General features: G+C 58.1%; 53 protein-coding genes (1 of these 53 running past the window's edge). 38 read left to right on the top strand and 15 right to left on the bottom strand.

Annotated elements, in window-relative coordinates:
• Positions 1–180 precede the first annotated feature (180 nt).
• The 5 genes from P0G09_RS10965 (at position 181) to P0G09_RS10985 (ending at position 3,954) form a co-directional block, all read left to right on the top strand.
• Complete coding sequence (locus P0G09_RS10965) at positions 181–1,110, top strand: dihydrodipicolinate synthase family protein (RefSeq protein ID WP_275252653.1); 930 nt, start codon at positions 181–183, stop codon at positions 1,108–1,110.
• A 71-nt stretch (positions 1,111–1,181) separates the two neighbouring features.
• Positions 1,182–1,643 carry a YhcH/YjgK/YiaL family protein gene (locus P0G09_RS10970; protein ID WP_275252654.1) on the top strand — a complete coding sequence of 154 codons (462 nt, stop codon included), beginning with the start codon at positions 1,182–1,184 and terminating at the stop codon, positions 1,641–1,643.
• Positions 1,636–2,340 carry an N-acetylmannosamine-6-phosphate 2-epimerase gene (locus tag P0G09_RS10975; protein ID WP_005934431.1) on the top strand — a complete coding sequence of 235 codons (705 nt, stop codon included), beginning with the start codon at positions 1,636–1,638 and terminating at the stop codon, positions 2,338–2,340. The genes P0G09_RS10970 and P0G09_RS10975 overlap by 8 nt, the downstream gene beginning before the upstream one ends.
• Before the next feature lie 15 nt (positions 2,341–2,355).
• Positions 2,356–3,285, top strand: coding sequence for an ROK family protein (locus P0G09_RS10980; protein ID WP_275252655.1), 930 nt, complete (start codon positions 2,356–2,358; stop codon positions 3,283–3,285).
• A gap of 30 nt (positions 3,286–3,315) precedes the next feature.
• On the top strand, positions 3,316–3,954 hold the full coding sequence (locus P0G09_RS10985; protein ID WP_156068200.1) for a GDSL-type esterase/lipase family protein: 639 nt from the start codon (positions 3,316–3,318) through the stop codon (positions 3,952–3,954).
• Positions 3,955–4,060: 106 nt separating this feature from the next.
• Here the strand turns inward: P0G09_RS10985 and P0G09_RS10990 are convergent, their stop codons facing one another.
• The 3 genes from P0G09_RS10990 to P0G09_RS11000 all read right to left on the bottom strand — a co-directional run bounded on the left by P0G09_RS10990 (position 4,061) and on the right by P0G09_RS11000 (position 7,321).
• The gene (locus P0G09_RS10990; RefSeq protein WP_275252656.1) at positions 4,061–5,269 is read right to left on the bottom strand and encodes a GNAT family N-acetyltransferase; all 1,209 of its coding nucleotides are present in this window, start codon (positions 5,267–5,269) and stop codon (positions 4,061–4,063) included.
• A gap of 16 nt (positions 5,270–5,285) precedes the next feature.
• A complete protein-coding gene (gene aspS, locus P0G09_RS10995) occupies positions 5,286–6,620 on the bottom strand; it encodes an aspartate--tRNA(Asn) ligase (RefSeq protein ID WP_275252657.1) in 1,335 nt (444 codons plus the stop codon).
• An 80-nt stretch (positions 6,621–6,700) separates the two neighbouring features.
• Complete coding sequence (locus P0G09_RS11000; protein ID WP_275252658.1) at positions 6,701–7,321, bottom strand: sugar transferase; 621 nt, start codon at positions 7,319–7,321, stop codon at positions 6,701–6,703.
• Positions 7,322–7,561: 240 nt separating this feature from the next.
• Here P0G09_RS11000 and P0G09_RS11005 point away from each other — a divergent pair, with 240 nt between their 5' ends.
• Both P0G09_RS11005 and P0G09_RS11010 read left to right on the top strand, forming a co-directional pair.
• On the top strand, positions 7,562–9,577 hold the full coding sequence (locus P0G09_RS11005; RefSeq protein ID WP_275252659.1) for a TIM-barrel domain-containing protein: 2,016 nt from the start codon (positions 7,562–7,564) through the stop codon (positions 9,575–9,577).
• Between the two features lie 181 nt (positions 9,578–9,758).
• Positions 9,759–11,132, top strand: a complete 1,374-nt coding sequence (locus tag P0G09_RS11010) for an MATE family efflux transporter (RefSeq protein WP_275252660.1) — start codon at positions 9,759–9,761, stop codon at positions 11,130–11,132.
• 41 nt (positions 11,133–11,173) lie between these two features.
• Here the strand turns inward: P0G09_RS11010 and P0G09_RS11015 are convergent, their stop codons facing one another.
• On the bottom strand, positions 11,174–11,716 hold the full coding sequence (locus tag P0G09_RS11015) for a GNAT family N-acetyltransferase (protein ID WP_005934446.1): 543 nt from the start codon (positions 11,714–11,716) through the stop codon (positions 11,174–11,176).
• A 187-nt stretch (positions 11,717–11,903) separates the two neighbouring features.
• On the opposite strand from P0G09_RS11015, the gene P0G09_RS11020 reads away from it, so the two are divergent.
• The 3 genes from P0G09_RS11020 to P0G09_RS11030 are packed head-to-tail and all read left to right on the top strand — an operon-like array spanning position 11,904 to position 14,054.
• Entirely contained in the window at positions 11,904–12,659 is a 756-nt protein-coding gene (locus P0G09_RS11020; RefSeq protein WP_275252662.1) for a GntR family transcriptional regulator, read from the top strand.
• Between the two features lie 14 nt (positions 12,660–12,673).
• Entirely contained in the window at positions 12,674–13,615 is a 942-nt protein-coding gene (pyrB, locus tag P0G09_RS11025) for an aspartate carbamoyltransferase (protein ID WP_227610621.1), read from the top strand.
• A gap of 1 nt (position 13,616) precedes the next feature.
• Positions 13,617–14,054: an aspartate carbamoyltransferase regulatory subunit gene (locus P0G09_RS11030; protein ID WP_005934452.1), complete on the top strand. Its 438-nt coding sequence runs from the start codon at positions 13,617–13,619 to the stop codon at positions 14,052–14,054.
• A 479-nt stretch (positions 14,055–14,533) separates the two neighbouring features.
• Here P0G09_RS11030 and P0G09_RS11035 read toward each other — a convergent pair whose 3' ends face one another.
• From P0G09_RS11035 to P0G09_RS11045, 3 genes are all read right to left on the bottom strand, one after another.
• Complete coding sequence (locus P0G09_RS11035; protein WP_275252663.1) at positions 14,534–15,823, bottom strand: sensor histidine kinase; 1,290 nt, start codon at positions 15,821–15,823, stop codon at positions 14,534–14,536.
• A complete protein-coding gene (locus P0G09_RS11040; protein ID WP_156065799.1) occupies positions 15,816–16,541 on the bottom strand; it encodes a LytTR family DNA-binding domain-containing protein in 726 nt (241 codons plus the stop codon). The genes P0G09_RS11035 and P0G09_RS11040 overlap by 8 nt, the downstream gene beginning before the upstream one ends.
• A gap of 172 nt (positions 16,542–16,713) precedes the next feature.
• On the bottom strand, positions 16,714–18,084 hold the full coding sequence (locus P0G09_RS11045) for a sodium-dependent transporter (protein WP_156065802.1): 1,371 nt from the start codon (positions 18,082–18,084) through the stop codon (positions 16,714–16,716).
• 186 nt (positions 18,085–18,270) lie between these two features.
• On the opposite strand from P0G09_RS11045, the gene P0G09_RS11050 reads away from it, so the two are divergent.
• The 5 genes from P0G09_RS11050 to P0G09_RS11070 all read left to right on the top strand — a co-directional run bounded on the left by P0G09_RS11050 (position 18,271) and on the right by P0G09_RS11070 (position 20,899).
• Positions 18,271–18,816: a sigma-70 family RNA polymerase sigma factor gene (locus tag P0G09_RS11050; protein ID WP_097771212.1), complete on the top strand. Its 546-nt coding sequence runs from the start codon at positions 18,271–18,273 to the stop codon at positions 18,814–18,816.
• On the top strand, positions 18,806–19,150 hold the full coding sequence (locus tag P0G09_RS11055; RefSeq protein WP_275252664.1) for a hypothetical protein: 345 nt from the start codon (positions 18,806–18,808) through the stop codon (positions 19,148–19,150). The genes P0G09_RS11050 and P0G09_RS11055 overlap by 11 nt, the downstream gene beginning before the upstream one ends.
• Entirely contained in the window at positions 19,140–19,760 is a 621-nt protein-coding gene (locus tag P0G09_RS11060; RefSeq protein ID WP_275252665.1) for a hypothetical protein, read from the top strand. Before P0G09_RS11055 ends, P0G09_RS11060 begins: the two co-directional genes overlap by 11 nt.
• On the top strand, positions 19,747–20,388 hold the full coding sequence (locus P0G09_RS11065) for a PrsW family glutamic-type intramembrane protease (protein WP_097771895.1): 642 nt from the start codon (positions 19,747–19,749) through the stop codon (positions 20,386–20,388). Before P0G09_RS11060 ends, P0G09_RS11065 begins: the two co-directional genes overlap by 14 nt.
• Before the next feature lie 145 nt (positions 20,389–20,533).
• Positions 20,534–20,899, top strand: coding sequence for a hypothetical protein (locus P0G09_RS11070; protein ID WP_143405654.1), 366 nt, complete (start codon positions 20,534–20,536; stop codon positions 20,897–20,899).
• A 140-nt stretch (positions 20,900–21,039) separates the two neighbouring features.
• Here the strand turns inward: P0G09_RS11070 and P0G09_RS11075 are convergent, their stop codons facing one another.
• Positions 21,040–22,647 (bottom strand): MBL fold metallo-hydrolase, encoded by a 1,608-nt coding sequence (locus P0G09_RS11075; RefSeq protein ID WP_098922216.1) that lies wholly within the window; start codon positions 22,645–22,647, stop codon positions 21,040–21,042.
• Positions 22,648–22,854: 207 nt separating this feature from the next.
• On the opposite strand from P0G09_RS11075, the gene typA reads away from it, so the two are divergent.
• Entirely contained in the window at positions 22,855–24,678 is a 1,824-nt protein-coding gene (gene typA / locus P0G09_RS11080) for a translational GTPase TypA (protein ID WP_097771893.1), read from the top strand.
• Positions 24,679–24,757: 79 nt separating this feature from the next.
• Here typA and P0G09_RS11085 read toward each other — a convergent pair whose 3' ends face one another.
• Complete coding sequence (locus P0G09_RS11085) at positions 24,758–25,786, bottom strand: GDSL-type esterase/lipase family protein (RefSeq protein ID WP_275252666.1); 1,029 nt, start codon at positions 25,784–25,786, stop codon at positions 24,758–24,760.
• Positions 25,787–26,160: 374 nt separating this feature from the next.
• On the opposite strand from P0G09_RS11085, the gene P0G09_RS11090 reads away from it, so the two are divergent.
• Both P0G09_RS11090 and P0G09_RS11095 read left to right on the top strand, forming a co-directional pair.
• Positions 26,161–27,384 (top strand): 6-phosphofructokinase, encoded by a 1,224-nt coding sequence (locus tag P0G09_RS11090; protein WP_005934476.1) that lies wholly within the window; start codon positions 26,161–26,163, stop codon positions 27,382–27,384.
• A 94-nt stretch (positions 27,385–27,478) separates the two neighbouring features.
• Complete coding sequence (locus P0G09_RS11095; RefSeq protein ID WP_097771220.1) at positions 27,479–28,705, top strand: 6-phosphofructokinase; 1,227 nt, start codon at positions 27,479–27,481, stop codon at positions 28,703–28,705.
• Positions 28,706–28,790: 85 nt separating this feature from the next.
• Here P0G09_RS11095 and P0G09_RS11100 read toward each other — a convergent pair whose 3' ends face one another.
• Positions 28,791–29,618, bottom strand: coding sequence for an RNA methyltransferase (locus P0G09_RS11100; protein ID WP_275252667.1), 828 nt, complete (start codon positions 29,616–29,618; stop codon positions 28,791–28,793).
• Positions 29,619–29,801: 183 nt separating this feature from the next.
• On the opposite strand from P0G09_RS11100, the gene P0G09_RS11105 reads away from it, so the two are divergent.
• The 4 genes from P0G09_RS11105 to P0G09_RS11120 all read left to right on the top strand — a co-directional run bounded on the left by P0G09_RS11105 (position 29,802) and on the right by P0G09_RS11120 (position 33,843).
• The gene (locus P0G09_RS11105; protein WP_275252668.1) at positions 29,802–30,518 is read left to right on the top strand and encodes a YoaK family protein; all 717 of its coding nucleotides are present in this window, start codon (positions 29,802–29,804) and stop codon (positions 30,516–30,518) included.
• Positions 30,519–30,694: 176 nt separating this feature from the next.
• Complete coding sequence (locus P0G09_RS11110; protein ID WP_275252669.1) at positions 30,695–31,168, top strand: RNA polymerase sigma factor; 474 nt, start codon at positions 30,695–30,697, stop codon at positions 31,166–31,168.
• On the top strand, positions 31,169–32,149 hold the full coding sequence (locus P0G09_RS11115) for a hypothetical protein (RefSeq protein ID WP_275252670.1): 981 nt from the start codon (positions 31,169–31,171) through the stop codon (positions 32,147–32,149).
• Between the two features lie 203 nt (positions 32,150–32,352).
• Entirely contained in the window at positions 32,353–33,843 is a 1,491-nt protein-coding gene (locus P0G09_RS11120; RefSeq protein WP_098922210.1) for a DUF1846 domain-containing protein, read from the top strand.
• A gap of 89 nt (positions 33,844–33,932) precedes the next feature.
• Here the strand turns inward: P0G09_RS11120 and P0G09_RS11125 are convergent, their stop codons facing one another.
• Positions 33,933–34,436 (bottom strand): CYTH domain-containing protein, encoded by a 504-nt coding sequence (locus P0G09_RS11125; protein ID WP_275252671.1) that lies wholly within the window; start codon positions 34,434–34,436, stop codon positions 33,933–33,935.
• Positions 34,437–34,697: 261 nt separating this feature from the next.
• Here P0G09_RS11125 and P0G09_RS11130 point away from each other — a divergent pair, with 261 nt between their 5' ends.
• The 5 genes from P0G09_RS11130 (at position 34,698) to P0G09_RS11150 (ending at position 42,162) form a co-directional block, all read left to right on the top strand.
• Positions 34,698–35,927, top strand: a complete 1,230-nt coding sequence (locus P0G09_RS11130) for a class I SAM-dependent rRNA methyltransferase (RefSeq protein WP_275252672.1) — start codon at positions 34,698–34,700, stop codon at positions 35,925–35,927.
• 250 nt (positions 35,928–36,177) lie between these two features.
• Positions 36,178–38,265: a glutamine synthetase III gene (locus P0G09_RS11135; RefSeq protein WP_097771886.1), complete on the top strand. Its 2,088-nt coding sequence runs from the start codon at positions 36,178–36,180 to the stop codon at positions 38,263–38,265.
• A 202-nt stretch (positions 38,266–38,467) separates the two neighbouring features.
• Positions 38,468–39,787, top strand: coding sequence for a glutamine synthetase family protein (locus P0G09_RS11140; protein WP_275252673.1), 1,320 nt, complete (start codon positions 38,468–38,470; stop codon positions 39,785–39,787).
• 75 nt (positions 39,788–39,862) lie between these two features.
• A complete protein-coding gene (locus P0G09_RS11145) occupies positions 39,863–40,432 on the top strand; it encodes an ANTAR domain-containing protein (RefSeq protein WP_097771242.1) in 570 nt (189 codons plus the stop codon).
• A 98-nt stretch (positions 40,433–40,530) separates the two neighbouring features.
• A complete protein-coding gene (locus P0G09_RS11150; RefSeq protein WP_154277699.1) occupies positions 40,531–42,162 on the top strand; it encodes a CTP synthase in 1,632 nt (543 codons plus the stop codon).
• Between the two features lie 114 nt (positions 42,163–42,276).
• Here P0G09_RS11150 and P0G09_RS11155 read toward each other — a convergent pair whose 3' ends face one another.
• Both P0G09_RS11155 and P0G09_RS11160 read right to left on the bottom strand, forming a co-directional pair.
• Positions 42,277–43,035, bottom strand: a complete 759-nt coding sequence (locus P0G09_RS11155) for an RICIN domain-containing protein (RefSeq protein WP_275252674.1) — start codon at positions 43,033–43,035, stop codon at positions 42,277–42,279.
• Positions 43,036–43,296: 261 nt separating this feature from the next.
• On the bottom strand, positions 43,297–44,493 hold the full coding sequence (locus P0G09_RS11160; protein WP_154277697.1) for a cation:proton antiporter: 1,197 nt from the start codon (positions 44,491–44,493) through the stop codon (positions 43,297–43,299).
• 326 nt (positions 44,494–44,819) lie between these two features.
• Between P0G09_RS11160 and rpsF the strand changes: the two genes are divergently transcribed.
• The 3 genes from rpsF to rpsR are packed head-to-tail and all read left to right on the top strand — an operon-like array spanning position 44,820 to position 45,918.
• Positions 44,820–45,104: a 30S ribosomal protein S6 gene (rpsF, locus tag P0G09_RS11165; RefSeq protein ID WP_005933510.1), complete on the top strand. Its 285-nt coding sequence runs from the start codon at positions 44,820–44,822 to the stop codon at positions 45,102–45,104.
• 30 nt (positions 45,105–45,134) lie between these two features.
• Positions 45,135–45,614, top strand: a complete 480-nt coding sequence (ssb, locus tag P0G09_RS11170; protein ID WP_005933513.1) for a single-stranded DNA-binding protein — start codon at positions 45,135–45,137, stop codon at positions 45,612–45,614.
• Between the two features lie 46 nt (positions 45,615–45,660).
• Positions 45,661–45,918: a 30S ribosomal protein S18 gene (gene rpsR / locus P0G09_RS11175; RefSeq protein ID WP_050762800.1), complete on the top strand. Its 258-nt coding sequence runs from the start codon at positions 45,661–45,663 to the stop codon at positions 45,916–45,918.
• A 144-nt stretch (positions 45,919–46,062) separates the two neighbouring features.
• Here rpsR and P0G09_RS11180 read toward each other — a convergent pair whose 3' ends face one another.
• Entirely contained in the window at positions 46,063–46,668 is a 606-nt protein-coding gene (locus tag P0G09_RS11180) for an AAA family ATPase (RefSeq protein ID WP_275252675.1), read from the bottom strand.
• Positions 46,669–46,999: 331 nt separating this feature from the next.
• On the opposite strand from P0G09_RS11180, the gene P0G09_RS11185 reads away from it, so the two are divergent.
• The 7 genes from P0G09_RS11185 (at position 47,000) to P0G09_RS11215 (ending at position 53,819) form a co-directional block, all read left to right on the top strand.
• Positions 47,000–48,016 carry a LacI family DNA-binding transcriptional regulator gene (locus tag P0G09_RS11185; RefSeq protein ID WP_275252676.1) on the top strand — a complete coding sequence of 339 codons (1,017 nt, stop codon included), beginning with the start codon at positions 47,000–47,002 and terminating at the stop codon, positions 48,014–48,016.
• A 60-nt stretch (positions 48,017–48,076) separates the two neighbouring features.
• Positions 48,077–49,417 carry an extracellular solute-binding protein gene (locus P0G09_RS11190; protein ID WP_275252677.1) on the top strand — a complete coding sequence of 447 codons (1,341 nt, stop codon included), beginning with the start codon at positions 48,077–48,079 and terminating at the stop codon, positions 49,415–49,417.
• 96 nt (positions 49,418–49,513) lie between these two features.
• Positions 49,514–50,365, top strand: coding sequence for a sugar ABC transporter permease (locus P0G09_RS11195; RefSeq protein WP_005933523.1), 852 nt, complete (start codon positions 49,514–49,516; stop codon positions 50,363–50,365).
• A complete protein-coding gene (locus P0G09_RS11200; protein ID WP_156072151.1) occupies positions 50,365–51,207 on the top strand; it encodes a carbohydrate ABC transporter permease in 843 nt (280 codons plus the stop codon). Before P0G09_RS11195 ends, P0G09_RS11200 begins: the two co-directional genes overlap by 1 nt.
• A gap of 13 nt (positions 51,208–51,220) precedes the next feature.
• Positions 51,221–52,699, top strand: a complete 1,479-nt coding sequence (gene malQ / locus P0G09_RS11205; RefSeq protein ID WP_275252678.1) for a 4-alpha-glucanotransferase — start codon at positions 51,221–51,223, stop codon at positions 52,697–52,699.
• Positions 52,700–53,018: 319 nt separating this feature from the next.
• Positions 53,019–53,465: a hypothetical protein gene (locus tag P0G09_RS11210; protein ID WP_005933531.1), complete on the top strand. Its 447-nt coding sequence runs from the start codon at positions 53,019–53,021 to the stop codon at positions 53,463–53,465.
• A gap of 24 nt (positions 53,466–53,489) precedes the next feature.
• A complete protein-coding gene (locus P0G09_RS11215; RefSeq protein WP_156064435.1) occupies positions 53,490–53,819 on the top strand; it encodes a hypothetical protein in 330 nt (109 codons plus the stop codon).
• An 87-nt stretch (positions 53,820–53,906) separates the two neighbouring features.
• On the opposite strand, the gene P0G09_RS11220 is transcribed toward P0G09_RS11215, so the two are convergent.
• Positions 53,907–55,199, bottom strand: a complete 1,293-nt coding sequence (locus tag P0G09_RS11220; protein WP_275252679.1) for a galactokinase family protein — start codon at positions 55,197–55,199, stop codon at positions 53,907–53,909.
• Between the two features lie 224 nt (positions 55,200–55,423).
• On the opposite strand from P0G09_RS11220, the gene P0G09_RS11225 reads away from it, so the two are divergent.
• Positions 55,424–56,039, top strand: partial view of an AraC family transcriptional regulator gene (locus tag P0G09_RS11225; protein ID WP_275252680.1) — the 5' portion only. The gene runs 248 nt beyond the window's last position; the window shows 616 of its 864 coding nt (coding positions 1–616); its start codon is at positions 55,424–55,426; its stop codon lies beyond the right edge, outside the window.

Consider the following 56,039-nt stretch of genomic DNA (forward strand, 5'->3'; position numbering starts at 1 on the left):
TGATGCAGTTGCCCGGAACAGAAAGCGTTGGAGCTTGATGTTCAGGAAGCAATTTTTGGCGCAGCGGTCTGCAAGACGCAAGGCCCGCACCAAGGGCCGAAGCGGATGCAGGGCACCGCAAGAGGGCGCTGATGCAGTGAACAGAACAAATAAGCATATAGGAGCTTAAGGAGACAAACTATGAAAGATATCACTAAGTACCAGGGCGTTATCCCCGCTTTCTACGCCTGCTACGACGCAGAGGGCAATATTTCCACTGAGGGTGTCAAGGCCCTCACCCGCCACCTGATTGCAAAGGGCGTTAAGGGCGTGTATGTCGGCGGTTCCTCCGGTGAGTGCATCTACCAGCATGTGGACGAGCGCAAGGCCGTGCTGGAGGCAGTGATGAGCGAAGCCAAAGGCAAGCTCACCGTGATCGCTCACGTTGGCTGCAACAACACCGCCGACAGCGTGGAGCTGGCCCGCCATGCCGAGAGCGTGGGTGTGGATGCCATCGCCTCCATCCCCCCTATCTACTTCCACCTGCCCGAGTATGCCATTGCAAAATACTGGAATGACATGTCCGCTGCTGCTCCCAATACCGAATTCGTTATCTACAACATTCCCCAGCTGGCTGGCACCGGCCTGACCATGAGCCTGCTGAAGGAGATGCTCAAGAACCCCAACGTGGTGGCTGTCAAGAACAGCTCCATGCCCACCCAGGACATCCAGATGTTCAAGGATGCCGGTATCGCTGCCCGCGGCGAAGGCAACTTTGTGGTCTTTAACGGCCCCGATGAGCAGTTCGTCTCCGGCCGCGTCATCGGCGCAGACGGCGGCATCGGCGGCACCTACGCCGTGATGCCTGAGCTGTATCTGGCCATGAACGAGCATATCAACAAGGGCGAGGTCAAGGAAGCACAGGCCCTCCAGTATGAGGCCGACCGCATCATCTACAAGATGTGTGAGGCCCACGGCAACCTGTACGCCGTGCAGAAAGAGATCCTGCGCCGGATGTACGGTCTGGAGCTGGGCGGCGTGCGTGAGCCCATGCCCGGCCTGGTCCCCGAGGATGAGGCCATCGTGGCCGAAGCACAGGCCATGATCGAAGCCGCCATCGCAAAACTGTAAGCTGAACAAGCGCCCCCTCTCCGTCTCTTTTCAGAGGGGAGGCGGGCGCTTCTTTTTTGGAGGGAAAGCGTATGATCTGCGATACCCTGGATCAACTGCATCTGTACAAGGGGTTCCACAAAAACCTCGACACGGCCATTGAGTTTCTGGCCGCACACCCGCTGGATACCCTGCCGCTGGGCCGTACCGAAGTGGACGGCGACGAGGTGTTCATCAATGTGATGGATGCCGATCTCAAACCCCACACCGGTTCCCACGCCGAATATCACCGGCTCTACGCCGATCTGCAGATCGACCTGACCGGCGGCGAGGGCTGGGGCTACGAGACCGACCCCGGCACCGAGGTGGAGCCCTACCAGCCGGATATCGGCAAAAAGGACAGCGAGGATGCCGTTTTCGGCGCTCTGGGCGAGGGGCGGTTCGTCCTCTTCTTCCCCGGTGAGCTGCACCGCCCCGGCGTGGAAACGCCCGGCTGCGATCGTGTCCGCAAAGCTGTTGTCAAGATCAAGATGGAGGATAAATATCATGGATAAGGAAAAACTGTTTGCTCAGATCAAGGGCGGGCTGATCGTCTCCTGCCAGGCATTGGAGCACGAGCCCCTGTACACCAAGGAGGGCGGCGTGATGCCCCTGATGGCCAAGGCTGCCGCCATGAGCGGCGCGGTGGGCATCCGCGCCAACACCGTGCGGGACATCACCCAGATCAAGGAGGTCGTGGACCTGCCCGTAATCGGCATCATCAAAAAGGACTACCCCGGCACCCCCATGTACATCACTGTGACCATGAAGGAAGTGGACGAGCTGGTGGCCTGCGGCGTGGATATTCTGGCGGTGCAGGGCACGGGAGCTCTCCGCCCGGACGGTTCCACCTCCGCTGAGTTCATCCGCGCCATCAAGGCAAAGTACCCGGATCAGCTGGTGATGGCCGACTGCGACAACTTTGAGAACGCCATGGCCTGCGCCGAGGCCGGTGCCGACTTTGTGGGCACCACCATGCGCGGCTACACCCCTGAGACCCAGGGCATTGACGACATCGATTTTGATTTCGTCCACAAGCTGGCCACCGAGTGCCCCGCCAAGGTCATTGCCGAGGGCCACATCCACTACCCCGAGCAGGCCGTCAAGGCACTGGAAGCCGGTGCTTTTGCACTGGTGGTGGGCGGTGCCATCACCCGCCCTGCCGAGATCACGGCCCGCTTCACCGGTGCCATCAACGCCATGAACAAGTAAAACGGAGACACTGAGATGAAACAGTATCTTGCGATCGATATCGGCGGCACTGCCGTCAAGCTGGGCATCGTGGATGAGACCGGCGCGGTGGGCCCCAAGGCCGAGGAGAGCGTCAACTTCGACGGCTACCAGACCCCGGTGCTGACCACCGTGCTCAAAGCCGCCAAAGCCTTTGTGGAGACCCAGAACATCGACGTGAACACACTGGAAGGCGTGGGCGTTTCGGCCACCGGCCAGATCGACAGCCGCAAAGGCATCGTAGCCGGTACCTGCGGCAACTTTCCCAACTACATCAACAGCCCCATCCAGGCCGAACTGGAACGGCTCTTCGGCCTACCCGTCACCGTCGCCAACGATGCCAACTGCATGACGCTGGGCGAGGTCTGGGTCGGCGGCGCAAAGGGTTATACCGATGTCATCGGCGTAACCCTGGGCACCGGCGTGGGCGGCGGCATCCTGACCGGCGGCCGCCTTTTGGAGGGTGCCCGCGGACTGGGCGGTGAGCTGGGCCACTACCGCACCCATGCACTGGACGGTGTCCCCTGCACCTGCGGTGCCACCGGCTGCTGGGAGCGCTACGCCGCCACCACGGCTCTGGTACGGGCCGCACAGAAAAAGGACCCGGCCTGGAAAGACGGCCGCGCCATTTTTGCTGCCGCAGAGGCTGGCAACGAAACCGTTCTGGCCCTGCTGGATGCCTGGACGGATGAGATCGCACAGGGCCTTGCAGGCATGGTGCACATCTTCAACCCGCAGCTCATTCTCATCGGCGGCGGCGTGAGCACCCAGCAGAAGCTGCTCATCGAACCCATTGCCGCCAAAGTCAGGGCCTCCGTCATGCCCGCCTTTGCCGAGGGGCTGGAGATCCGCGCCGCCCAGCTGCACAATGATGCCGGTATGGTAGGCGCAGTCTATTACTTCCGCCAGCAGCACGGCGAAGCCTGATCACCTGAACGATCAAAGGAGTGTATTGAGATGAAAACACATATTCTCTGCCTGGGCGATTCCAACACCCACGGTTATTGTGCCGACCCCAAGGACAACGCCGACGGCGGCATCCGCTTCAACGAGGACGAGCGCTGGACCTGCCGTCTGCAGACTGCTCTGGGCGACAAGTATCTGGTAACCGAAGAGGGCCTTTCTGGCCGCACCACCGTTTTTGTAGACCCCATCCACGAGTCCATGGATGCTCTGAGCGTGGCCTATCCCCTGCTCAAGAGCCATGAAGTCATCGACCTGCTCATCATCATGCTGGGCACCAACGATGTGAAAGAGCGCTTCAACGCAAACGCCGCCTGCATTGGCGCTGGCATGGAGCGCCTGATCCAGAAGTGCAAGACCGTGGATTGCTGGGGCGGCAAGGAACCCAACATTCTTGTGGTCGCTCCTCCGCGCATTAAGGAGGGCTTCCACGATGAGGTCATGGGCGACGGCTGTGTAGAGAAGTCCAAGGGCGTTGCCGGCTGGTACAAGATCATTGCAGAGCGTAACAACGTCCATTTCCTGGACGCTGAAGGCTGCGAGTTCAACCAGATCGACTTCATGCATCTGACCCGTAAGGGCCATGCACAGCTGGCCGAAAAGCTGGCCGAGCTGGTGCCGACGCTGCTCTGAGTCAAAAAGAACAACCCTCTCCGTCATTGCCTCGCAATGCCGCCTCACCCTTTCGGGGGAAGCAGGCAAAGCAAAAGGCTTTGACGGAGAGGGTTGTTTTCTTTTGTCAGATGTAATCCGAAATATACGGAATCTTATGGAAGAGCACGTCATCCAGCCGTTCCACAGCCTCTTCCCTGCCCTCGATGCGCTCCAGCTCATACAGACGCTCTGCGGTCTTGTAGCCCAGCAGCAGGGTGGTAAAGGTGCCGATGCCCATTTTCAGGTGATACTCGGCGGGTTCACGGGTCATGGTGCAGTGCCCATCTGCAAAGCGAACGTTGAACGTCCGGTCGTTCCATGGCAGAAGCGGGTCCTCGATCTCCAGCTCGATGCACAGGGTGCCGCCGTCCGGGTCACAGGGGTAATCGGCGAGGAAATCCTCCACGTCGATGATGCGTCCCATGGCATAGGGGCGGATGCTTTCCTTGATGTCGCCATCGTCCATCTCAAAGGCGATGGGTTCGCTGAAATAGGTACTGCCGTGCACTTCATCGATCATGGAATCATGGGCATGGATATACTCCCACAGGCCCTTCTGGGCCTCGCGGTTGAGGTAGACCATCTCCTTGATGTGCATGATGTCGTTTTTGATGAGGTAGACCATGTAGCCGCAGGGCTTATCCTTGACGTTGTAGTAGACCGCAACATTGGTATCGTCCTCATCCCAGCGCCAGTATTCCTCCCAGGCCAGACTGTTGCGGAACAGACAGCCATGGGTGATGGACGCAAAGTGGGAGTGCAGCTCATGGAACTCGGTATTATCCCAGCTGACACGCCGGACATAGCCGGGGGCCTTGACCTTGGTGGGGATCTGCCGGTCCTTGATGTTGAACGAGATCTTGTTGGAAACGATCTCCCAGCCCAGATGATGGTACAGCGGAATGCTGTACGGGTAGAGCAGGGCGAAGGATTTGCCCTCTTCGTGCATCTGGGTCAGGCCCTTGATCATCAGGTGCTTCATAATGCCCTGCCCGGTGTACTCCGGGTAGGTGCAGACACTGGTGACAAAGCCCACATGGTAGACCGTATCATAGATGTTCATTTTCAGCGGATAGACGGCAAACTGGGACACCAGCGTGTCTCCATCAAAGCAGCCCAGTACATCGGCACGTTCCAGCACCGGGAACTTGGACTGCTTGATTTCATCGTCCTTCCAGCCTGTGGCAGTCAGCTCTTCTTCCGTGACCTGAAAGGTGTAGCGGAGCAGTGCGTTGTACTGATCCAGATCCTTCGCTTCCAGATAACGGGTCAGATAATGGTCCGCGGCGTTCATACGAACACCCCCGTCCTTACGGGGTCAGACGGTTGGGGCCGCGGAACAGGAACTCCGCGTCCTTGATGCTCTCGCCCACCAGCAGCATGGTCAGGCGGTCGATGCCCAGACCGAAGCCGCCGTGCGGGGGGCAGCCATACTGGAAGAACTCCAGATAGAACTTGACATCCTCAGCCAGACCCTTTTCCTCAGCCTGCTTCTTCAGCACCTCATAGCGGTGCTCGCGCTGGGCACCGGTGGTGATCTCCACACCGCGCCAGATCAGGTCGTAGCCCTGAGGCACGCCGTTCTCGTCGCGCATGTGGTAGAAAGCGCGCTTCTCAGCATCGTAATCCGTGACGAAGAGAAACTCGTGGTTATAGTGCTTCTTCACCCAGTCGTAGCTCAGGCGCTCGGCCTCGGTGGTCAGGTCACCCTTCTCGGAATCGTCCACCACATAGCCGAAGTCCTCTTCCAGACCCTTGTACAGGTCAGCCAGCTTGACCACGGGGAACGGGGTCTCGGGCACAATGACTTCCTTGCCGAACAGCTCCTGGATCTGATCGCCGTATGCGTCCTTCACAGCCTGCAGGCCAGCCTTGAGCAGCTGCTCCTCCATGGCCATGACATCCTTGTAAGAGGTGATGTAGCTGAACTCCAGATCGAAGCCAGAGAACTCCGTGGCGTGCTTGTTGGTATAGCTCTTCTCGGCGCGGAACACAGGGCCGGTCTCAAAGATGCGCTCAAAGCCTGCAGCCATTGCCATCTGCTTGTAGAACTGGGGGCTCTGTGCCAGATAGGCATTGCGGTCGAAGTAATCCACCTTGAACACCTCAGAGCCGCTCTCACTGGCAGCAGCGATCAGCTTGGGGGTGTGGATCTCGATGAAGTTCTGGTCCAGCAGGAACTTGCGCATGGCGTTGACCATGCAGCTCTGGGCCTTGAACATCAGCTGGTTCTCGTCGGTGCGCAGATCGACCCAGCGGTAATCAATGCGCTGGTCGATGCTGGAACGCTCCACCGCCTTTTTCTTCTTGGTGGCGGCAATGGCCTTGCGGGCAATGGGCAGTGCATCCGCAATGCTCTCCACCTCGATGGCCACGGGGATCATCTCGATGCCGCCCATCTTGACGTAGTCGTTCTCGACCACCTTACCGGTGACAGTGATGACAGAATCAGGGGTCAGCTGATCGATGGTGTCCACCAGATCAGGATGATCCTCTTTTTCAACCGTGATCTGCAGCTTGCCGGTGATATCCTTCAGTACGATAAAGGCCATATACTTGCTGTTGCGCAGGTTTTCAATAAAGCCCTGTACCTTGATCGTATTGCCAATTTCCTTTTGTACCTCGTTGATGTAGGTGCGATTCATGGAAATCCTCCTTTGATGTCTTATACCATTTTATTATACGCTTTTCAGGGGATAAATCAAGTATTCTGCCCGGGCCGGTCTTACTTCTTGTGGTTTTCCTCTTCGTGCAAAGTGCCGGTGCCGCCCTCGACCACACCGTCGTGGTCGAGCACCGCCCTGATGGTGCCAAAGAAGCACTTTACGTCCATGCCAAAGCTCAGGTGCTCCACATAGTAGCCGTCCAGCCGGGCCTTGTCCACGATCTCCAGCTCATCCCGCCCATGGATCTGAGCCCAGCCGGTCAGGCCGGGGCGGACATCGTTGGCACCGTACTTGTCCCGCTCGGCCAGCAGGTCATACTGGTTCCACAGCGCCGGGCGCGGGCCGATGACTGCCATATCGCCCACAAAGATGTTCCAGAGCTGGGGCAGCTCGTCCAGACTGGTCTTGCGCAGGAAGTGCCCCACCCGGGTGATATACTGATCCGGGTCCTTGAGCATGTGGGTGGGCATATCGTGGGGGGTGTCGATGCGCATGGTGCGGAACTTGAGGATATTGAAATGCTGTTTGTGGATGCCCACCCGCTTCTGCCTGAAAAAAATCGGTCCCAGGGAATCGATCTTGATGGCAAGGCAGAGGATGAGCAGCAGCGGTGAGAGCACGATCATGCCGCAGAGGGACAGAATGACCGCCAGCAGCCGCTTGATGCCGTTTCGATACATGGAAGATCCTCCCTTTTCAGAGTACCTTTTATTATAGCAAGCCCTTCGACAGTTTGCAATCCATTCCGTGCAGTTTCACGCCTGAAGGGCTTCGGCAGGCGCAGCAGAAGTATTGGCTGTTGCGCAGGCCACAAAGCGCCTGTTTTGTTGCATTATTTATCCTGTTTTCTCTCTTGTTCCGGAACGATTTCTGCCGTATCATTACAGTAACAACTCTATCTGAAACAGGAGGACTTTTCTGTGATCCAGCGTTTTTCTTTCGGGCATCCCTTCCCCACCCAGAGCGTTGTGCTGTCTCTTCCCGCGGAAAGCGGCCCCGTCCCCTTTCTGACTCCCGACGACAGCGGCTGGCAGCTCACCCTCAGTGAGCAGGCTGCGGTCTACGGTCTGGGCGAAATGCCCCGCGGCATCAACAAGCGCGGCTGGCACTACATCACCAACAACACCGACGAATCCCGCCACAGCGAGGACAAGCTTTCCTTCTATGGTGCGCACAATTTCCTGCTGGTGCGGGACGGCAGCACCTGCTTTGGCCTGTTCGTGGATTTCCCGGGCAAGGTGTATTACGACATCGGCTATACCCGCCACGATCTATTCTCTTTCCACACCGAGACCCCTGACTATGATCTGTATCTCCTCTCCGGCGGGAACGAGAATGCGATCTGCAAGGAGTTCCGCACCCTCATCGGCCGCAGCTACATCCCGCCCCGGTGGGCATTCGGTCTGGCACAGAGCCGCTGGGGCTACAAGACCGAGGAGGACGTGCGGGAGGTTGCACGCCAGTACAAGGAGCACGACCTGCCGCTGGATATGATCTGCATGGACATTGACTACATGCAGGACTATGCCGATTTTACCGTAAATAAGGAACGTTTTCCTGATCTTGCAAAGCTCTCCGCCGACCTGAAAGCGCAGGGCATCCGGCTGGTGCCCATCATCGATGCCGGCGTACGCATCGACCCCAACGACCCCACCTGCACCGAAGGGCTGGAAAAGGGATACTTCTGCAAAAAGGCCGATGGAACCCCCTTTGTGGCGGCAGTCTGGCCCGGCAAGGCCTACTTTGCCGACTTCCTGCGCCCTGAGGTGCGGGAGTGGTTCGGTCACAAATACAAGGCCCTGACCGACTGCGGCATCGAGGGCTTTTGGAACGATATGAATGAGCCCTCCCTCTTCTACTCACCCGAGCGGCTGCGCGCTTTTCTGAACGACATGGCCGCCCTGCGGGAGAAGGACAACATTGAGCAGGAGGAGTTCTTCCTGCGCGTGGTGGGCGGTGCCATGGGACTGATGAACAGCCCGGCAGACTACGCCAGCTTCTACCATGAGGTGGACGGCCAGAAGGTGCGCCACGATCAGGTCCACAACCTCTACGGCGGCAGCATGACCCGCGCCGCTGGCGAAGCCTTTGCCGACCTGCGCCCGGGCCAGCGCACCCTGCTTTACAGCCGCTCCAGCTTCATTGGCAGCCACCGCTACGGCGGCATCTGGCTGGGCGACAACAATTCCAGCTGGGCCCAGCTGCTGGCCAACATCCAGATGATGCCCAGTGTCCAGATGTGCGGTTTCCTGTACAGCGGTGCCGACCTCTGCGGCTTCTCCTCCGATACCACGCCGGATCTTGCCCTGCGCTGGCTTGAGTTCGGTCTGCTCACCCCGCTGATGCGCAACCACTCCGCAGTTGGCACCCGGATGCAGGAATACTACCGCTTCCCCGAGGTGCTGCCCGCTGTGCGTAATATGATCCGTCTGCGCTACGCCCTGCTGCCCTACCTGTACAGCGAATTTATGAAGGCTGCGCTGGAAAACACCAGCTACTTCCGGCCGTTGGCCTTCGACTACCCGGATGACCCTGATGCCCGGGAGGTGGAAGATCAGCTTCTGCTGGGCGAGGGCCTGATGGCCGCTCCCGTCTATGTCCAGAATGCCCACGGGCGGCATGTCTACCTTCCCGAACCCATGAAGCTCCTGCGCCTGCGGGCCGTGGACGACTACGACGAAGAGATCCTGCCCGCCGGACACCACTATATCCGCTGTGCGCTGGACGAAATGCTGCTGTTCCTCCGTCCGGGTCACATCGTTCCCGTAGCACAGCCCGCCAACAACACCTCTGAGCTGGATGATGCCAGCCTGACCCTGTGGAGCTTCCTGCCTGACGGCGAATCTGCTGAGTACCGGATGTACCGGGATGACGGCGTGACAACAGAATATGAGAAGAAAGAGCACTGGAAAACGCTGCAGATCCATCATTCCTGATCGAAGTGTCCCGGAAAGGCAGGATCTCCCCTGCGCAGCATCTTGTATTTTACAGAAAACTGTATTATAATATAGGTGTTATTTACAATTTGCGTTGTGCCGCAAAACGGCACGGCGCATTTTTTACGCTTCGATTTTGGTGCAAGAGTATGAGAGAAGTTTCAAAGGAGGCGGAGCTTTCATGGCACAAATGTCCCAGGCCGGTGATCTGACCAGCGGCCCGATGCTGAAAAAGATCATCCTGTTTTCCCTGCCGCTGGCGGCATCCAGCTTTTTGCAGCTGCTGTTCAATGCTGCCGATGTGGTCGTGGTGGGCCGGTTCGTCGGCAGCGCCGCGCTGGCAGCAGTTGGTTCCAACGGTGCGCTCATCAACCTGCTGGTCAACCTGTTTGTCGGCCTTGCGCTGGGTGCAAACGTTGTGGCTGCCCGCTGCTATGGCGCAAAGGATGACCAGGGCGTGCACGAAGCGGTGCAGACCGCTGTTACCCTGAGCCTTGTGGGCGGCGTACTGATGGCTTTTGTGGGCTTTTTTGCAGCCCACGGCCTGCTGGAACTGATGTCCAGCCCCGAGGATGTCATTGACCTTGCCACCCTTTACCTGAAGATCTACTTCATCGGAATGCCGATGACCATGCTGTACAACTTCAACGCCTCCCTGCTGCGTGCCGTGGGCGACACCCGCCGCCCGCTGGTCTGTCTGGCGGTGGCAGGTGTCATCAATGTGGTGCTGAACCTGCTGTTCGTCATCGTGTTCCAGATGAGCGTGGCGGGTGTTGCGCTGGCCACCATCCTCAGCCAGACGGTATCCGCCATTATGGTCACGGTGCTGCTGGTCAAGGAAGAGGGTGCCATGCACCTTGACCTGCGGCATCTGGGCTTCCACAAGAAAGCCCTGCTGCAGATCATCCAGATCGGCCTGCCCGCCGGTCTGCAGAGCACCGTGTTCAGCCTGTCCAACGTGGTGATCCAGTCGGCTATCAATTCCTTTGGCTCCACGGTCGTGGCCGGAAACTCTGCCGCATCCAACCTCGAGGGCTTCATCTACACCGGCATGAATGCCTTTGCGCAGGCGGCCGTGACCTTTACCAGCCAGAACGTGGGTGCCCGCCGGTACGACAACCTCGACCGCGTCATGCGCAACTGCCTGCTCTGCGTCACTGTGGTGGGCCTGTTCCTGGGCTGCGGCGCTTACTTTGGCGGCGAGGTCCTGCTGCACTTCTACTCCACGGATGAAGCCGTGGTGACCGCCGGCCTGTCCCGGATGCAGATCATCTGCACTGCCTACTTCCTGTGCGGCATAATGGACACTCTGGCCAGCTGCCTGCGCGGCCGCGGCTACTCGGTGATCCCCATGATCGTCAGTCTGGTGGGCAGCTGCCTGCTCCGTCTGGTCTGGATCGCGACCATCTTCCGGATGTTCCGCTCCACCGGCACGCTGTACATCAGCTATCCCATCAGCTGGGCTCTGACCGCAGGGGTGCATCTCATCTGCCTGCTGGTCGTGCGCAAAAAGATGAACGATCAGCTGAAGGAAGAGAGCCGCCTGGTCGCATAACAAAAAATGCTCTCCTGTGCTCAGCAGGAGGGCATTTTTGTTTACAGCATCTTCTTTAACAGATATCGGTCATACCCGCCGTACATCTCACGGCGGTCGGCAATGACAAAACCGCAGGCAAGGGCATTGTTCAGGCTGTATTGATTCTCCGGGCTGACGGTGGCCCCGATGCCCACGATGCCGGGCCGGACAAGTGGCAGCGCCGCTTCCAGCAGCTTCCGCTGCAGGCCGTTGCCCCGCCAGTCCGGGTGGACCACTGCGCTGTCCGCATTGGCCCAGTGCTCCCACTCCTCCCGGGGCACCCCCAGGAAGGCCGCATAGTTGTGTGCGCTCCGGCCGCAGTAGCGCAGGATAAAGTACGCCCCCAGCCGTTCGCCGTCGTATGCCCCGATGCACAGGTCCTCCCTCAGGTAGGCCGTGATATTCTCCAATGTGTCCGGCACAAACTGCTCCGGGTGAGGCATGGCGGCCCGCACTTCGTTCTGCAAAGCAAAGAATGCGGCGGCATCCGCAGGGCCGCACCGGCGCAGGCGAATGGGAAGCTGTGCAGACCGGCCACACACTTTTTGCAGTATCAGTTCCATTTTGTGAACCCTCCAAAAATAAAATCATACTTTCTGCTGGATTCCAGTATAATTACCATTCAAAATAAAGTCAAATCATGCTATAATGAAAGTAAGAAAATCTGTCCGGCGCAGCTTTTGGGATGCAGGGCAGGTTTTCCCAAGTCCAGGCGGGCACTGCCCCGCCCGCGAACCGGAGGAACAGCCCATGAAAGAATCCAGCTCTTCGTCATCCATCCGCCTGGGCGGTGCGGTCATCAGTGACCGTGTCGTCGCGGCGCTTCTGGAAGAACTGCGCACCGGCCGCTACGCCGATGCCGACCGCCTGCCCGCCGAGGTCGATCTGGCCGCGGAACTCGGTGTCAGCCGTACCGTGATCCGGGACGCGCTGAGCGAGATGGAGCGCGCCGGTTACATCGAGCGCGTGCGCGGCATTGGCACGGTGGTCAACCGCACCGTGCTCGGCCTGCGCAGCCGCCTTGACCAGAAGCTGGAATATTACCCGCTGATCCGCAGCTTTGGCAGCTACCCCCACGCCGATGGCATCCAGATCTATCCCATCCGCGCCGGGGCCGAGCTTGCCCGGGATCTTGCCATTGCACCGGGGGACGAGGTCATCTGCATCAAAAAACGCATCCTGGCCGACACCACCCCGGTCATCTACTCCATCGATTATCTGCCCCGCGCCCTCTTTGGCAGCCGGGATTACACCCGCATCGACCTGAGCGGCGGCGTGTTCGATATCCTGGAGCAGGAATGCAACCAGCAGATCTCCTCGAATGTGGCCCACCTCAAGGCCAGCTGCGGCGACGAGACCATCCGGGCTGCCATGCGTCTTGCTCCCGGCGAGGCCATGCTGCTGCTGGATGAGATCTGCTTCAACCGTCTGTGCCACCCGGTCATGCGCTCACTGAGTTATTACACAAATTTCTTCGATTTTTCCATTCTTCGAAAATTACTTTGACGGAGGTAAAATTCATGCGCCATCTCATTGATCCCTTGGATTTCAGCCAGGAGGAGATCACTTCCCTGCTGGATCTGGCCGACCGCATCCGCTCCGATCCTGCCGCTTACCAGGACGTTGCGGCTCACAAAAAGCTTGCCACCTTGTTCTATGAGCCGTCCACCCGCACCCGCCTTTCCTTTGAGGCGGCCATGCTGAACCTGGGCGGCCATGTACTGGGCTTCCCGAGCGAAACCGTCTGCAGCGCTTCCAAGGGAGAAAGCGTTGCAGATACCATCCGTGTGGTCTCCTGCTATGCCGATATCGTGGCAATGCGCCATCCCAAAGAGGGCGCACCGTTCCGCGCTTCCCGCTACTCCCGCATCCCGGTCATCAATGCCGGTGACGGCGGCCACCAGCACCCCACCCAGACCATGACCGATCTGATGACCATCCGCACCCGGATGGGTCGGCTGGATAATCTGACCATCGGCCTGTGCGGCGATCTGAAGTTCGGCCGCACCGTCCATTCTCTCATCAAGACCATGGCACGCTGCAAGAACATCCGTTTTGTGCTCATCAGCCCCGAGGAGCTGCGGGTGCCCGACTATATCATCAAGGACGTGCTGGAAGCCAACGGCATCGAGTACCGTGAGACCCGGAGCCTGGAGGAATCCATGCCCGAGCTGGATATCCTGTACATGACCCGTGTGCAAAAGGAGCGCTTCTTCAACGAGGAGGATTACATCCGCCTGAAGAACAGCTACATCCTGACCAGCGAAAAGATGGCCCTTGCCAAGCCTGAAATGGCAGTGCTGCATCCCCTGCCCCGCGTGAACGAGATCGCACTGGATGTGGACAACGACCCCCGTGCTGCCTACTTTGAGCAGGTGCAGAACGGCGTATACATCCGCATGGCACTGATCATGACGCTGCTGGGTCTTGCCGACCCCAAGGCACCGAAGGAGGGCAACTGATATGCTGAATATTGACGAGATCCAGAACGGCATTGTGATCGACCACATCAAGGCAGGCACCGCTGTGGGCCTGATGGAGCTGCTGGGCATCACCGGCAACAAGACCGCCAACGTGGCACTGATCCAGAATGCGCGCTCCCACAAGGCCGACTGCGGCCGCAAGGACATCATCAAGGTCGAGGGGGATGCCTCCTGGCTGAACCTGGACGTGCTGGCCTACCTTGACCCTGACATCAGCGTGACCGTGATCGAAAACGGCAAGGCTGTGCGCAAGGAAAAGCCGAAGCCCCCCAAGCGTCTGGTGAACATTGTGCGGTGCCGCAATCCCCGCTGCATCTCCTCCATTGAAGAGGAATGCGACCAGATCTTTGAGATGAGCTCCAACGGCAAATACCGCTGCATCTACTGTGAGCAGGAGCTGCAGGTGAAGCCGGAATAATCGGTACAAAAGCAAAAGGCAGTGCGTCCCACGCGGCGCACTGCCTTTTTTTGTTTGTTACACGAAATCCTCCCGCATCGGAGTGAAGATATCCAGCAGGATGCCCGCTTCCGTGCAGGTGCAACCATGCTCCACACCGTCCTCCTTCCGGCCTGATCTCAAACAAAAAAGCCCGACAAAGCTCCCTCCGGCAGCACCGCCCGGCATCCCATTCCCACATACGGTGCCGTGCAGGTGCAGTGCATTCAGAAGGTCTCTATCTGCAGCAATCCCCCAAGATCGCCATTCAGAGCTTCGTCAGACTTTTTATTCGTAAAGACGTTCCGGCCCACGCACACACGCCTGCGTTCCCGGATGTTCCTTCCTCTGTCGGCCGCAAACCATACAGCGGGGAGGCGCTCCTGCCTTTAACTTGGTTTCATTGTAGCAGATTCCGATGAAACTTTCACCCCAAATGTCATATTCTGCAGGGTTTCATGTCATAATTTGCGGAGCGGGATGGTGCAGGTAAAGCGGAACCAGCACTCCCGGCAGCTGATGGTATATTCGCCGCCGTATTTTTTCAGCACATCCCGCACGTTCCACAGCCCGAAGCCGTGGCCCGCCCCTTTCTGAGAGATGCGGGGCAGCTGACCGTCCACGAGGTTCAGGTCCTTTTTCACCCGGTTGCGGACAGAGAGCACCACCTCGTCCTCGCTCTTCCGCATCCGCACATAGACCTCCGGCGGATCATCCTGCGCGGCGGCCTCAATGGCATTGTTGAGCAGGTTGGAGAGCACGATCACAAGATCCGTCTGGCCCATGGGCATATCCCGCAGATCGGGCAGATCAAAATAGACCATGACCCCTTTTCGGCTGGCTTCCTCGTACTTTTTGCTGAGCAAGGCATCTAATAAGGGGTTGTGGGTGTTCATAATGGTGGTATTCGCCGCAATGGTCTTTGTGAGCGTGGAGAGGTAGGCCTTTGCGCCCTCGTAATCGCCCTGCTGAAGCAGCAGAGCCAGTGCCTCGGTGTGGTTGGTGAACTCATGGGTCAGCCGCCGCTGGGTCTTGTAGGATTCCAGAAGAGCTTCTGCGCTCTTCTTCTGGCGCACAGCCTCCACCATCAGTGTCTGCTGCTGCAGCATCTGGTCGTTGACCATCTGCACGATCCCCAGATGGATCAGCACTGCTATGGTCAGACCAAAGGTCAACATCATGTTCATCATGCTGGGCACTTCACTGCCGCCGGATACCATCAGCACGATGTTCAGCACCACAACGATGCCAGGAAAGAAGGACATGACCAGCATCTGCAGCGGGGTCAACGCCTGCTCCCTCCGCCAGCGCCGGATAATGTAGGCTGCAAGCAGGCCAGCCCCCACAACAGCAGCTACCAGCAGGAACAGACAGCTGCGGTAGCGCCAGACCTCCCGGACGGGAATGTGCTTACACCAGGCAAAGGTGTAGCTGACTGTATTTTCCGTCAGCAGGCACATAATGCCGTTGACAAGGCAGGCCGAGAGCTTCTGGTTCCAGCTTCCGCCGAAAAAGAGCACCGTGACCAACAGGTAGATGACGTTCAATATCACAGATCCGATATTGAAAAAACCAATGTCATGCCGGATCGAAGCCGCCAGAAATACTGCTGCCAGCAGGGCTGCCCACAGGCAGGGGAAGCGGAATCTCCTGCCGCGGCCCAGAAATGCATGGTCCACCATGATAAAGGCCGCCCACTGGCCAACGCAGACCAGATGCCCCATCAGAAACCAGAGCATTTCCTTAGTCATCCCCAAACTGCCCCTTCCATTCCAGATAGGTGCTGCGGATCTCAGCATAGCCGTTCCGGCTCACGCCCAGCTTGACCCCATTGCGCAGAGTGACCATATAGCTGCTGATCTGCCGGATGTACTTCATATTGACCACCGCGCTCCGCCCCACCCGCAGAAAGCCGTTCTCAAACAGGGCCTGCGGCAGCTCATTCAGCTTGCCATAGTAGGAGCACAGGGGCTGGTGAGCCACATCTCCGTAAACGTTGATCTTGCGCAGGTCGCTTTCGAGGTAGTAGATGCTGTCGTAGGGCAGCTCAGTCTCGGTGCGGTTCTGCCGGATGGTCAGGGTCTTGGGAGCCCGGTGATCCTGCTCGTGCAGAATGGCATCCAGACAGCGGGGCAGCTGGCAGTCCAGGTCGCGCTTGAGGATATAGCGGAACGCATTCACGGTGTAGCCCTCTGGGGCAAATTCCAGATAGGCCGACACATACACCAGGCAGATCTCCGGGCTGCACTGGCGCAGCTGCTTTCCCAGTGAGATGCCGTTCATGGTGTCCAGATCCACATCCAGCAGCGCCACCTGATACAGATCAAGGTCCCGCCGGGCCAGTGTCTCTTCCCCGCTGTGGCAGACAGTGCATTCCACCTGCAAGCCCCGCCGCGCAAAGAAATCCCGGACGAGCGTTTCCACGCGGGCAGCAAATATCGCATCATCATCACAGATCAAAATGTGCATTGTGTCCTCCAACAAAAACGCCCTCTCCGCCAGTGCTTCGCACTGCCACCTCTCCCAAAGGGCGAGGCAATTGCTGCTCTGACTTCAGGCTGTGCAAGTTGTTTGCCCATCAGATGCGTTGCTCTCCTTGGGGAGCTGGCGAGCGAATGCGAGACTGAGAGGGTTTATTTCCTTATGCAAAGAACTTGTCGTAGATGCCAAAGGCGAAGATGAACAGCACGATCACGGGCAGACCGTAGGTCAGGTAACCGCGCATCCAATCGTGGATCTTCAGCCCCTTGCCGGTGTTGACTTCCTTCTTATAGTTGTCCCAGCCCCAGCCATAGCGGGAAACGCAGAACAGCAGGTAGACCAGGCTGCCCAGCGGCAGGAACAGGTTGCTGACAAGGAAATCCTCAAAGTCCAGCACTGCACCACCAAACACGGCAAAGCCATCCCAGGCCCAGAGGTTATACCCCAGCACGCAGGGCATGGACAGCAGGATGATGAGGAACAGGTTGACCAGACTGGACTTTTTACGGGTGCAGCCGGTCAGCTCCATGCCGCAGCAGATGATGTTCTCGAACACCGCCAGCACGGTGGACAGGGCCGCAAAGGCCATGAACAGAAAGAACAGGCTGCCCCACAACCTGCCCAGCGCCATGTTGGCAAAAATATTGGGCAGGGTGATGAAGATCAGGCTGGGACCTGCGGTCTGATCCACACCAAAGGTAAAGCAGGCCGGGAAGATGATGAGGCCGGCCGTAATGGCCACAAAGGTATCCAGCACCACCACACGGACGCTCTCGCCCAGCAGGGAGTGTTCCTTGCCGATGTAGCTGCCAAAAATGGACATGGCACCGATGCCCAGGCTCAGGGTGAAAAAGGCCTGATTCATCGCACCCACCAGGGTGTTGACGATGCCAACCTCCTTCATGCGGCCAAAGTCAGGCACCAGGAAGAAGGAAAGGCCCTCCTTTGCGCCATCCATGAAGAGGCTGTTCACGGCCAGAATGACCATGATGAGGAGCAGGGCGATCATCATGCCCTTGGTCACACGCTCCAGACCATTCTGCAGGCCCTTGGCGCAGACCAGAATGCTCAGAACGACCACGAACACCATCCAGAAGGTCATAATGCCGGGGCTTGCCAGCATCTCGGTGAACTTGCCCGCCACCTCGTCTGCGTTCAAGCCGGAGAGCTTTCCAGCGGCGGTCATATAGAAATAGTGCAGCATCCAGCCTGCAACGGTGGTGTAGAACATCATCAGCAGGTAACAGCCGATCAGGGTAAAATAGCCGTGGATATGCCACTTCTGACCCGGCTTTTCCAGCACCTGATAGGCGCGCACCGGGCTTTTGCGGCTGGCACGGCCCACAGCAAATTCCATGGTCATAATGGGCAGACCCAGAATGACCAGGAACAGCAGGTAAAACAGTACGAAGGCTCCGCCGCCGCCCTGACCTGCCATATAAGGAAATTTCCACACGTTGCCAATGCCGATGGCACAGCCTGCCGACAGCAGGATGAAGCCCAGCCGCGATTTCAGCGTTTCACGTTCCATAATAAATTTGTCCCCTCCAATAATTTCAGCCGCCCGCCTTCCGCGCGAAAAACAGGCGAAATCAGTTTATTATATCACAAATTGGAAGAGAATGGAGTGCTTTTTCGTATTTTCCCTTGCAAATTTCTTTCATCTTATATAAAATAGACAAGATGAAATGTGTACAACACGGAAAGGAACAACCGGATGGTCTCAGACGAAACAGCCTACCGGAAGTATCTGGCCGGAGACGAAGCTGCCGCTCAGCTGTTGGTGGAGCGGTATGGCGACGCGCTGACCCTTTACATCAACGGCGTGCTGGGCGATATCCACGAGGCAGAGGATCTGATGATCGAAGCCTTTGCCCATATTTTTGCAAGAGAGCGGCCCATTCAGGATGGCTGCTTCAAGGCTTACCTCTATAAAACCGGGCGCAATCTCGCATTGCGCTGCAAGACCCGGCGGCGGTTTTTTCTGCCGCTGGAGGAACTGCCTTTTGAACTGCCGGACGAGGCACTGGCCGAGACTGGATCGCTCCAGAACGAACAGCACCAGCAGCTGTACGCCGCACTGGGCAAGCTCAAAAAGGAATACCGGGAGACACTTTTTCTGGTCTATTTTGAAGAACTGAGCTACCGGCAGGCCGCACAGGTACTGGGACGCACCGAGCAGCAGGTAACGAACCTTGTGTACCGGGGCAAGCAGCAGCTGAAACAACTTTTGGAACAGGAGGGATATCAGTATGAAAACTGATGCCGAACGGATGGCGCTGATCCGCCAGCGCACGGCCCAGCTGCAGCGTCAGGCGCGCGCACGGCAGATGCTGCTGATCGATGCAGGCTGTATGGCGGCCTGTCTGGCGCTGGTGGTCTGCCTGGGCCTTGCCATGCCCGACTGGGCAGGCACATCGGTCGCGCTGCATGTTTCCCCCACCGGCACCGCCGGGATGCTGAGTGAGCGCGGAGCCGACGGTTATATCCTGGTGGGCGTACTCTCGTTCCTGCTGGGCTCCTGTGTGACCATCCTGCTCTACCGCCTGCGCCGCAGCAGTGAAAAGAAGCACACGAGGGACGACGATGAGCTTTGAGATCATTGACAACACCTTTCAGGTGATCGTGCTGGCTGCGATGGCGCTCCTCGCCTTTATCCTCGCCTTCCGGCGCAGCAGCCGCTCCTGCCTGATCCTGGCGTTCGGCTACGCCAGCTTTATGATGGGCACTTTGTACTACCTGCTCCATCTGATCATTCTGGGCCATGGGCCGCAGGTGTTTTATGTGGCCGAATGCTCCTGGATGGCCTCGTATTTCTTTTTTCTCTCGCTGGAGATCCTCTATTGGGAGGGCCTGCGCCCGCCGTTCTCCCCTTTTGCGCTGGCGGCCGGGGTGGTCATTGCCGGAGTTGTCATGCGGGTGCAGGTGTTTGGCCCTTCGCCGCTGATGTCCGGTGCGCTGGCGCTCACCTTTGGCGCGCTGGCCTACCTCTGTTTTTCGGCCCTGCAAAAGGAAAAACGGCTCCGGCCTTATGAGATCGCACTCTTGTTTGAAATGTCCTTGCAGATCCTTCTGTTCGTTGCCTCCGAGTTCATCCGTGATTACACCCGGTTCAGCCTTTACTATGCTGTGGACATCCTGTTGACCCTCACGCTGGTCAGCTTCCTGCCCCATATCCTGCGGGAGGAGCCCCATGACCTACATTGAAAACATCTTTTTGTGCCTGGCGCTTCCCATGCTGCTCTCCCTGCTGTTCACATCGGGCAGCCCCCGGCGCTTTACCCTGTTCGTGGTGCTGGGCATGGCCACCTGCCTGCTTTCGGCTTATGTCAGCAGCTTTTTCATGGGGCGGCACCAGTGCAGTGCCGTGACCACCGCCATAGAGATCGCACCTGTCTGCGAGGAGATCCTGAAGCTGCTGCCTCTGCTGCTCTACTTTTTGATCTTTGAGCCGGATTCCCACAAACTGACTCCTGCGGCCATTGGCATTGCAGTGGGCTTTGCTACCTTTGAAAACGTCTGCTACCTGACCGAAAACGGTGCAGGAAGTTTTGTTTTCCTGCTCATCCGCGGCATGTCCGCCGGGGCCCTGCATCTGGTCTGCGGCATCCTGACCGGTCTGGCACTGGCCTATGTGTTCCGCCGTCCGTGGCTCACCTGCACCGGCACGGTGGGGATTCTGGGGGTCTGCATGGTGCTGCACGGCATCTACAATCTGCTGATCACCGCCGACGGCTTCTGGCAGATGGTCGGGTACTTCTTTCCTTCTGCCATCATCGTCACCCTGTTTGCGGCAAGGCTGCTCCACAGGGGCAGGCACACTGTTTTTCGCTGACCGTTTCCCGCTCTTTTCCGGAGCGGGAAATTTTTTTGAACTTTTTTCAAATTTGGGTGAAAGGAATCGGCGCGAACTGTATTATAGGAGATAGAGAGGACGGAAAGCAGCCGCTCTGATGATCTCTCAAAAGGAGGGACTGTCCATGACCCAGAAGGCGAGTGTTCGTATGGAGGAAATTCGCCGCCGCACACGCAGGCTTCGTCAAAGGCGGGCACATCGAATCAACTGCGCTCTCTCCGCAGTTTGTCTGTTTTTGACAGTCGGCATTGCGTCCCTGCTGTATCAGGAGCATGTTCCGGGTCTTTCCATCGTTCTGGCCGGGTACGGCTCGGTGCTGCTGCACAGCGGCGCTGATGCCTATATCGTGGTCAGCGTCGGCTCCTTTGTCACCGGCGTTGTATTCACGCTGCTCGGCATCCGGTACAGGCAGTACAAAGCACTGCACCGCCCCTTCTCCCCGGATGCTGCAGACAAGGCTTCCTCCCAAAGCCTCTCTGACGACCAGTAGCGCCCTCCATGCTCTTCTCCCACACACTTTTCTCCATACCCCGAAAAGGCTCTGCCGTTTCTCCCGGCAGAGCCTTTTCCCTTTCAACCAAAAACAGCACGCCGAAACCGAACGGCGTGCTGTTTTTTCTGGTTCTATGGTTATCTGTCCCACTTGTCGCACAAGGCGTTGATCTGGTCGGCAAACTTGGCAAGGTCCTTGTTGGCCCCGCCCTCGTTGTGCTCGATGACGCGGAGCAGCCGCTTGCCGGCGCTGACCAGCCGCTGGAACACCGTTGCGGCGCGGGACGCGCCCTCACTGGGCTTGTGCTCCAGCCGGACACGGGAGCCTTCCTGCAGGCAGACCGCACCCTCAGCCCCAATGGCCCACTGCTCCCCATTGTAAGGGGCACAGGCAGTAAAGCCCTGCTCGGTCAGGGTCTGGGCAAAGATGTTCTCCACCTCGTCCTCGCCATGGATGACAAACACCCGCTTGGGTTTGGGGCTGAACGCGTTCACCCAGGCCAGCAGACCCTCACGGTCGGCATGGCCAGAAAGGCCCGTCAGCTGACAGATCTCTGCCTGCACATCGATGGTCTCACCAAACAGCTTGACATTGACGGCACCATCGATCAGGGTGCGGCCCAGCGTTCCCACGGCCTGATAGCCCACAAAAAGGATCGTGCACTCCGGCCGCCACAGATTGTGCTTGAGGTGGTGGCGGATGCGGCCTGCCTCGCACATGCCGCTGGCCGAGATGATGACCTTGGGCACCCGGTCTGCGTTGATCATCCGGGACTCATCGCTGGTCACGCTGACCTGCAGGCCCGGGAACTGGATGGGGTCGATGCCCTGGGCCAGCAGCGCCCGGGTATCCTCGTCAAAGCAGTCGGGGTCGGTATCTTTGAAGATGCGGGTCGCCTCAATGGCAAGGGGGCTGTCGATGTAGACCGGGAAATTGCCGTGGCCGGTGACCAGACCCTCTTTTTTGATCTCACGGATAAAGTAGAGCAGCTCCTGGGTACGGCCCACCGCAAAGCTGGGGATGACCACATTGCCGCCCCGGTCAAAGGTGCGCTGCAGGATCCTGCTCAGCTCCCCCACATAGTCCGGCCGGGGACCGTGGCTGCGGTCGCCATACGTAGACTCCATAAACACATAGTCCGCGTCCCGGATCGTTGTCGGGTCCTTGATGATGGGCTGATGCTGGTTGCCGATGTCTCCGGAAAAGACCAGCTTGGTGGTGGTGCCGCTCTCAGTGACCCAGATCTCGATGCTGGACGAACCCAGCAGATGACCCACATCGATGAAGCGGATCACAAGGCCCGGGGCCAGTTCGATCTTAGTGTTATACTCCATGCCCCGGAACAGCTGCATGGCCGCCTCGGCATCCTGCACGGTGTACATCGGCTCCACCGGCTCGGCACCGGCACGCTTCGCCTTGCGGTTCTTCCACTCAGCTTCAAACTCCTGAATGTGGGCAGAGTCCCGCAGCATGATGCTGCACAGCTGAGCCGTGGGCTTGGTGGCATAGATCCTGCCCCGGAAGCCGTTGCGCACCAGCAGCGGCAGCTGGCCTGTGTGGTCGATATGCGCATGGGTCACCAGCACGCCGTCAATTTCACCCGGTGCCACAGGAAAGGGCTGGTTTTCGTAGACATCCTTCCCCTGCTCCATGCCGCAGTCGATGAGGTAGCGCTGCCCAGCTGCTTCCAGCAGGGTGCAGCTGCCCGTGACCTCGTGGTTGGCTCCCAAAAATGTGAGCTTCATAGATACACCTCCCAGTTCGGTTTTGCACCCTTAGTATAGCATAACTCGCCGCGTCCATCTGCCCAAATCGTGTAAAGAGTTATCGGGCAAAGCGCTGAAATTTTGAAAAAGTTTTTATACAATCTTGACAAACCACCCCCAACTGAGATAAACTTTATTCGTATGACGTAACTTCTACAGAGATTCAAAATAGAGAGGTAGTTATTTATGGTTCGTAACGATTTGCGCAACGTCGCCATTATCGCTCACGTTGACCACGGCAAGACCACGCTGGTGGATGCCATGCTGCGTCAGAGCGGCGCTTTCCGCGACAATCAGGTCGTGGCAGAGCGTGTCATGGACAGCGGCGATATCGAGCGTGAGCGCGGTATCACCATTCTGGCCAAGAACTGCTCCTGCACCTACAAGGGTGTCAAGATCAACATCGTTGATACCCCGGGCCACGCCGACTTTGGCGGCGAGGTCGAGCGCGTGCTGAAGATGGTCAACGGCGTGCTGCTGCTGGTGGACGCTGCTGAGGGCTGCATGCCCCAGACCCGTTTTGTTCTGCAGAAGGCTCTGCAGCAGAACCTGAGCCTGGTGGTTGCCATCAACAAGATCGACCGCCCCGATGCCCGCATCAAGGAAGTCATCGATGAGGTGCTTTACCTACTGATGGATCTGGGCGCTTCCGATGAGCAGCTGGAATGCCCCATCCTGTTCTGCTGCGGCCGTCAGGGCACCGCAAGCCTGGACCCCGATGTGCCCGGCACCGACCTGATCCCCCTGTTCGACACCCTGCTGGACACCATCCAGCCTCCTCAGGGCGATCCCGAGGCTCCCTTCCAGATGCTGGTCTCCTCTGTTGACTACAACGAGTTCGTTGGCCGCATCGGCATTGGCCGCATCCAGAACGGCGTTGCCAAGGTCGGCGAGGAAGTGGTCGTTTGCGATTGGCACAACCCCGACCTGAAGATGCGCGGCCGCCTGACCAAGCTGTACGATTTCCAGGCCAATGGCCGCCAGCCCTGCGACAACATTACCGCAGGCGATATCGTTGCATTCTCCGGCCTGCCCGATGTCACCATCGGCAACACGCTGTGTGCTCCCTCTCAGGTTGAGCCGCTGCCCTTCGTGAAGATCAACGACCCCACCGTGGAGATGACCTTCTCCGTCAACGACAGCCCCCTGGCCGGCCGTGAGGGCAAGTACGTCACCAGCCGCCAGATCCGTGACCGCCTGCAGAAAGAGCTGCTGAAGGACGTTGCTCTGAAGGTGGAGGATTCTCCCACCACCGATTCCTTCCGCGTCATGGGCCGTGGTGAGATGCACCTGTCCATCCTGATCGAGACCATGCGCCGTGAAGGCTACGAGCTGCAGGTTTCTCCCCCGCACGTTCTGACCAAGGTCATCGACGGCAAGACCTACGAGCCCATGGAGCACGTTGTCATCGACGTTCCCACCCAGTATCAGGGTGCTGTGATGACCGGTCTGGGCCAGCGCAAAGCCGTCCTGCAGCAGATGGAGTCTCTGGGCACTGACCGTGTCCGCCTGGAGTTCCGGATGCCCAGCCGCGGCCTGTTCGGCTACCGCAACCAGTTCCTGACCGATACCCACGGCGAAGGCATCCTCAACCAGATCTTTGATGGCTACGATGTCTGGGCCGGTATGATTGCCAACCGTTCCACCGGTTCTCTGGTCAGCTTTGAGACCGGCGATGCCGTTACCTACGGCCTGTACAACGCGCAGCAGCGCGGCACCCTGCTGGTGGGCGCTGGCGAAAAGGTCTACGAGGGCATGGTCATCGGCTACACCGCTTCCGGCGAGGATGTGGATGTCAACGTCTGCAAGACCAAGCACCTGACCAATACCCGTGCTTCCGGTTCCGATGACGCTCTGCGCCTGATCCCCGTCAGCAAGCTGAGCCTGGAGGGCTGCCTGGAGTTCCTGGCACAGGATGAGCTGCTGGAGGTCACCCCTGAGAATCTGCGCATCCGCAAGCAGATCCTGAATCACGACCAGCGCATGAAGGCAAAGAGCAAGCTGAAGTAAGCTGCTTCCCTTCCCGATCAACATAAAAAACGGCATCGCAGACCGATCGGTCTGCGATGCCGTTTTTGCGTTTCGCTCTTTATTCAGCGCTGTATGCGCTGCCCATAGTCCAGGAGTTGGAAGCCGAATACTTTGCGTGGTTGCGCAGGTAGGTGACCCAGGCACCATAGCCGTTTCCGGCCGAGAAGTGGACTCCATCCGGAGCCGCCAGCATCTCTTTCAGATTCCCGTTCTCATCGGCAAAGGTCTCCCACAGGTCAAGGTAGACACAGCCCTTGTCTGCAGCCAGCTTTGCCAGCTGCTCGTTCACCGAGCGCAGGACATCAGACGCAAGACCGGGCTTTTCCGCAGCGGCCTGGGGCCGCACCGGCGGGATGGACTGGACATAGATGACGCAGCCGGGCAGGGCTTGCCTGAGCTGATCCAGCATCTGGCCATAGTAGGCCAGAAAGCGGTCTGCCGCCCCCAGCGTGGTCAGCGTGTTAGTGCCCAGCAGGATATAGAGCTTTTTCGGCTGGGCCGCTGTCAGCACATCCATTGCCACCTCTGAGCCGCGCACGCTGCTCTTGACCGCGCTGCGGTTCACGATGGCATCGGGGCCCACACCGGTATAGCCGCAGATGAGCGCCCCGCCCAGGTTGATGTTGTAATCGGAGAAGCCCACGGTCAGGCTGTCGCCCAGCAGGGCCGCATCCGAAAAGTAACTCAGATCCACCTGCCCACAGCTGGGCTGACGGATCACGCTGCTGTCATACGCCTTGACCTGATAGGCCCCCGCTGCCTGCCGGGCGGGGCCGAACTGTTCCAGCGTGACAACCGCCGCATCGTCGGCTCCACTGCCTTCCCCTGCGGTACCGCCGGCGCTGTCTGCCGCAGAGGCTCCCGTATCTCCCTGCATGGGCAGCGGAGCTAGGATATTGGCCGCTGTGCCCGCCGCCGGGCTTTGCTGGACCTCCTCGCTCTGCTTTTCGCCATTTTCCAGAATGGCCGTGATGGCCAGCGACAGCAGCAGGATCGCTGCAATGACCCCCGCCAGCCGCAGGCCGGTGCCTGCCTTGCTGCGCCGTCTCCGGCCATGGGTGGAATGATATTCGTGTGAGATCCCCATTCTCTTTCCCGCCTTTCCCTGTTTTCTTTTCTCTATCATTACGGTCAGTATCCCCGAAAAATTGCAAAGTTTGCATTCTGCACTTCGACCGACCCTGTGTTTTTGTAGGATACGCCAAATATTGTATCATAATTTTTTTGCCCGTGCAACCAATCAGGTCTTGCATACAACAGAGAAATAGTTTACAATAGTATTGTTGCAGGAATTGCACAGTTTTCATCGAATCAGATGCACATCCTGCATTCTTTTTGTACGACTTGCGGCGCGCATTCGCAATCTCCTTCCCCGGGCAGTGCAGGGCTCTGGGAGGACACAGAAGGACTTGCCGCGCTTTGCAGGACGTGAAATGTTGTTCTTTTGGATAAGGAGGACGTATGTCAAAAAATGTCATCATCGGCCAGAGCGGCGGCCCTACCGCCGTTATCAATTCCAGCCTGGCAGGCGTATACAAAGCTGCCTGCAGTCTGGGAGCCGATAAAGTCTACGGAATGAAGTACGGCATCGAGGGCCTTTTAAAGGAAGAGATGCTGGAACTGAATGTTCTGCTGGATGACCGCATGAGCATCGAGCTGCTCAAGCGCACCCCGTCCAGCTATCTGGGCAGCTGCCGCTACAAGCTGCCGGACCCGGACGTGGATTCTACCCCGTTCATCAAGCTGTTCACCCTGTTTGACAAGTACGATATCTGTGCTCTGTTCTACATCGGCGGCAACGACTCGATGGACACCATTGCAAAGCTCTCCCGTTACGGTGCCCAGGTGGGCAGCAGCGTCCGGTTTATCGGTGTGCCCAAGACCATCGACAACGACCTCTGCCTGACCGACCACACCCCCGGCTACGGCTCTGCCGCCAAGTACATTGCCACCATCCTGAAGGAGGTCATCCGTGACTCCTCCGTTTACAACATCCGCAGCGTGACGGTGGCCGAGATCATGGGCCGCCACGCAGGCTGGCTGGCCGGTGCGGCCTGTCTGGCCGGCGGCGATGACTGCGAAGGCCCCGACCTCATCCTGCTGCCCGAAGTTCCCTTTGACCCGGACAGGTTCCTGACCCGGGTGGACGAGCTGCAGCGGGTCAAGCCCAATGTCATCATTGCAGCCAGCGAGGGTGTTAAGACAGCCGACGGCACCTATCTGTGCGATCTGGTCTCCACCGCCGGGCAGCTGGATGCCTTTGGCCACAAGGCCATCCTCAGCGGCACCAGCCGGTATCTTTCTGACCTCATCCACGACAACCTGAACTGCAAGAGCCGTGCCATTGAGTTCTCGACCCTGCAGCGCTGCGCCAGCCATCTGGCCAGCCGCACCGATGTGAACGAGGCCTACGCCGTGGGCGGCGCTGCCGCTTCCGCTGCCTTTGCGGGCGAGACCGGGCGGATGATCTCGCTCAAGCGCATTTCCGATTACCCCTACCAGTGCATCACCGAGTCGGTGGATGTCCAGCAGGTGGCAAACCTGGAGAAAAAGGTGCCGCTGGACTGGATCACCCCGGACGGAATGCAGGTGACGGCGGCATTTGAGGAGTATGCCCGCCCGCTCATCCTGGACGAAGTGACACCGGTCTACGTCAACGGTACCCCGCGCCATATCTGCCTGTAAGTTTCATTTGCGCGTTTCCTCCCCCCTCGTGGTCTGTTTTCGTGATCCTGCACGATAATATAAAAGCCGAAACAGAAGAAAAGGAGAAATCATCATGGGTAAAAATGCAATCGTTGGTCAGTCTGGCGGCCCTACCTCCGTCATCAATGCAAGTCTGGCAGGCGTATTCGAGAGCTGCAAGAGCCGCGGCGCTGAGATCGTTTACGGCATGTGCAACGGCGTTGCCGGTCTGCTGGAGGAGCGCGTGGTGGATCTTTCCACCGTGCTGACCGATGACCTGGATATCGAGCTGCTCAAGCGCACCCCGTCCAGCTTCCTGGGCAGCTGCCGCTATAAGCTGCCCGATTGGCACGATGACGAGACCGTTTACAAGAAACTGTTCGCCATCCTGGAAAAGCTGAACATTGGCTACTTCTTCTACATTGGCGGCAACGACTCCATGGATACCATCGGCAAGCTGGCTGAATACGGCAACCGCATCCAGAGCGACATCCGCTTCATGGGCGTTCCCAAGACCATCGACAACGACCTGATGGTGACCGACCACACCCCCGGCTACGGCTCTGCGGCAAAGTACATCGGTGTGGTGATGAAGGAGATCATCCGCGATGCCACCGTTTACGGCACCAATTATGTCACCGTGGTCGAGATCATGGGCCGCAACGCCGGCTGGCTGACCGCTGCTGCCTCTCTGGCCAAGAGCGATGACTGCGAGGGCGTGGATATGATCTGCCTGCCCGAAGTCCCCTTCAACGTGGAGCACTTCATTGAGAAGGTCCGCGCCATGCAGGAGAAGAAGCCCAGCATCGTGATCGCTGTTTCCGAGGGTGTCAAGCTCGAGGACGGTCGTTACGTCTGTGAGCTGGCCGATGATGTGCACGCAGTGGACGCTTTCGGCCACAAGGCACTGACTGGTACCGCACGCTATCTGGCGAATGTGGTCGCCCGCAATCTGGATACCAAGACCCGCTGTATCGAGCTGTCTACCCTACAGCGCTGCGCTGGTCACCTGACCAGCCGCACCGATATCACCGAGGCTTACCAGGTGGGCGGCGCTGCTGCCAAGGCTGCCTTTGAGGGTGTCACCGGTCAGATGGTCGCCCTGAAGCGCATCTCCAACAGCCCCTATCAGTACATCACCGAGCTGCACCCCATCAGTGAAGTTGCAAACCTCGAGAAGAAGGTCCCCCTGAGCTGGATGAACGAGAATCACACCCAGATGACCGAGGAATTCCTCGAGTATGCCCGCCCGCTGATCCAGGCTGAGCTGACTCCGCTGTACATTGCAGGTCTGCCCCACCACATCTACATGAAAAAATAATTTCTCCTTTGAATCCTTCTAAGGCATAGCAAAACTCCCGCCCGGATGCGCTCCGGGCGGGAGTTTTTGCTGTGTGGCTTATGAATTACTGTTTGCCCAGCTGCCAGAACGCCACGGCGCTGGCGGCGGCAACATTCAGGGAATCGACCCCGTGGGACATGGGGATCTTGACTGTGTAATCGCAGGAAGCGATGGTGGTATGGGAAAGGCCGTCTCCCTCCGTGCCCAGCACAATGGCAAGCTTCGGCTCCCGGGCAAGAGCTTCGTCATCGATGCTGACCGAACGGTCACTCAAGGCCATGGCAGCCGTCTTGAAGCCCAGGGCATTCAGCTGAGTAAGCCCCTTTTCAGGCCAATCAGCAGGAGTTTCACCGATCTGCGCCCAGGGCACCTGAAATACCGTGCCCATACTCACGCGCACGGCCCGGCGGCAGAGCGGGTCACAGCAGGAGGGGTTGATAAGAACAGCGTCCATGTTCAGCGCTGCCGCGCTGCGGAAGATGGCACCCACGTTGGTGGAATCCACAATGCCCTCCAGCACGGCCACCCGCCGGGCGTTCCGGCAAAGCTCCTCCACGGTGCGGGGCTTCGGACGTTGAAAGGCGCAGAGCACGCCCCGGGTCAGCTCGTAGCCTGTCAGTGCAGCCAGCAGCTCCCGGTCAGCAGTATAAATGGGTGCATCCCCGCAGCGGGTCAGGATCTCCGCAGCCGGGCCGGTGATCTGCCTGCGCTCCATCAGCAGGGAGACCGGCACAAAGCCTGCATCCAGTGCCCGGGAGATCACCTTGGGGCTCTCGGCAATGAAGATGCCTTTTTCGGGTTCCAGCCGACTGCGCAGCTGGTTCTGCGTCAGGCGGGCGTAGGGGTCCAGCTCCGGCGCGTGAAAATCCGTGATCTCGATGATATTGGGCATGGGGGGATTCTCCTTTTTCTGTATGAATGGTCTTATTGTAGCACAACCCGGATGCAATTGCAAAAAACATGGCCGACATATTCGTTTTACATAGTCAAAACTGCCAAAAAGCACCTTTGTATTTTGACAAATCCGTCAACCCGCGTTATAGTATAGGGGTAAAAAATCAGAGGGGGAATTTGCATGAATTCCAAGAAAAAGCGCCGCGGCCAGATGTCGGAAGCGTTCTGCACGGCAATGTTCCTTTCACTGTCCGGCGGCCTGCAGGACGTATACACCTATCTGTTCCGGGGCAAGGTGTTTGCCAACGCCCAGACCGGCAACATCGTGCTGATGGCTGTCCATGCCTTTGCCGGGGAGTGGGGGCGTGTGTTGCATTATCTTGTGCCCCTGTGCTTCTTTGCGCTGGGCGTGTTTGCGGCAGAGCTGATGCACCAGAAGCTGCAGAATCTGCAGCGGCTCCACTGGCGGCAGCTGGTGGTGCTGTGTGAGATCGTGATGCTGTTCGTGGTGGGCTTTTTCCCGCAGGAGTGGAATCTTATGGCCAACGCACTGGTCTCGTTTGCCTGTGCGATGCAGGTGCAGACCTTCCGCAAGGTGAACGGTTATGCCTTTGCCAGCACCATGTGCATCGGCAACATGCGCAGCGGCATGGACTCCCTCTGCAGCTGGGTGCTCAACCGCAATCCTGCCGCCCTGAAAAAATCCCTTTATTACTGGGGCATCATCCTCCTGTTTGCGCTGGGCGCGGGCCTGGGCAGCCTGACGCTGGACCTCTGCGGCGCAAAGGCCATCTGGCTCTCCTGCCTGCTGCTGGCCGTCAGCTTCTGCCTGATGTTCCTGAAAGAAGATGTGGAAGAGATCAAAGAAGATCTCGAAGCACTGGAAGCAAAACATTAAATCAAGGAGTTTCCCTCAGTTTCACGCTGTTTACCGCCATGCCAAAGGCTCCCCTGGTAGAGGAGCTGGCGAGCGCCAGCGAAACTGAGGGCTTTTTTTTTTTCCGAATCTATCCAACACTTCCCCGGTCTCCTTCGTCTTACAGGCAGAACGACGCAATGAAAGGAGGAAGCCCCATGTGGGAGCTGCTGTACGAGACCTTCTGGGACAGGCTGGAACACTTCTGTTTCAATCTCTGCCGGGACGAAGCCCGGGCGGAGGATCTGACCCAGGAAGTCTTTCTGCGGGCACTGCAGAACCGGACCCTTATCAACAGCTTTACGGAACGGCAGTGCAAGGCCTGGCTGTTTACCACAGCGCGGAATCTCTACTGCGACCAACTCCGCCGGGCGGCAAAAGAGGAGCAACTGCTCAGCGCCTTTTTCCCGGAAGAGGACAATGCTGAACCGGATTCCGCACTGGACACAGTGGAAGCTGCCAGTCTGCTGGCTCTGCTCACCCCAGAAGAACGGCGGCTGTTCACCCTGCGCTATACAGCGGGCTACAATGCCAGCGAGATCGGTCAGCTGCTCAATCTCCCGCCCGGCACGGTCCGCAGCCGCCTTGCCCAGATACGCCATCGCCTCAAAACTGAACTTACGGAGGATTAAATGATGAAAAAGAACCTGAATGTGGACGCTATGATCCTGGACCTGCGCAATGTGCAGGAGGATTTTCTTGACCGCTATGAGCAGATCAAGCTGGACTGCATGATCGCGCTGACCTCGCCCCGGGTGCAGACGCTCCTGAGCCAGCACAACATTTCTCTGGATTCGATGCTCTGCAAAAATGTCCCGGAGGAGGTCTCGGTGGGTGTGGTCAATGGCAAGGTCACGCTGAGCTCTGCCAGCCAGACCGCCGCCGGGCAGGTACTGGTGGTCAACGGCAAGCTGATGATCACACCGGATGCTGCGGAGGTTTTACAGAAGTACGCCTGCATTCTGGTCAACGGTATGATCTACTGCCCGCAGTGCCTCTCGGCAGTGGTATCCGCCCGCTGCATCCTGAACGGAAAGCTGGCGGTCTACCCCGATGATGCAGTGCTCCTGCCGGGAAGCTCCATCAAGCTGGACAACACCTTCCTGCTGCGGGCACAAAGCCGCCTGTACTGGAATGAACATCGCTTCCTGGCGGTTGACCCCAGGCTCGACACTGCCGCACTGGCCGCAAAGGGCTGCAGCTTTTCCGCTCCAAAGGCCATCCTGTGCGCAAGCCTTGCGCCCGTTCTGGCCCCGCTCTTCCCGGATTCCACCGAGCTGATCATCGTGCCGGACGGCACCGCCGTGGTGGAGGACGACTTGGAACTGACCGCCTCTTCCCTGCGCCGGTATGGCACCCGTCTCTATGTGCTGGGCGATGCTGTCATCCTCGCAGAGAGCGCAGACCTGCTGGCTCAGATCGAATTCCTGCATGTTACCGGTGAAGTAGAGCTGCCTGATGCTCTGGAAGCAGCTTTCTTTGCCATCCCTGAGCTGGAATGCGGCAAAGTAGTCCACGAGGACGCTCTGCCCAAGCAGACCCGCGCCAAAGCAAAGGATGAGGAGCCTGATCCGGATACCGTGACCCTCAGCGGCATCCAGCTGACCCTGTAATCCGCACTGTTCCTCCCTGCCCCGCTCTTTCCGGCAAAAGCTCTCTGCCGGAAGGAGCGGGACTTTTGTTGATTTTTTATTGCACCCGCTCCTCTGATATGATATACTGTTTTTGTATTGTGTAATTCCCCGGGCACATTTCCGCTGTGGAACCCGCTGCCCGGGCAGGATATGGGAACTGAAATCAGGAAGAGGAGCAACGAATGAAAAAAGGATTTGACAACGACAAATACCTGCAGATGCAGTCGGAGCACATCCGGGAGCGGATCGCGCAGTTCGACAACAAGCTGTATCTGGAATTCGGCGGCAAGCTGTTCGATGACTACCACGCCTCCCGCGTGCTGCCCGGCTTCCAGCCCGATTCCAAGCTGCAGATGCTGCTGCAGCTGAAGGATCAGGCCGAGGTCGTTATCGTCATCAACGCTGAGGACATCGTCAGCAGCAAGGTGCGCGGTGACTATGGCATCACCTATGATCTGGACGTTCTGCGTCTCATCGATGCATTCCAGGAGCGCGGCCTGTTTGTGGGCAGTGTATGCGTGACCATGTACACCGCTGCCCCCGAGGTGGAAGCCTTTGAGAAGCGGCTGAACAGCCTGGGCATCCGCACCTTCCGGCACTATAAGATCCCCGGCTACCCCAACGACGTTGCCCGCATCGTGAGCGACGAGGGCTATGGCCGCAACGAGTACATTGAGACCCAGCGCCCGCTGGTGGTTATCACGGCTCCCGGCCCCGGCAGCGGCAAGATGGCTACCTGCCTGTCCCAGCTGTACCACGAATACAAGCGGGGCGTGAAGGCCGGTTATGCCAAGTTTGAGACCTTCCCCATCTGGAACATCCCCCTGAAGCACCCGGTCAACCTGGCTTACGAGGCCGCCACTGCCGACCTGAACGATGTGAACATGATCGACCCGTTCCATCTGGAGGCCTATGGCAAGACCGCGGTCAACTACAACCGCGACATTGAGATCTTCCCCGTGGTCAACGCCATGTTTGAGCTGATCGCAGGCAAGAGCCCCTACCACTCCCCCACCGACATGGGCGTGAACATGGCCGGCAACTGCATTGTGGATGACGCGGCCTGCTGCGAGGCTTCCCGCAACGAGATCGTCCGCCGCTACTTCAAGGCCCTGTGCGACCTCAAGAACGGCGCACAGATCCAGAGTGAGGTCTACAAGCTGGAGCTGCTGATGAATCAGGCCGGACTGACCTTGGGCAGCCGCCCGGTGGAGCAGGCCGCCCATGCAGTCTCTGAAAAGACCGGCGGTGCCCCCGCTGCCGCCATTGAGCTGCCGGACGGCACCGTTGTCACCGGCAAGACCGGCCCCCTGCTGGGTGCCGCTTCCTCCGCTCTGCTCAACGCGCTGAAAAAGCTGGCCGGTATCGACCAGGAGCTCGACCTCGTTTCTGCCGCCGCCATCGAGCCCATCCAGACCCTCAAGACCAACTATCTGGGCAGCAAGAACCCCCGTCTGCACACCGACGAGATCCTGATTGCCCTGTCCAGCTCGGCCGCGCAGAATCCCACTGCTGCAGCCGCCCTCAAGCAGCTCTCCCACCTGAAGGGCTGCGATATGCACTCCACCGTCATCCTGTCCAGCGTGGATATGGACACCGTGAAGAAGCTGGGCATGTATCTGACCTGCGAACCCACCTATGAGGAAGCAGACCGGATGTACCACAAGAAGTAAAAAATAATAACCCTCTCTGTCATTGCTTTGCACTGCCGTCTTTCCCCAAGGGCAAGGCGGCCGCATCTGCGCGACGGAGAGGGTCATTTTTATTTCCGGGTCTGTTCCCAGTAGGCTCCCATGCTCTGGCCGGGCTGGTCGGTGACATCATCGTTCAGATAGTCTGCAAGGCCAAAGGCTTCCGGCTTCCAGCTGCGGGCGGCATCCACGGTGGGGTATTCCACCTCAGCGTACCAGAACGCAGTGGGCTGGCCTTCATCCACGTGGTTCACCTCCAGCACAAGGCCATCGGGCAGGGCGTAGCTTCTGCGGATCTTCCCGATCAGGGGCTTACCGATGATCTTTGTTTCCAGTTCATCAAACAGTTCTTTGTCGATGGGGCGCTCGATCTCCTCCCGTGCAAGCCCGCTTCCGGACTTGAAGCAGAGGATATAGGCCGTCTCGCCGCCCTTGAGCGCCTCCTCCCGGATGCGCACGGTGGGCCGCACGCTGATATATCCCTGCCGCATGGCAAACTCTTCCTTGAGCGGCAGAGCCGGGAAGTTTCCGCCCTCCGGCCAGCCGTTCACCATCCATTTGCGTTCGATCTCCATGACGTTTTCCTCGTTTCTGTGTTTTTGTATTTATTCTAGCACGTTTTTATGTTAGAATAAATATCAGTATGAAATTTTAGCATCCTCACCCTCTCAGTCAATGCCTGACGGCATTGCCAGCTCCCCCAAAGGGGGAGCCAAGAGCCGCTCTGTATTCAAGCTTGATGAGACTGAATCGAAAATCGCCAAAGGCTCTCCCTTTGGGAGAGCTGGCGAGCGGAGCGAGACTGAGAGGGCGAGCCAGTTATAACAGGAGCAACTATGAAATCTTCTCGCAATTACCCCGTTTACATCGTCAACAAACACGCCGAGGGTCTGCTGGTGGGCGGCCACCCCTGGGTGTACGAAAACGACATCCTGGGTACCCCGGAAGCAGAGCCTGAAAACGGCACGCTGGTCGATGTAGTCAGCACAAAGGGTGCCTATCTTGGCACCGGTTTTCTCTCACTGAAAAGCAAGATCCGGGTGCGGCTCATCTCCCGCAACGCCAACGACACCTTCGATGCCGCTTTCTGGAAGCGCCGTGTCGAATACGCTTGGGCCTACCGCAAGACTGTGCTGGAGCCCGCCGACCTGACCGCCTGCCGTGTCATCTTTGGCGAGGCTGACCAGTTCCCGGGCCTGACTGTGGACCGGTTCAACAATATCCTTGTCACCCAGACCCTGAGCGTGGGCATGGAAAAGCTCAAGCCCATCCTCTTCCCCCTGCTGGCAGAAGTCCTGCGCGCTGACGGCCAGACCATTGAGGGCATCTACGAGCGCAACGACGAGGCTCTGCGGGCCAAGGAGGGCCTGGCACAGAACAAGGGCTGGTTTGACCTGCCCGGCGAGACGCACCCCGACAGCACCCAGACTGAGATCTGCGAGAACGGCGTGTTCTACCACGTCGATTTTGAGAACGGCCAGAAGACCGGCTTTTTCCTCGACCAGAAATACAACCGCCGGGCCGTGGCCCGCATTGCTGCCGGGCACACCGTGCTGGACTGCTTTACCCACACCGGCAGCTTTGCGCTGAACGCCGCCAAGGGCGGGGCTGCCCGGGTCACGGCCGCTGACATCAGCGCCGAGGCCATTGCCATGGCACAGCGGAACGCCCAGCGCAACAATCTGACCAACATGGATTTTCTCTGCGAGGACACCTTTGAACTGCTGCCCCGGCTGGAAAAAGAGGGCCATCCCTACGACTTTATCATCCTTGACCCGCCGGCCTTTACCAAGGCCCGCCGCACGGTGGAGAACGCCATGCGCGGCTATAAGGAGATCAACTACCGCGCCATGAAGCTGCTGCCCCGGGGCGGCTATCTGGCCACGGCCAGCTGCTCTCACTTTGCCACCGAGGAGCTGTTCATCAAGATGCTGCACGCCGCCGCAAAGGATGCCCACCGGCAGCTGCGGCAGATCGAGGTGCGCCAGCAGGCCCCGGATCACCCCATCCTGTGGGGCGTGCCCGAGACCAATTACCTGAAGTTCTTCCTGTTCCAGGTGATCTAAAAGTAATACCAAATACGATATCTCCCAAAAAAACGAGAACGTGTTTGTGCAGAATCGTCAGTTTTGTCAATTGCCTTTTGAGCCGTTCCGGGATATAATCAAACCATAGACAGCAACGGCGCTGTGGGTCACCTCCTGACTCGCAGCGCCATTTTTGTTAAAAAGCTTTTCGCTGTTTCCGGGCCGCAGTTCGGCGGCGGGAGACAGTTTCGGAAGGGACAGACATAAGATCAAGTAAGGAGTAGGATTTATGGCAGCAAATGTTATGGAAATCTACGGCAGCAAGGTCTTTAACGAGCATGTAATGAAGGAGCGCCTGCCGAGCGCTACTTACAAGAGCTTGGAGCGCACCCTGCACAAGGGCGCACCCCTGGATATCGAGGTGGCAAACGTTGTGGCCAGCGTGATGAAGCGCTGGGCCATGGAGCTGGGTGCCACCCACTATACCCACTGGTTCCAGCCGCTGACCGGCATCACCAGTGAGAAGCACGATGGCTTTGTGAGCCCCGTGGGCGACGGCACCGCCATCATGGAGTTCTCCGGCAAGGAGCTGGTGCGCGGCGAACCCGATGCTTCCTCCTTCCCCTCCGGCGGCCTGCGTGCCACCTGCGAGGCCCGCGGCTACACCGCATGGGACCCCACCAGCTACGCTTTCGTGAAGGATGATGTGCTGTGCATCCCCACTGCTTTCGTCAGCTACACCGGCGAGGCACTGGACAAAAAGACTCCCCTGCTGCGCTCCATGAACGCACTGTCCGGTCAGGCCATCCGCATCCTGAAGCTGTTCGGCAAGGATGTTGATTACGTCTCCACCACCGTCGGCCCCGAGCAGGAGTACTTCCTTGTCAAGAAGGAGGATTACGAGGCACGCCAGGATCTGATCCTCACCGGCCGCACCCTGTTCGGTGCGCCCTCTGCCAAGGGTCAGGAGCTGGAGGAGCATTACTTCGGTGTCATCCGTCCCGAGGTCTCCGCATTTATGAAGGAGCTGGACGAAGAGCTGTGGAAGCTGGGCGTTCCCGCCAAGACCAAGCACAACGAAGTGGCTCCCTGCCAGCATGAGCTGGCCCCCATCTTCGACACCACCAATGTTGCCATTGACCACAACCTGCTGACCATGGAGATGATGAAGAAGATCGCTCCCAAGTACGGTCTGGTCTGCCTGCAGCACGAGAAGCCCTTTGAGGGTGTGAACGGCAGCGGCAAGCACAACAACTGGTCCATGTCCACCACCCACGAGAATCTGCTGGACCCGGGCGACACGCCCATGGAGAACCTGCAGTTCCTGGTATTCCTGGCCGCTGTCATCAAGGCAGTGGACGAGTACGCCGATCTGCTGCGCACCTCCGTTGCCACCCCGGGCAATGATCACCGTCTGGGTGCCAACGAGGCTCCCCCGGCCATCATCTCGATCTTTGTGGGCGAGGAGCTGGAAGCTGTCATCGATGCCATTGCATCTGATTCTCCTTATGCCGGCCCCGTCAAGATGAAGATGGATCTGGGCGTGGATGTCCTGCCCAAGTTCAGCAAGGACACCACCGACCGCAACCGCACCTCTCCCTTCGCCTTCACCGGCAACAAGTTCGAGTTCCGTATGCCTGGTTCTGCTGAGAACCTGAGCGATGCCAACACCATCCTGAACACTGCTGTTGCCAAGGAGCTGAAGGGCTACGCCGACGAGCTGGAGGGCGCTGAGGACTTTACCAGCGCTGCCATTGCTCTGATCAAGCGCACCATCCGTGACCACCGCCGTGTCATCTTCAACGGTAACGGCTACACCGCCGAGTGGGAAGAGGAAGCAGCACGCCGCGGCCTGCCCAACAAGAAGAACACGCCCGCCGCTCTGCCCGCACTGATCGACCCGAAAAACATCCAGCTGATGGAGGATTTCGGTGTCCTGACCAAGATCGAGATGGAGAGCCGTTACGAGGTCGAAATGGAGCACTACTCCAAGATCATCAACATCGAGGCTCTGACCATGCTGGAGATGGCCCGCAAGCAGCTGCTGCCCGCCATCAACGCCTACATGAGCGAGGTTGCCAACACCGCCGCATCCAAGCTGGCCGTCAGCGAGGCCATCAGCGTGCGCAGCGAGACCAAGACCCTCACCCGCCTGTCCACCGATGCCGATGCCATGAGCGATGCCATCGACGCCCTGCAGGCTGCCGTGGATACCGCTGAGGCCATGACCGATGAGAGCGCCAAAGCTGTCTCCTTCCACGATGACGTTCTGCCCAAGATGGATGCTCTGCGCGCCGCTGCTGACGATGCCGAGACCATCTGCGGTGAGGACTACTGGCCTCTGCCCAGCTACAGCAAGATGCTCTACTACGTCTGATCTTTCTGACATAGCTTGATAAGCATCGCTGGGTTGTTGGATTTTTAAGCCATTCCCCTTTTCCTATTTCTTACACCAGCCTAAAGACCTGCTTTGCGCATACGAAGCAGGCCTTTAGGCGTTTTTTAAGAACGCAAGCTGATTTTTCCAGTTTTGCACTGATGTGCCATTTGCCGCGCCCTGCGGCTCGGAGGGAACCACTATGAGCTATAATACCCAACAGGACATCCTTGATTTTGTGGAGGACAACAACGTCAAATTCGTCCGCTTTGCCTTCTGCGATATCTTTGGCACCCAGAAAAACATCGCCGTGCTTGCCAGCGACCTGCCCAAGGCCATGGAGGATGGTGTCTGCTTTGACGGCAGCTCCATTGCCGGTTTTATGAAGGTGGAGGAGAGCGATCTTGTGCTCCGGCCCGATCTTTCCACCGTGACCATCCTGCCCTGGCGGCCCACCGAGGGCCGGGTGATGCAGTTCTTCTGTGACGTGGAAAAGCCGGACGGCGCTGCCTTTGGCGGCAACTGCCGCGGCTTCCTGCGCCAGATGAGCCGCAGCTTCCGCAAACTGGGGCTGACCTGCAACGTGGGGGCCGAGTGCGAGTTCTACCTGTTTGAGAATGACGACCGGGGCCGCCCCACCCGCATCCCCATCGACTTTGGCGGCTACTTTGATGTAGCCCCGCTGGATGCAGGTGAGAACCTGCGCCGGGACATCTGCCTGACCATGGAGCAGATGGGCATGAGCCCCCAGCACAGCCATCACGAGAGCGGCCACGGCCAGAATGAGATCGACTGCCACTACGCCGGCCCCCTGAAAACAGCCGACAATGTGATGATGTTCAAGCAGATTGTGCGGGCTGTTGCCATGCGCAACGGCATCCACGCCAGCTTCCTGCCCAAGCCCCTGCCGGATCAGGCAGGCAGCGGCCTGCACATCAACCTTTCGCTCTGCATGGACGGCCGCAATCTGTTTGAGGGCGACATTGCCCCGGACAGCATTGCAGGCAGCTTTATGGCGGGTGTTCTGGCCCACAGCCGGGAGCTGACCGTGTTCACCAATCCCCTGCCCAACAGCTACCAGCGCTTTGGCTGTGACGAGGCCCCCCGCTATGTGAGCTGGAGCCGCCAGAACCGCAGCCAGCTGGTGCGCATCCCGCAGGTCAAGGGCAACAACTGCCGCATGGAACTGCGCAGCCCTGACCCTGCCTGCAACCCCTATCTGGCCGTGGGTCTGGTGCTGGCCGCCGGTCTGGACGGCATCGAGCACCGGATGGTGCTGCAAGCCCCCATCAACAAGAACCTGTTCGATCCCACCGAGGCCGCAGGTCTTGGGCTGGAAAGACTGCCTTCCACGCTGGAGGAGGCCGTGCAGGCCGCGCAGGAGAGCGAATTTCTGCACCGCGTGCTGCCGGAAGCGCTTTCGCATCGGTACTATGAGGAAGAACTGAAGCGCTGTGCCGCCCTGAAAGCTGCCGCCGACCCGGCAGAGTACGAGCGGGTGCACTACTTCAACGCCATCTGAACCGCTTTTGAGGGAAAGTACGAAGGGGCAATGATTCGGCCCCTTGCCTGGATGTAAGAGAAAGGAGCGATTCAAATGGGACGTGCTCTGATCGTGAGCGCCGGAGCAAGCTCCAACGAGTACATCTCCGCGCGGCTGGCAGAGCTGGGATACACCCGGCCTACGATCATCCCCAGTGGTGCCGAGGCTCGGCGCAGGATGCTGGAATCCGATTTTGAGCTGATCGTGGTCAACGCGCCTCTCCCGGACGAGTTTGGCCACGAGCTGTGTTCCTCTGCCGTAGAAAAAACAGACGCAGGCGTGGTGCTGCTGGCCAAGGCAGCAGCCGCCGAGCAGCTGTTGGCCCCCATGAGTGAGCAGGGGGTGCTGCTGCTGAGCAAGCCGTTCTCCAACACGCTGTTCCTGCAGGCCATCCATCTGGCCGCGGCCAGCAACCACCGCCTGCAGCTGCTCCGGCAGGAAAACGCGCGGATGCAGGAAAAGATCGCACAGGTACGGCTGGTCAGCCATGCAAAATGCTGTCTGGTGGAGCGGGAGCAGATGAGCGAGGATGCCGCCCACCGCTACATTGAAAAGCGCGCCATGGACACCCGGCGCAGCCGTGCAGAAATTGCACAGGAAATCCTTGATTCTTACGAGGATTAGGATTATAATCTGGTGTTGTATGTTTTGTTCCGGATGCGGTCGCATCCGTACTGGGAAAGAATGATCTCTGAAAGATAAATTAGAGGAGGACTGAACAAATGGCAAAATTCATCTTTGTGACCGGCGGCGTTGTCTCCGGTCTGGGCAAGGGCATCACGGCGGCTTCTCTGGGCCGCCTGCTCAAATGCCGCGGACTGAAGGTCGCCAGCCAGAAGCTGGACCCCTATGTGAACGTGGACCCGGGTACCATGAGCCCCCTGCAGCACGGTGAGGTGTTCGTGACCGATGACGGCACTGAGACCGACCTTGATCTGGGCCACTATGAGCGCTTCATCGACGAAAATCTGAACAAGTACTCCAACCTGACCACCGGCAAGGTGTACTGGAACGTGCTGAACAAGGAGCGCCAGGGCGCTTATCTGGGTCAGACCGTCCAGATCATCCCCCACATCACCAACGAGATCAAGAATTACATCTACAACATGGCATCCTCTACCGATGCCGATGTGGTCATTACCGAGATCGGCGGCACCACCGGCGATATTGAGAGCCAGCCCTTCCTGGAGGCCATCCGTCAGGTGGGCCTGGAGCAGGGCCGCGACAACTGCTGCTACATCCATGTTGTGCTGGTGCCCTATATCTCCGGCTCCGACGAGTACAAGTCCAAGCCGGCCCAGCATTCCGTCAAGGAGCTGCAGGGCATGGGCGTGAACCCCGATATCATCATCCTGCGTGCTGACGGCAGCGTGGGCGGCGATATCCGCCGCAAGATCAGCACCTTCTGCAATGTCAAGCCTGAGTGCGTCATCGAGAACCTGACCATGCCCAGCCTGTACCAGTGCCCGCTGATGCTCCACACCAACGGCCTGGATGATGTGGTGGTGGAAAAGCTCAAGCTGGACGTGCCCCCCGCCGATCTGACTGAGTGGAAGGGTGTTGTCTCCCGCATTGCCACCCGCAGCAAGACCTGCACCATTGCGCTGGTGGGCAAGTACGTCAAGCTGCACGACGCTTATCTTTCCGTGATGGAGAGCCTGTACCACGCCGGTTTTGAGAACGACAGTCAGGTAGACATCAAGTGGGTGGAGAGCGAAGACCTGATCGATCAGGATGCCTGCAAAGAAGTGTTTGCTGACGTGGACGGCATCATTGTGCCCGGCGGCTTTGGTGACCGCGGCATCGAGGGTATGATCCAGGCTGCACAGTATGCCCGTGAGAACCAGATTCCCTACTTTGGCATCTGCCTGGGAATGCAGATCATGGTGATGGAGTTCGCACGCGGCGTGCTGGGCTATGCCGATGCCAATTCCAGCGAGTTCACCCCCGATGGTGCCCACAATGTCATTGCCCTGATGGCCGACCAGCAGGGCAACATCCCCAAGGGCGGCACCATGCGTCTGGGCAAGTACCCCTGCACCGTCAAGCCCGGCACCAAGATGGCCGAGTGCTATGGCGAGGCTGAGATCTGGGAGCGTCACCGCCACCGCTACGAGTTCAACAACGAGTTCCGTCAGGAGATGGAGGATGCCGGACTGGTCATTTCCGGCACCAGCCCTGACGGCCGTCTGGTGGAGACCGTGGAGCTGCCCGGCCGTGACTTCCATCTGGGCGCACAGTTCCACCCCGAGTTCAAGAGCCGCCCCAACCGCGCTCATCCCCTGTTCAAGGGCTTTATCGCTGCCGCACTCAAATTCCGCATCAAAGCACAGCGCGGCATGATGCACGTCTGACCTTCTCAGGCGTTTCGTTCCAGTTCTCCTCGTAGGAGAGGCCTGTAAGATCGCAACAAAAAAGCAGCTGCACTCCGTGTTTTTACGGAATGCAGCTGCTTTTTCTTATATTACTTACTTTTTAGCGGCAGCGGCCTTTTTGCGGGCGGCGCGGCTGGTCTTTTTGGCGGCGGGCTTCTTTGCGGGAGCCTTGGCAGCGGGAGCAGCGGCCTTGACAGGCTCCGCCTTCACCTCTTCGGCCTTAACAGGCTCAGCGGGCTTTTCCTCAGCCTTTGCAGGCTCCTCCACGGGCTTTTCCTCCACAACGGGCTCTTCCTTGACCTCCGGCTTTGCCTCCTCTGCAGGAGCGCTCTCGACCACAGGTGCAGCCTCTACAACGGACTCCTCTGCCTTCTTGGCAGGGGCACGCTTTGCACGGTCCTTCACCTCGGAAATGGTCCACAGCTGGTCATCGCCTACGGCCTCCTGCCAGATCTGCAGGATGGCACCATCGTTGGCACCCATGCCCACGGTATCGATGCACTTGCCGCTGGCCCAGGAAGAGCGCAGACGGACGGTACCGGCGGGGGTGGGCTCCACGGTCCACATCTGAGAGGTGCCGCCCACATCCTCCCACAGGTGCAGCCAGGTGCCATTGGCGGTGCCGGTCATCATCAGATCGATCAGCTTGCCGGATGCGCGGTTGCGGATGCGGTACACGCCGTCACCCTCGCGCACAAAGGCCCACTCCTGCTCGGGCTTGTGCTCGTACTTGCCCAGGCGGATATCGCCGCCGTTGGTGGCCTTCTCCACGGCCTGAATGACACTGCCGCCCTTGGCAGCGATGGTATAGAAGCGATCTGCCTCGATCACGGTCTGCGCTACAGTTTTCATGTAAATCCCTCCAAGTTTGTTTCTTTTGAGCCAATCATTTTCGTTTTACAGGTAAATTATACCACCTGCTGTTATTTTTTACAAGGATTCCGCCATTTCTTTAGCACTATTCACAAAAGGCCCCCGCTTTTCAGCCCGTTTTGCACCGTTTGCGAAAACTTTTCGCCCCGTTTCGGCCCATAAAGCAGCAGCACCCCGCCATTTCTGGTGAGGTGCTGCTGTCGTTTTGGAAAATATCTAAAGGGTTCTGGCAGAGCTCCCTTACTGCTTTGCCTGACTGGGATGCGGCTGCACAGGCATTTTGGTGAACAGCGCTTTCAAGACCAGCGGAGTGGCCACACTGGACACGACGATGAGCAGGATGACGGCGGTGAAGTAGACGGAATCCACCACGCCGATGTCCAGACCCTTCTGGGCCACGATCAGGGCCACCTCGCCGCGGGTCATCATGCCAACACCCACCTTGAGGGAATCACCCCAGCTGAACCTGCAAATCTTGGCCGCCAGCCCGCAGCCGATGATCTTGGTGATCAGGGCCACCACCACGAAGCACACGCTGAACAGCAGGATCTCCGGGGTCAGGCCGCTGATATCTGTCTTCAGGCCGATGCTGGCGAAGAAGATGGGAGCAAACAGCACATAGTTGCTGATGTCCACCCGGCGCTCCACATAGGGGGCATCCTCCAGAGTGCACAGGACGATGCCCGCGATGTAGGCACCTGTGATGTCTGCAATGCCGAAGTAGGCCTCAGCAATGTAGGCCATGGCAAAGCAGAACGCCATACTGACGATGGTGATGCGCTGGGTGTGGGGGTTGCGCTTGTCCAGCCACTTCATGGCGAAATGGGCAATGAGGCCCACGCCGATGGCGGTGGCGAAGAACAGCACGGTGTTCATCAGCACCTTACCCAGCCCTGTACCGGTGCCGGAGCTTGCTCCCAGCACACAGGTCAGCACCACGATGCCGATGACATCATCGATAACGGCGGCACTGACGATGGTGGTGCCCAGGAAGCTCTTCAGGTGGCCCAGCTCCTGCAAGGTAGCCACGGTGATGGACACGCTGGTGGCGGTCATAATGGTACCGATGAAGAGGGCACGGTAAAACTCCTGGCTGCCCAGCGCTGAGAAGCCGTAGAATAAACTATAAAGGAGCGTGCCCCCTGCCAGCGGCACCGCCACGCCCACACAGGCGATCAGGGTGGCGATGGGGCCTGCCTTGATCAGCTCCTTCAGGTTGGTGCCAAGGCCCGTGGAGAACATCAGCAGCACCACACCGATCTCTGCGAAGATCGAGATGGTATCGCTGATATGCACAAGGTTCAGCAGACAGGGCCCGATGATCAGGCCCGCGATGATCTCGCCCACCACCTGCGGCGCTTTGAACTTGCGGGCCACCAGCCCGAAGAACTTGGCACTGAGGATGATGATAGCAAGGTTCCGAAAAACAGAATACATAAATTTACCTTCCTCCGTTTTATTTCATTTAACAGGGCTGTCGGCCGCGCCCGACCCCCTATTCTTTTATTATATCGCCGCTCAGAACCAAAATCAAAATACTTTTCAATCTTTCTCGTTAAAAAAACAGACAAAGTTCGCCAAAGCTTCAGCACAAATTTTTGTGCGGATTTTTGGCCCGCAGGGCTTGACAAAACAGCAGGGACTTGCTATAATAAATTGCTGTCTGAACAGACACGCCGCACACGGCAGGCGATGCCGCATGTCGTGTGTACCCTTGGCCTCATAACCTTGAGGCCCTTAAGTCCAAAAGGAGGTGCTACAAAATGGCAAAGTACGAAACCATGCTGATTACCAGCGCCGCTCTCGACGAGGAGGCTACCGCCGCTCTGGTTGGTAAGTTCAAGACCCTGATCGAGAACAACGGTACGATCGATTCCATCGACGAGTGGGGCAAGCGCCGTCTGGCCTACCCCATCAACGACGAGGAGGAAGGCGTTTACACTGTGATCAACTTCACCAGCGAGCCCAGCTTCCCCGCTGAGCTGGACCGTGTGTACAAGATCACTGAAGGTGTTATGCGCAGCCTGATCGTTGCCCACGAGGAGTAATCTTTTCGTGACAGAAAGGGAGACCGTAAAATGTTGAATGTTGTTGCTATCATGGGCCGTCTTGTGGCGGATCCTGAACTCCGCACCACGCCCCAGGGCACCAATGTGTGCAGCTTCCGCATTGCCTGCGACCGCAATTTTGTGCGTCAGGGTGAGCAGCGTCAGGCTGACTTCATTGATATCGTTGCCTGGCGTTCTCAGGCCGAGTTTGTTTCTAAGTATTTCCAGAAAGGCAGTCTGATCGCCATCGAAGGCTCTCTTCAGACCCGCCAGTATCAGGATAAGAACGGCAACAATCGCACGGCTGTGGAAGTCGTAGCCAACAACATCAGCTTTGCAGGCCCCAAGAGCAGCAATCAGGGCGGTGGAGCAAATTATCAGAATTCTGCTCCCGCCTACCAGAACGCAGCCCCTGCCCGTCCGGCTGCTGTGGAGGCAGCTCCCAGCTATTCCGCCGGCAGTGCAGATGATTTTGCTGTCATTGATGACAGTGATGACCTGCCGTTCTGATTCCGTAACGGTCTGACCGTTCAATTCTTATAGGAGGTAATAAGCAATGGCTTTTGAAAGAACCGAAGGCTCTCGCCCCGCACGCCCCATGCGTCGCGGCCGCAAGAAGGTTTGCAGCTTCTGTGTCGATCGCATCGACACCATCGATTACAAGGACGTGCCCCGTCTGCGTAAGTACGTCTCTGAGCGTGCTAAGATCATTCCCCGCCGTGTGACCGGCACCTGCGCCTATCATCAGCGCGCACTGACCACCGCCATCAAGCGTGCTCGTCACGTTGCTCTGATGCCCTACGTCAGCGACTAATCAGAACTTTATCAACCCATTCAAAATAATCAGCAATCAGCAAAGCGCTTTCACCGATGACAAGGTGAAAGCGCTTTTTTGTTTGTATAAACTCCCCCAGTCACCTGCGGTGACAGCCCCCTCGGAGATGGGGCCTTTTTCCGCTCAGCGGTTCATCCCGATCCATTGTGTGCACCAACGGAGGACCGCCTCCCCTTCCTGCTCTGCCGTCAGGCCGTCGGTCTGTAAAAAGGTCGTGTCCTCCCGGTTCCGGAACCATTCCCGCTTCAGTGGCAGAAGCTGGTTCCGGTAATGTTCAAAGAATCCCCTTGTGCGCACGGTATCCCCCTCTTTGCGGGTCCGCAGCGTCTCGTCGGACGCATCCAAAAACAAAATGTGCTCCGGCATACACCCTTGGGCCGCCGCCAGTTCCGGTGCCAATGCCCGCCGGAGCTCCTCCACACCCCAATCCAATCCTTTGCTTTTGGGATAGTGGAGCGTATAGAACACGATCTCCTCTGCGCCGAAATCCATCACGGTGCAGGGGTATTTTTGTGCTTCCTGCCACCGGCACACCTCATTTTGCAGAAAGAGCCGCTGGATCTCCAGATAATCCGCATAGCAGTTTTTATCCAGCCCCCGGTGTTTCACTTCGGCGATGACCGCCGCGTTGTCCTCAAAGCAGACATGCAGCTGCGGGTCATGCGCTTGCAGATAGCGGGCCGCTGTGGTTTTCCCTACCGCCATGCAGCCCTGCAAGGATAAAATCATTGCTCTTCCCCTCCTTCGCTTTCCAGTATAGCACGAGAGGCCTTGGCACACAACACAGTTATCCGGGAATGTGCATCCAGCGGTCAAAAAGTTACAAACCGGTACGGTTTTTCCGGCATTTCCTGGACTGTTACCGGAAATTTCCGAAATCAACCGGCGTTTTGATGTGTTGGCAAATCAAACTGCACAACGTCAAACCGATTCTTTGTACACATTTCACGAAATCGCTCCAACATGATTGATTTTTTGAACAAAATGTGCCATACTATAGCCACTGGAAACGTTCCCGACACCGTTCCCGAAAATCCAACCGAAAGCGAGGGCACGCGATATGACGATCAAGGACATTGCCCGCATCAGCGGCTGTTCTGTCAGCACCATTTCGCGCGTCATCAATGATCGGCCGGATGTCCGGCCCGAGACCAAGGAGCATGTGCTCAAGGTTATGCGGGAGGCAGGCTTTACCCCCAACACCAACGCGCGGCAGCTGAAGATCCAGCAATCCCGTAGCCTGGTGTTCGTGGTCAAGGGGACCCGGAACATCTTCTTCTCCGACTTCCTCGTTCAGCTGCAGCGGGCCGCTACCCTGTATGGGTACAACGGCATCGTCTCCTACCTAGACGAGAACGCCAACGAGATCGATGCTGCCGAGAAGATCCTGCGGGAGATCAAGCCTAAGGGCATGATCTTTCTGGGCGGCAGTGTCACGAACTTCCAGAACGGCTTTGCAAACATCTCCGTTCCCTCCGTGCTGGCCACACTAGTCTCCAATGAATTGGACTTTCCCAACCTCTCGATGGTGGGTGTGGATGACCGGGCCGCAGCAAAAGCGGCAGTCTCCCATCTCATCGCACAGGGTCACCGCAAGATCGCGGTGCTGGGCGGCCCGGCCACCAGCTTTCCCAGCCGGATGCGTCGTCTGGGTGCGCAGGATGCCATGGAGGACGCAGGGCTTGTCCTTGACGATAAGCTCTATGGCCTGTCCAACTACGATTTCGAGTCCGCCTACCACGCCATGAACAGTCTGCTGGCCCGCCGGGCCGAGTTCACTGCCTTGTTTGCCATGAGCGATGTGATCGCCTTTGGTGCCATCCGGGCGCTGGTAAGTGCAGGTATGCGGGTGCCGGAGGATGTCTCAGTGATCGGTTTTGATGGCATCACGATGTCCCGCTACTGCGTGCCGGTGATGACCACCATCGTCCAGCCCAGTGAACAGATCGCACTGCAGAGCATCGAGCTGCTGGTGCGGCAGATCGAACACGGAGCCCCGGCCCAGACCGTCACGCTCCAGCCGGAATTGCAGCAGGGCGAAAGCGTTTGCCCCTGCCGCCGGAACTATTCAGTCTAACTTCCGTCCTCATGCTGTGGACGGTGGCAGATATTAACCAAAAGAAGAAGGAGTACTACTATGAAAAAGATGATCTCTCGTCGTAACTTTCTGAAGGTCGCAGGCGCTTCTACCGCTGCTCTGGGCCTGGCCGCCTGTGGTGGTTCGTCCAGCTCCACCGCTTCCTCCACTGCCAGCTCTGCTGCCGGTTCCGAGACCGCTGCAAAGGCTGACGGCAAGGTCTACTACCTGAACTTCAAGCCCGAGCAGGATCAGGCCTGGCAGGACCTGGCTGCTGAGTACACCAAGGAGACCGGCGTGCCTGTGACCGTTGTGACTGCTGCTTCCGGTCAGTACGAGACCACCCTGATGAGCGAGATGGAGAAGAGCGAGGCTCCTACCCTGTTCCAGGTCAACGGTCCTGTGGGTCTGGCCAACTGGAAGGATTACTGCTACGACCTGTCCGGCAGCAAGCTGTACGGCGAGCTGACCAGCGACTCCTTCGCCCTGAAGGACGGCGACGCTGTCACCAGCATTGCATACGTCATTGAGACCTACGGCATCATCTACAACAAGGAGCTGCTGACTGCCGCTGGCTACACCCAGGACGACATCAAGGGCTTTGACGATCTGAAGAAGGTCGCCGATGATATCCAGGCACGCAAGGCTGAGCTGGGCGTGGATGGCGCTTTCACCTCTGCCGGTATGGATGGTTCTTCTGACTGGCGCTTCAAGACCCATCTGGCAAACCTGCCCATCTACTACGAGTACAAGGCAGACGGCATCGGCTCCACCGACGCTATCAAGGGCACCTACCTCGACAACTACAAGCAGATCTGGGATCTGTACATCACCGATTCTACCTGCGACCCCACGCTGCTGGCTTCCAAGACCGGCAACGATGCCGTGGCAGAGTTTGTTGGTAAAAAGGCTGTCTTCTATCAGAACGGCACCTGGGCTTACAGCGATGTGAAGGATCTGGGCGACGACAACCTGGGTATGCTGCCCATCTACATCGGTGTTGACGGCGAAGAGAATCAGGGCCTGTGCACCGGTTCCGAGAACTTCTGGTGCGTGAACAACACCTCTTCTGACGAGGACATTCAGGCTACTCTGGACTTCCTGTACTGGTGTGTCACCTCCGAGACCGGCACCAGCGCAATGGCTGATGATATGGGCTTTGTCATCCCCTTCAAGGCTGCAAAGGATTCCACCAACCCCCTGATCGCCATTGCAAACGACTACGTTGCAGCTGGCAAGACCAGTGTTGACTGGTGCTTCTCCACCATGCCTTCCGAGGAGTGGAAGAACGGCGTTGGTTCCGCTCTGACCGCTTACGCAGCAGGCACCGGCGACTGGAACGGCGTTGTGACCGCTTTCGTCGATGGCTGGGCTAAGGAGTACAAGCTGGCAAACGGCTAAGCATTCTCGGTTTTCTCTTTCCCCTTTTATTTGTGTAAACCGTAATGGGAGGCGGGCGAGCTGTTCGCCCGCCTCCTTTTGTTTTGGAGGTATATCATGCAAAAGGCCATCAGCAAATATTGGCCGGTGTTCGTGCTTCCTACGCTGATCGCGTTCATCATCGGCTTTATCTGGCCCTTTATCTGGGGCATCTTCCTTTCCTTCCAGCGCTTCACCACCGTGAGCAAGACCACCTTTGTGGGCATCCAGAACTATATTTCCGTGTTCCAGGATTCCACGTTCCTGCATGCGTTCGGCTTTACGGCAGCGTTTACCGTGATCTCCACTGTGCTTATCAATGTCTGTGCCTTTGCCATTGCAATCGTGCTGACCCGCGGCATCAAGGGCACCAACATCTTCCGTACCGTCTACTTTATGCCCAACCTGATCGGCGGCATCCTGCTGGGCTACATCTGGCAGATCCTGCTCAACGGCGTGCTGGCAAACCTGCAAAAGCCCCTGCTGGCACTGGATGCCAAGGCCGGTTTCGTCGGTCTGGTCATTCTGATGTGCTGGCAGCAGATCGGCTACATGATGATCATCTACGTTGCCGGTCTGCAGAGCGTGCCCGGCGACCTGATCGAAGCAGCCAAGATCGACGGTGCCTCTGACCGCGAGATCCTGTTCAAGATCAAGCTGCCCATGGTCATGCCCAGCATCACCATCTGCACCTTCCTGACCCTGACCAACAGCTTTAAGCTGTTCGACCAGAACGTTGCTCTGACCGCAGGCGAACCTGCCAACGCCAGTGAAATGCTGGCCTTGAACATCTACAATACCTTCTATGGCCGCTCCGGTGCTCAGTGGAAGGGCATCGGCCAGGCAAAGGCTGTGGTATTCTTCCTGATCGTTGTGGTCATCTCTCTGGCGCAGCTCCACTTCACCCGTTCTAAGGAGGTCCAGCAGTAATGATTAAACAGAAAAAGTTGTGGGATAACATTCTCACCGTCATCATGGCCCTGCTTTGCCTGCTGTGGATCTACCCCATCGTCCTGATCCTGCTGAACAGCCTGAAAAAAGAGGGTACCTTTACCACCTCTACCGTGTTCCAGCTGCCCACCAGTGAGACCTTTGCTGGCCTTTCCAACTACGTCTACGGCGTGATCAAAATGGGCTTCCTTTCCAGTCTGGGCTACAGCCTCGTCATTACCGTTTCCAGTGTGGCCCTCATCCTGCTGTGCTGCTCCATGACAGGCTGGTACCTGACCCGGGTGAACAACAAGCTCAGCAAGTTTATGAACCTGCTCATCGTGTTCTCGATGGTCGTCCCCTTCCAGATGGTCATGTTCACTCTGTCCAAGACCGCAGATACCCTCAACCTGAACACTCCCTGGAACATCTGCATCATCTACCTGGGCTTTGGTGCCGGTCTGGCCGTGTTCATGTTCACCGGCTTTATGAAGAGCGTTCCCATGGAGATTGAGGAAGCGGCCATGATCGACGGCTGCAACCCCATCCAGATCTTCTTCAAGGTCGTGTTCCCCATCCTGAAGCCTACCATGATCTCCACCGCCATTCTGGAAACCATGTGGGTCTGGAACGACTACCTGCTGCCCACTCTGGTGCTGGATATCAAGAAGTACCGCACCATCCCCATGGCGATCCAGTACTTCCGCGGCGGTTATGGCCGCGTGGAACTGGCTCCCATGATGGCCTGCATCATCATTGCCATCATCCCCATCATCATCCTGTACATGACCTGCCAGAAATACATCATTGAGGGTGTTGTTGCAGGCGCTGTCAAGGGTTAAGGAGGAGTTCACCATGCGAGCATGCGGCATTCTGATGCCCGTTTTTAGTCTGCCGGGACCCTTTGGCATCGGCACGCTGGGGAAAGAAGCCTTTGCGTTCGTGGATTTTCTGGCCCGTGCAAAGCAGACCTATTGGCAGATCCTACCCATTGGCCCCACCGGCTACGGTGACAGCCCCTACCAGAGCTTTTCCGCCTTTGCCGGGAACCCCTACTTTATCGATTTCCGTGTCCTGCACGAGCAGGGCTATCTGACCGCTGATGAGATTCCCGCTGAGGTTCCGGTTGGCCCGGTGGATTATGGCGTGCTCTACCAGCAGCGCCCGGTGGTGCTGCAAAAAGCTGCTGACCGTCTGTTGGCTGCAGCCAGCGCAGAGTACAAAGACTTCTGCACGGCACAGAGCTTCTGGCTGGACGATTACGCCCTGTTCATGGCCATCAAGGCCGAACAGGGACAGGCAGGCCTGTGTGACTGGCCGGATGACCTGCGCACCCGCCAGCCCGCTGCCGTAGCCGCTGCCAGGGAGCGTCTGGCCGGGCAGGTGGATTATTTCAAGGCGGTGCAGTTCTTCTTCTACACCCAGTGGAACGCCCTGAAAGCCTCTGCCAACGGCAAGGGCATCCAACTGGTGGGCGATATTCCCATCTACGTTAGCCCGGATTCCAGCGATCTGTGGACGCGGCCGGAGCTTTTCCAGACCGACGGCCAGACCCACCTGACGCAGGTGGCAGGCTGCCCCCCGGATGCCTTTGCGGCAGACGGTCAGCTCTGGGGCAATCCGCTCTACGACTGGCCCCGCCACAAGGCCGAGGATTTCGCCTGGTGGAAGCGCCGGATGCAGCACGCTACTTCCATTTATGATGTCGTGCGCATCGACCACTTCCGTGGTTTTGAGAGCTACTACGCCATCCCTGCCGGAAACAAGACGGCGGCGGGTGGCCACTGGGAAAAGGGGCCGGATCGCGCCTTCATCAATGCCATCCACGAGACCCTGGGTCAGGGCGGCATCATTGCAGAGGATCTGGGATACCTGACCCCAGAGGTCAAGACTATGCTGGCTGCCAGCGGCTATCCGGGCATGAAGATCATGCAGTTTGCCTTTGACAGCCGGGAACCGGGCAACTATCTTCCCTACACCTACCCTCACAACAGCGTGGTCTACACCGGCACCCATGACAATGTGACCACCGAAGGCTGGCGGCAGTCTGCCAGCCCCGAGGATGTCCACTATGCCTGCCGTTACCTGCGCTGCCTGCCCGAGGATCTGACAGAGGCCATGATCTGCGCCTGCCTTGCCAGTGTTTCGGATATGGCCATCATCCCCATGGCCGACTGGCTGCATCTGGGCGCGGAGGCCCGCATCAACACTCCCAGCACCCAGGGAGCCAACTGGCAGTGGCGGCTGGATACCCCGCTTACCAGTCTGCTGGCCGAGCATATTGCCGATCTGACAGCACTGTATGATCGGATCCCGGCTGCGGCAGACCGCTAAAACGTTCCTTCTTCTTTTCTCCCCATACAAAGACGGCAGGCCCTGGCCCCCTCCTTTCCGGAGGAACTGGTGCCCGCCGTCTCTTTTTGCATTATTTTCAATTTTCACACAACATTTTTTCGCCGCATCCCGCACAGGACGTTCCACATATTTCCGCGCAGAACCGTTTCTTTTTTACAGAACGGCCACAGTATCTTCACAATTCTTTCGCATTTTGGGTTTCATCGCTCTCTTGTTGTTTTTGGGCAATTATGCTATAATCCAATTAGCTTCACGTCCGCCTTTGCGCGGATTTTACGAACGAAAGGAGTTTTCCACCATGGAATTTACCTATCAGAGCACGATGCAGCTGCCCGCATCCTATGCGGTTCTCTCCGAAGATGAAATGGTCTACACCGTTGGCGGCGCTTTTGAGCTGAATATCAACGCGCAGGATGTCCTGAATTTCACCGTCAATGTCGGTGTCAACCTGGTACGTATGCTGGGTCAGGCTGCCATCAGCAACACCATTGCCGGTATCATTGACATGCGGAACGATGGTCTGACCACGATGGGTGCCATTGAGCATTATTGGGGCCGCCAGACTCCCGTGGGCAAGACCATGACTGTGGTTGCTGCCGGTTTTGCAGGCGTTTATGTCTACTACTGGGCTAGGTCTGCCATTGAGAGCTTCCTGTCCATCTACAACGATATGCGGAATATCTACAACGAGAGCGAAGCCAAAAATCAGGCACAGGCCGCAGGTACAGCAGCTCTGGCCGCCTGAGTAAATCTTTGAAAGGAGCCTTTTATGGAAAACTTGCGTATGCCTGCATCTTATGCAACGCTTCCGGAAGAAGAGCTGCCGGAGATCTTTGGCGGCGGAGAACTGGGAGATGCATTGGACAGCTTTACTGATAACCTCCACCTGGACGATTTCTTCTTTCAGGGGGGGATCCTCTCCATTTCCATCTCGTTTGTGCCTCTGCTCCTGTTCAATGTTGTTGTTTCCGGCTACCGATTTGTAGAAAACATTTACAAGAACCTGTCCAACTGGTTCGGTTATCACGATGATACCTTCTCTGCCGTTTCTAATTTCACGGATGAAATACGCCAAAAACAGCAGCAGCGCGGTATCTGAGCCGTTTTTCCTGTAACATGAAAGAGCTTCACGATTCCGGCTTCTGCCGGAGTGTGAAGCTCTTTTTATTTGGCCGCTTCCAGATGTTCAAACGACCCGCAGGGCCCCCTGCTCCCGCAGACGGAGCAGATAGCAGCTGCCCGCACCGAACACCTTTTCTATCGCGTCGTGATACTTTGCCGTCAGCATACCGGGTACAAATGCCTGAATGGTCCCTGCAAAGCCGCCGCCCTGCATCCGCCAGGCTCCCCCCTGCCCCTCCAGCAGAGTCTGACTGAGGGCAAGCGCCACCGAGAGCCCCTGATGCCGTACGTCTGTGGAGCAGTAAACGTTCTGGCACAGGGCAAAAGAGGCATGTCCGCTTTCCAGAATCAGCTGCAGGAAGGCATTGAAATCCCCGCTGACCAGGGCATTCCGCTGGGCCAATGCGCGGGCATTCTCCTCAAAATAGTGGACCGCACGCAGAACAGCACGATCCCCGCAGGCCCTGCGCAGGCGCGGCAGAGCCGTCCAGAACTCCTGCTCCTTGACCTGTCCCAACACCTTACCGCCCAGACAGGCCGCCACCGATTCCATTTCATGCCGGATGGCCGCAAATTCACCGGTCAGCTCGCTGTGACTGCCCCGGGTATCGGTCACGCAAAGGGTCATGCCCACCGGGAGCAACCCTGCGGTGTGGATCTTTTCTATCCGGGGCTTCTTTGGGTCGGCAAAATCCGCAAAGATGACCCCGCCCACGGCACTGGTCAGCTGATCCAACAGGCCGCTTGGTTTTCCGAAATATGTATTTTCCGCATACTGGCAGATCTTTGCCAGCTCCGGCGCAGTCAGGCCACAGCCATATTCCCCGTTCAAGATGGCCGCCATTCCCATCTCGAAGGCCGCAGAGCTGGAAAGCCCGCTGCCCCGGAGCACGTCGCTGGCGGTATAGGCATCGAAGCCACCCACCGTCTTTCCCTGTGCCCGGAAACCTTCCGCAATGCCCCGGATCAGGCTGGCCGAATGGGTGCTCTCTCCCTGCTGAGGCTCGGCCTCGCTCAGATCAATGACATCCAGCTTGTTGAAGCCCCGGGATTTGACCCGGATAAAACCGTCGTCACTGGGGGATGCCACTGCAACCAGATCCAGCGTCACCGCTGCCGCAAGACCATACCCGTGCTGATGATCGGTGTGGTTGCCGCCCAGCTCCGCCCGGCCCGGAGCCGAGTAAACATGCGCCTGCCGCCCGGGGCCATAGTAAAGCTCAAACTGTTCCAGCGCGGCGGCATACCGCTGCCGCTGGCGGACCAGCACCGCCGGTTCTGTGCCATAGAGCGTGCAGAGCGCTTCGTCCCACTGCCCCGCAAGGATCTCCCGTCTGAGTTGTGCACTGGTCGCCATGGCCGTTCCTCCTCCACAAACGTTCTCCGCAAAGTCCGTGCATGAAGGGTCCATGCACTTGGGTTAGCCTTATTGTACTTCATTCCGCCCTCTTTTGCAATTTGAATCCGCAAAAAATCCAATTTCAGCGCGAAAACCAAAGTTTCGGATGTACTTTTGTTGAATTTGCAGATACAGTTATGATATACTGGGAACAAGAATGCGGTCAACTGGAGGAAACGATCATGGCAGATGTCTACAAGCAGTCCTTCAAGCAGAATTACACCAATAATATTGAATTATCCATCTTCAACTGTGGTCTGGAGCGCTGTGCCCCGGGCCAAACCTGGGGCCCCGGTATCCGGGATCACTACCTGATCCATCTGGTGGTCTCGGGCAAGGGCACCTTTGAAGTGGGCGGCAAGACCTTTGAGGTCGTGCCGGGGGATCTGTTCTTTGCCCGGCCCAGTCAGCTCATCCGCTACTCTGCCGATGAGCAGCAGCCCTGGGAGTACAGCTGGGTCGGCTTCAACGGTGCCTGCGCTCACAAACTGGCGGCACAGCTGCCCTTTACCGACACTGCTCCTGTGCACCACACGCAGGACCCGGAGGGAATGCGGGCAGCTCTGACCAACATCTATTCTTCCCGTGGGTTAGAGCCTCAGGATGAGGCTGCTATGGTGGGGTACCTCTACCTGTTCATCTCTGCCCTGATGAAGGAGACCAGCGAGACGCGCCCCCACAACGCTTCCTCCTCCAATCAATATGTGCTGAATGCCATCAAATACATCCAGTTCAACTATTCGCACGACATCTCCATCGACGATGTCGCTAAGAGCGTGGGCGTTTCCCGCAGTCATC

The sequence above is a fragment of the Faecalibacterium sp. DFI.5.82 genome, assembly GCF_029076575.1.
Lineage (GTDB): Bacteria > Bacillota > Clostridia > Oscillospirales > Ruminococcaceae > Faecalibacterium > Faecalibacterium duncaniae.

What these genes read in the sequence shown, in the direction of transcription:
- P0G09_RS10965 (WP_275252653.1), top strand. Translation starts at nt 181, where the DNA reads ATGAAAGATATCACTAAGTACCAGGGCGTTATCCCCGCTTTCTACGCC.
- P0G09_RS10970 (WP_275252654.1), top strand. Translation starts at nt 1,182, where the DNA reads ATGATCTGCGATACCCTGGATCAACTGCATCTGTACAAGGGGTTCCAC.
- P0G09_RS10975 (WP_005934431.1), top strand. Translation starts at nt 1,636, where the DNA reads ATGGATAAGGAAAAACTGTTTGCTCAGATCAAGGGCGGGCTGATCGTC.
- P0G09_RS10980 (WP_275252655.1), top strand. Translation starts at nt 2,356, where the DNA reads ATGAAACAGTATCTTGCGATCGATATCGGCGGCACTGCCGTCAAGCTG.
- P0G09_RS10985 (WP_156068200.1), top strand. Translation starts at nt 3,316, where the DNA reads ATGAAAACACATATTCTCTGCCTGGGCGATTCCAACACCCACGGTTAT.
- P0G09_RS10990 (WP_275252656.1), bottom strand. Translation starts at nt 5,269, where the DNA reads ATGAACGCCGCGGACCATTATCTGACCCGTTATCTGGAAGCGAAGGAT.
- aspS (WP_275252657.1), bottom strand. Translation starts at nt 6,620, where the DNA reads ATGAATCGCACCTACATCAACGAGGTACAAAAGGAAATTGGCAATACG.
- P0G09_RS11000 (WP_275252658.1), bottom strand. Translation starts at nt 7,321, where the DNA reads ATGTATCGAAACGGCATCAAGCGGCTGCTGGCGGTCATTCTGTCCCTC.
- P0G09_RS11010 (WP_275252660.1), top strand. Translation starts at nt 9,759, where the DNA reads ATGGCACAAATGTCCCAGGCCGGTGATCTGACCAGCGGCCCGATGCTG.
- P0G09_RS11015 (WP_005934446.1), bottom strand. Translation starts at nt 11,716, where the DNA reads ATGGAACTGATACTGCAAAAAGTGTGTGGCCGGTCTGCACAGCTTCCC.
- P0G09_RS11020 (WP_275252662.1), top strand. Translation starts at nt 11,904, where the DNA reads ATGAAAGAATCCAGCTCTTCGTCATCCATCCGCCTGGGCGGTGCGGTC.
- pyrB (WP_227610621.1), top strand. Translation starts at nt 12,674, where the DNA reads ATGCGCCATCTCATTGATCCCTTGGATTTCAGCCAGGAGGAGATCACT.
- P0G09_RS11030 (WP_005934452.1), top strand. Translation starts at nt 13,617, where the DNA reads ATGCTGAATATTGACGAGATCCAGAACGGCATTGTGATCGACCACATC.
- P0G09_RS11035 (WP_275252663.1), bottom strand. Translation starts at nt 15,823, where the DNA reads ATGACTAAGGAAATGCTCTGGTTTCTGATGGGGCATCTGGTCTGCGTT.
- P0G09_RS11040 (WP_156065799.1), bottom strand. Translation starts at nt 16,541, where the DNA reads ATGCACATTTTGATCTGTGATGATGATGCGATATTTGCTGCCCGCGTG.
- P0G09_RS11045 (WP_156065802.1), bottom strand. Translation starts at nt 18,084, where the DNA reads ATGGAACGTGAAACGCTGAAATCGCGGCTGGGCTTCATCCTGCTGTCG.
- P0G09_RS11050 (WP_097771212.1), top strand. Translation starts at nt 18,271, where the DNA reads ATGGTCTCAGACGAAACAGCCTACCGGAAGTATCTGGCCGGAGACGAA.
- P0G09_RS11055 (WP_275252664.1), top strand. Translation starts at nt 18,806, where the DNA reads ATGAAAACTGATGCCGAACGGATGGCGCTGATCCGCCAGCGCACGGCC.
- P0G09_RS11060 (WP_275252665.1), top strand. Translation starts at nt 19,140, where the DNA reads ATGAGCTTTGAGATCATTGACAACACCTTTCAGGTGATCGTGCTGGCT.
- P0G09_RS11065 (WP_097771895.1), top strand. Translation starts at nt 19,747, where the DNA reads ATGACCTACATTGAAAACATCTTTTTGTGCCTGGCGCTTCCCATGCTG.
- P0G09_RS11070 (WP_143405654.1), top strand. Translation starts at nt 20,534, where the DNA reads ATGACCCAGAAGGCGAGTGTTCGTATGGAGGAAATTCGCCGCCGCACA.
- P0G09_RS11075 (WP_098922216.1), bottom strand. Translation starts at nt 22,647, where the DNA reads ATGAAGCTCACATTTTTGGGAGCCAACCACGAGGTCACGGGCAGCTGC.
- typA (WP_097771893.1), top strand. Translation starts at nt 22,855, where the DNA reads ATGGTTCGTAACGATTTGCGCAACGTCGCCATTATCGCTCACGTTGAC.
- P0G09_RS11085 (WP_275252666.1), bottom strand. Translation starts at nt 25,786, where the DNA reads ATGGGGATCTCACACGAATATCATTCCACCCATGGCCGGAGACGGCGC.
- P0G09_RS11090 (WP_005934476.1), top strand. Translation starts at nt 26,161, where the DNA reads ATGTCAAAAAATGTCATCATCGGCCAGAGCGGCGGCCCTACCGCCGTT.
- P0G09_RS11095 (WP_097771220.1), top strand. Translation starts at nt 27,479, where the DNA reads ATGGGTAAAAATGCAATCGTTGGTCAGTCTGGCGGCCCTACCTCCGTC.
- P0G09_RS11100 (WP_275252667.1), bottom strand. Translation starts at nt 29,618, where the DNA reads ATGCCCAATATCATCGAGATCACGGATTTTCACGCGCCGGAGCTGGAC.
- P0G09_RS11105 (WP_275252668.1), top strand. Translation starts at nt 29,802, where the DNA reads ATGAATTCCAAGAAAAAGCGCCGCGGCCAGATGTCGGAAGCGTTCTGC.
- P0G09_RS11110 (WP_275252669.1), top strand. Translation starts at nt 30,695, where the DNA reads ATGTGGGAGCTGCTGTACGAGACCTTCTGGGACAGGCTGGAACACTTC.
- P0G09_RS11115 (WP_275252670.1), top strand. Translation starts at nt 31,169, where the DNA reads ATGATGAAAAAGAACCTGAATGTGGACGCTATGATCCTGGACCTGCGC.
- P0G09_RS11120 (WP_098922210.1), top strand. Translation starts at nt 32,353, where the DNA reads ATGAAAAAAGGATTTGACAACGACAAATACCTGCAGATGCAGTCGGAG.
- P0G09_RS11125 (WP_275252671.1), bottom strand. Translation starts at nt 34,436, where the DNA reads ATGGAGATCGAACGCAAATGGATGGTGAACGGCTGGCCGGAGGGCGGA.
- P0G09_RS11130 (WP_275252672.1), top strand. Translation starts at nt 34,698, where the DNA reads ATGAAATCTTCTCGCAATTACCCCGTTTACATCGTCAACAAACACGCC.
- P0G09_RS11135 (WP_097771886.1), top strand. Translation starts at nt 36,178, where the DNA reads ATGGCAGCAAATGTTATGGAAATCTACGGCAGCAAGGTCTTTAACGAG.
- P0G09_RS11140 (WP_275252673.1), top strand. Translation starts at nt 38,468, where the DNA reads ATGAGCTATAATACCCAACAGGACATCCTTGATTTTGTGGAGGACAAC.
- P0G09_RS11145 (WP_097771242.1), top strand. Translation starts at nt 39,863, where the DNA reads ATGGGACGTGCTCTGATCGTGAGCGCCGGAGCAAGCTCCAACGAGTAC.
- P0G09_RS11150 (WP_154277699.1), top strand. Translation starts at nt 40,531, where the DNA reads ATGGCAAAATTCATCTTTGTGACCGGCGGCGTTGTCTCCGGTCTGGGC.
- P0G09_RS11155 (WP_275252674.1), bottom strand. Translation starts at nt 43,035, where the DNA reads ATGAAAACTGTAGCGCAGACCGTGATCGAGGCAGATCGCTTCTATACC.
- P0G09_RS11160 (WP_154277697.1), bottom strand. Translation starts at nt 44,493, where the DNA reads ATGTATTCTGTTTTTCGGAACCTTGCTATCATCATCCTCAGTGCCAAG.
- rpsF (WP_005933510.1), top strand. Translation starts at nt 44,820, where the DNA reads ATGGCAAAGTACGAAACCATGCTGATTACCAGCGCCGCTCTCGACGAG.
- ssb (WP_005933513.1), top strand. Translation starts at nt 45,135, where the DNA reads ATGTTGAATGTTGTTGCTATCATGGGCCGTCTTGTGGCGGATCCTGAA.
- rpsR (WP_050762800.1), top strand. Translation starts at nt 45,661, where the DNA reads ATGGCTTTTGAAAGAACCGAAGGCTCTCGCCCCGCACGCCCCATGCGT.
- P0G09_RS11180 (WP_275252675.1), bottom strand. Translation starts at nt 46,668, where the DNA reads ATGATTTTATCCTTGCAGGGCTGCATGGCGGTAGGGAAAACCACAGCG.
- P0G09_RS11185 (WP_275252676.1), top strand. Translation starts at nt 47,000, where the DNA reads ATGACGATCAAGGACATTGCCCGCATCAGCGGCTGTTCTGTCAGCACC.
- P0G09_RS11190 (WP_275252677.1), top strand. Translation starts at nt 48,077, where the DNA reads ATGAAAAAGATGATCTCTCGTCGTAACTTTCTGAAGGTCGCAGGCGCT.
- P0G09_RS11195 (WP_005933523.1), top strand. Translation starts at nt 49,514, where the DNA reads ATGCAAAAGGCCATCAGCAAATATTGGCCGGTGTTCGTGCTTCCTACG.
- P0G09_RS11200 (WP_156072151.1), top strand. Translation starts at nt 50,365, where the DNA reads ATGATTAAACAGAAAAAGTTGTGGGATAACATTCTCACCGTCATCATG.
- malQ (WP_275252678.1), top strand. Translation starts at nt 51,221, where the DNA reads ATGCGAGCATGCGGCATTCTGATGCCCGTTTTTAGTCTGCCGGGACCC.
- P0G09_RS11210 (WP_005933531.1), top strand. Translation starts at nt 53,019, where the DNA reads ATGGAATTTACCTATCAGAGCACGATGCAGCTGCCCGCATCCTATGCG.
- P0G09_RS11215 (WP_156064435.1), top strand. Translation starts at nt 53,490, where the DNA reads ATGGAAAACTTGCGTATGCCTGCATCTTATGCAACGCTTCCGGAAGAA.
- P0G09_RS11220 (WP_275252679.1), bottom strand. Translation starts at nt 55,199, where the DNA reads ATGGCGACCAGTGCACAACTCAGACGGGAGATCCTTGCGGGGCAGTGG.